This window comes from Oenococcus sp., assembly GCF_047725585.1.
GTDB classification, from domain to species: Bacteria; Bacillota; Bacilli; order Lactobacillales; family Lactobacillaceae; genus Oenococcus; species Oenococcus kitaharae_A.
In genome coordinates this window covers 57,672-107,823 of sequence record NZ_JBDNNF010000006.1, presented here as the reverse complement: position 1 = coordinate 107,823, position 50,152 = coordinate 57,672, and the positions used below count along the sequence as shown (strand labels likewise).

The 50,152-nt window shown below is 42.8% G+C and carries 58 protein-coding genes, 6 tRNA genes and 1 pseudogene (1 of these 65 running past the window's edge); 12 read left to right on the top strand and 53 right to left on the bottom strand.

Going from position 1 to position 50,152, the window contains the following annotated elements:
* Positions 1–75 precede the first annotated feature (75 nt).
* The 7 genes from ABF487_RS08040 to ABF487_RS08010 all read right to left on the bottom strand — a co-directional run bounded on the left by ABF487_RS08040 (position 76) and on the right by ABF487_RS08010 (position 1,223).
* A tRNA-Pro gene (locus ABF487_RS08040) sits at positions 76–149 on the bottom strand.
* 64 nt (positions 150–213) lie between these two features.
* Positions 214–287: transfer RNA gene (locus ABF487_RS08035), tRNA-Arg, on the bottom strand.
* A gap of 73 nt (positions 288–360) precedes the next feature.
* Positions 361–444: transfer RNA gene (locus ABF487_RS08030), tRNA-Leu, on the bottom strand.
* Positions 445–465: 21 nt separating this feature from the next.
* Positions 466–537 (bottom strand) — tRNA-Gly (locus tag ABF487_RS08025).
* 21 nt (positions 538–558) lie between these two features.
* Positions 559–631, bottom strand: a tRNA-Thr gene (locus tag ABF487_RS08020).
* Between the two features lie 34 nt (positions 632–665).
* A tRNA-Val gene (locus ABF487_RS08015) sits at positions 666–738 on the bottom strand.
* A gap of 89 nt (positions 739–827) precedes the next feature.
* Entirely contained in the window at positions 828–1,223 is a 396-nt protein-coding gene (locus ABF487_RS08010; RefSeq protein ID WP_263779141.1) for a CvfD/Ygs/GSP13 family RNA-binding post-transcriptional regulator, read from the bottom strand.
* Positions 1,224–1,284: 61 nt separating this feature from the next.
* Between ABF487_RS08010 and ABF487_RS08005 the strand changes: the two genes are divergently transcribed.
* On the top strand, positions 1,285–1,938 hold the full coding sequence (locus tag ABF487_RS08005; RefSeq protein ID WP_263779142.1) for a VTT domain-containing protein: 654 nt from the start codon (positions 1,285–1,287) through the stop codon (positions 1,936–1,938).
* On the opposite strand, the gene rpoZ is transcribed toward ABF487_RS08005, so the two are convergent.
* Together rpoZ and gmk are read right to left on the bottom strand one after the other, a co-directional pair.
* Entirely contained in the window at positions 1,935–2,258 is a 324-nt protein-coding gene (gene rpoZ, locus ABF487_RS08000; protein WP_007746146.1) for a DNA-directed RNA polymerase subunit omega, read from the bottom strand. The two genes, ABF487_RS08005 and rpoZ, sit on opposite strands and share 4 nt — an antisense overlap.
* A 1-nt stretch (position 2,259) precedes the next feature.
* Positions 2,260–2,871, bottom strand: coding sequence for a guanylate kinase (gene gmk, locus ABF487_RS07995; RefSeq protein ID WP_415633958.1), 612 nt, complete (start codon positions 2,869–2,871; stop codon positions 2,260–2,262).
* Positions 2,872–3,049: 178 nt separating this feature from the next.
* Between gmk and ABF487_RS07990 the strand changes: the two genes are divergently transcribed.
* Entirely contained in the window at positions 3,050–3,370 is a 321-nt protein-coding gene (locus tag ABF487_RS07990) for a hypothetical protein (protein WP_007746144.1), read from the top strand.
* Between the two features lie 24 nt (positions 3,371–3,394).
* Here ABF487_RS07990 and recN read toward each other — a convergent pair whose 3' ends face one another.
* Genes recN through ABF487_RS07945 form a run of 9 tightly spaced genes read right to left on the bottom strand, consistent with a single transcriptional unit; the run spans position 3,395 to position 10,292 of the window.
* Positions 3,395–5,050: a DNA repair protein RecN gene (recN, locus tag ABF487_RS07985; RefSeq protein ID WP_415634974.1), complete on the bottom strand. Its 1,656-nt coding sequence runs from the start codon at positions 5,048–5,050 to the stop codon at positions 3,395–3,397.
* A gap of 22 nt (positions 5,051–5,072) precedes the next feature.
* Entirely contained in the window at positions 5,073–5,903 is an 831-nt protein-coding gene (locus ABF487_RS07980; RefSeq protein WP_415634973.1) for a TlyA family RNA methyltransferase, read from the bottom strand.
* On the bottom strand, positions 5,900–6,727 hold the full coding sequence (locus ABF487_RS07975) for a polyprenyl synthetase family protein (protein ID WP_007746141.1): 828 nt from the start codon (positions 6,725–6,727) through the stop codon (positions 5,900–5,902). The genes ABF487_RS07980 and ABF487_RS07975 overlap by 4 nt, the downstream gene beginning before the upstream one ends.
* Positions 6,717–6,947, bottom strand: a complete 231-nt coding sequence (xseB, locus tag ABF487_RS07970) for an exodeoxyribonuclease VII small subunit (protein WP_007746140.1) — start codon at positions 6,945–6,947, stop codon at positions 6,717–6,719. The genes ABF487_RS07975 and xseB overlap by 11 nt, the downstream gene beginning before the upstream one ends.
* Complete coding sequence (xseA, locus tag ABF487_RS07965) at positions 6,931–8,148, bottom strand: exodeoxyribonuclease VII large subunit (RefSeq protein ID WP_415634972.1); 1,218 nt, start codon at positions 8,146–8,148, stop codon at positions 6,931–6,933. Before xseA ends, xseB begins: the two co-directional genes overlap by 17 nt.
* 6 nt (positions 8,149–8,154) lie before the next feature.
* Entirely contained in the window at positions 8,155–8,547 is a 393-nt protein-coding gene (nusB, locus tag ABF487_RS07960) for a transcription antitermination factor NusB (RefSeq protein WP_415634971.1), read from the bottom strand.
* A gap of 4 nt (positions 8,548–8,551) precedes the next feature.
* A complete protein-coding gene (locus ABF487_RS07955; protein WP_263779149.1) occupies positions 8,552–9,088 on the bottom strand; it encodes an Asp23/Gls24 family envelope stress response protein in 537 nt (178 codons plus the stop codon).
* Position 9,089: 1 nt separating this feature from the next.
* On the bottom strand, positions 9,090–9,653 hold the full coding sequence (efp, locus tag ABF487_RS07950) for an elongation factor P (RefSeq protein WP_263779150.1): 564 nt from the start codon (positions 9,651–9,653) through the stop codon (positions 9,090–9,092).
* A 42-nt stretch (positions 9,654–9,695) separates the two neighbouring features.
* Positions 9,696–10,292 (bottom strand): TIGR00730 family Rossman fold protein, encoded by a 597-nt coding sequence (locus ABF487_RS07945; protein WP_007746134.1) that lies wholly within the window; start codon positions 10,290–10,292, stop codon positions 9,696–9,698.
* Positions 10,293–10,406: 114 nt separating this feature from the next.
* Here ABF487_RS07945 and rnjA point away from each other — a divergent pair, with 114 nt between their 5' ends.
* Positions 10,407–12,122: a ribonuclease J1 gene (rnjA, locus tag ABF487_RS07940; protein WP_415626121.1), complete on the top strand. Its 1,716-nt coding sequence runs from the start codon at positions 10,407–10,409 to the stop codon at positions 12,120–12,122.
* A 33-nt stretch (positions 12,123–12,155) separates the two neighbouring features.
* Here rnjA and ABF487_RS07935 read toward each other — a convergent pair whose 3' ends face one another.
* Together ABF487_RS07935 and ABF487_RS07930 are read right to left on the bottom strand one after the other, a co-directional pair.
* Positions 12,156–13,118, bottom strand: a complete 963-nt coding sequence (locus tag ABF487_RS07935) for an ADP-ribosylglycohydrolase family protein (protein WP_263779152.1) — start codon at positions 13,116–13,118, stop codon at positions 12,156–12,158.
* On the bottom strand, positions 13,118–15,175 hold the full coding sequence (locus ABF487_RS07930; RefSeq protein ID WP_415634970.1) for a penicillin-binding transpeptidase domain-containing protein: 2,058 nt from the start codon (positions 15,173–15,175) through the stop codon (positions 13,118–13,120). Before ABF487_RS07930 ends, ABF487_RS07935 begins: the two co-directional genes overlap by 1 nt.
* Before the next feature lie 59 nt (positions 15,176–15,234).
* On the opposite strand from ABF487_RS07930, the gene ABF487_RS07925 reads away from it, so the two are divergent.
* Positions 15,235–17,856: a YfhO family protein gene (locus ABF487_RS07925; protein ID WP_415634969.1), complete on the top strand. Its 2,622-nt coding sequence runs from the start codon at positions 15,235–15,237 to the stop codon at positions 17,854–17,856.
* A gap of 79 nt (positions 17,857–17,935) precedes the next feature.
* Positions 17,936–18,424: a transcription elongation factor GreA gene (gene greA / locus ABF487_RS07920; RefSeq protein WP_263779156.1), complete on the top strand. Its 489-nt coding sequence runs from the start codon at positions 17,936–17,938 to the stop codon at positions 18,422–18,424.
* Positions 18,425–18,465: 41 nt separating this feature from the next.
* Here greA and ABF487_RS07915 read toward each other — a convergent pair whose 3' ends face one another.
* The 15 genes from ABF487_RS07915 to ABF487_RS07845 all read right to left on the bottom strand — a co-directional run bounded on the left by ABF487_RS07915 (position 18,466) and on the right by ABF487_RS07845 (position 31,493).
* Complete coding sequence (locus ABF487_RS07915) at positions 18,466–18,846, bottom strand: VOC family protein (protein WP_415634968.1); 381 nt, start codon at positions 18,844–18,846, stop codon at positions 18,466–18,468.
* Positions 18,847–18,858: 12 nt separating this feature from the next.
* Complete coding sequence (locus tag ABF487_RS07910; RefSeq protein ID WP_415625407.1) at positions 18,859–19,575, bottom strand: glycoside hydrolase family 73 protein; 717 nt, start codon at positions 19,573–19,575, stop codon at positions 18,859–18,861.
* A gap of 214 nt (positions 19,576–19,789) precedes the next feature.
* Positions 19,790–22,486, bottom strand: a complete 2,697-nt coding sequence (gene adhE, locus ABF487_RS07905; protein ID WP_263779159.1) for a bifunctional acetaldehyde-CoA/alcohol dehydrogenase — start codon at positions 22,484–22,486, stop codon at positions 19,790–19,792.
* Positions 22,487–22,616: 130 nt separating this feature from the next.
* Complete coding sequence (locus ABF487_RS07900) at positions 22,617–23,810, bottom strand: acetate/propionate family kinase (RefSeq protein WP_263779160.1); 1,194 nt, start codon at positions 23,808–23,810, stop codon at positions 22,617–22,619.
* Between the two features lie 6 nt (positions 23,811–23,816).
* The gene (locus tag ABF487_RS07895) at positions 23,817–24,614 is read right to left on the bottom strand and encodes a DNA methyltransferase (RefSeq protein ID WP_415634967.1); all 798 of its coding nucleotides are present in this window, start codon (positions 24,612–24,614) and stop codon (positions 23,817–23,819) included.
* 169 nt (positions 24,615–24,783) lie between these two features.
* Entirely contained in the window at positions 24,784–25,218 is a 435-nt protein-coding gene (locus ABF487_RS07890; RefSeq protein ID WP_263779163.1) for a competence type IV pilus minor pilin ComGF, read from the bottom strand.
* Complete coding sequence (locus ABF487_RS07885) at positions 25,208–25,390, bottom strand: hypothetical protein (protein ID WP_415634966.1); 183 nt, start codon at positions 25,388–25,390, stop codon at positions 25,208–25,210. Before ABF487_RS07885 ends, ABF487_RS07890 begins: the two co-directional genes overlap by 11 nt.
* Entirely contained in the window at positions 25,383–25,799 is a 417-nt protein-coding gene (locus ABF487_RS07880) for a type II secretion protein (protein WP_415634965.1), read from the bottom strand. The genes ABF487_RS07885 and ABF487_RS07880 overlap by 8 nt, the downstream gene beginning before the upstream one ends.
* Positions 25,786–26,115, bottom strand: coding sequence for a competence type IV pilus major pilin ComGC (gene comGC / locus ABF487_RS07875; protein WP_263779166.1), 330 nt, complete (start codon positions 26,113–26,115; stop codon positions 25,786–25,788). Before comGC ends, ABF487_RS07880 begins: the two co-directional genes overlap by 14 nt.
* A complete protein-coding gene (locus tag ABF487_RS07870) occupies positions 26,112–27,158 on the bottom strand; it encodes a type II secretion system F family protein (RefSeq protein ID WP_263779168.1) in 1,047 nt (348 codons plus the stop codon). Before ABF487_RS07870 ends, comGC begins: the two co-directional genes overlap by 4 nt.
* Positions 27,091–28,065, bottom strand: coding sequence for a competence type IV pilus ATPase ComGA (gene comGA / locus ABF487_RS07865; protein ID WP_415634964.1), 975 nt, complete (start codon positions 28,063–28,065; stop codon positions 27,091–27,093). Before comGA ends, ABF487_RS07870 begins: the two co-directional genes overlap by 68 nt.
* 75 nt (positions 28,066–28,140) lie before the next feature.
* On the bottom strand, positions 28,141–29,235 hold the full coding sequence (locus ABF487_RS07860; protein WP_415625398.1) for a SepM family pheromone-processing serine protease: 1,095 nt from the start codon (positions 29,233–29,235) through the stop codon (positions 28,141–28,143).
* Positions 29,232–29,705, bottom strand: coding sequence for a pantetheine-phosphate adenylyltransferase (gene coaD, locus ABF487_RS07855; protein WP_415626119.1), 474 nt, complete (start codon positions 29,703–29,705; stop codon positions 29,232–29,234). The genes ABF487_RS07860 and coaD overlap by 4 nt, the downstream gene beginning before the upstream one ends.
* On the bottom strand, positions 29,698–30,270 hold the full coding sequence (gene rsmD / locus ABF487_RS07850; protein WP_415634963.1) for a 16S rRNA (guanine(966)-N(2))-methyltransferase RsmD: 573 nt from the start codon (positions 30,268–30,270) through the stop codon (positions 29,698–29,700). Before rsmD ends, coaD begins: the two co-directional genes overlap by 8 nt.
* Positions 30,267–31,493 (bottom strand): FtsW/RodA/SpoVE family cell cycle protein, encoded by a 1,227-nt coding sequence (locus tag ABF487_RS07845; RefSeq protein WP_415634962.1) that lies wholly within the window; start codon positions 31,491–31,493, stop codon positions 30,267–30,269. Before ABF487_RS07845 ends, rsmD begins: the two co-directional genes overlap by 4 nt.
* A gap of 53 nt (positions 31,494–31,546) precedes the next feature.
* On the opposite strand from ABF487_RS07845, the gene ABF487_RS07840 reads away from it, so the two are divergent.
* Positions 31,547–32,023: a ribonuclease H family protein gene (locus ABF487_RS07840; RefSeq protein WP_415634961.1), complete on the top strand. Its 477-nt coding sequence runs from the start codon at positions 31,547–31,549 to the stop codon at positions 32,021–32,023.
* A gap of 38 nt (positions 32,024–32,061) precedes the next feature.
* Here ABF487_RS07840 and ABF487_RS07835 read toward each other — a convergent pair whose 3' ends face one another.
* The 5 genes from ABF487_RS07835 to ytpR all read right to left on the bottom strand — a co-directional run bounded on the left by ABF487_RS07835 (position 32,062) and on the right by ytpR (position 37,034).
* The gene (locus ABF487_RS07835; RefSeq protein WP_415634960.1) at positions 32,062–32,619 is read right to left on the bottom strand and encodes a hypothetical protein; all 558 of its coding nucleotides are present in this window, start codon (positions 32,617–32,619) and stop codon (positions 32,062–32,064) included.
* Positions 32,620–32,676: 57 nt separating this feature from the next.
* Positions 32,677–34,191 (bottom strand): peptide chain release factor 3, encoded by a 1,515-nt coding sequence (locus ABF487_RS07830; protein ID WP_415634959.1) that lies wholly within the window; start codon positions 34,189–34,191, stop codon positions 32,677–32,679.
* A 111-nt stretch (positions 34,192–34,302) separates the two neighbouring features.
* The gene (locus ABF487_RS07825) at positions 34,303–35,025 is read right to left on the bottom strand and encodes a Bax inhibitor-1 family protein (protein ID WP_263779178.1); all 723 of its coding nucleotides are present in this window, start codon (positions 35,023–35,025) and stop codon (positions 34,303–34,305) included.
* 68 nt (positions 35,026–35,093) lie between these two features.
* Complete coding sequence (murC, locus tag ABF487_RS07820; protein ID WP_415633839.1) at positions 35,094–36,419, bottom strand: UDP-N-acetylmuramate--L-alanine ligase; 1,326 nt, start codon at positions 36,417–36,419, stop codon at positions 35,094–35,096.
* 6 nt (positions 36,420–36,425) lie between these two features.
* The gene (ytpR, locus tag ABF487_RS07815; protein ID WP_415634958.1) at positions 36,426–37,034 is read right to left on the bottom strand and encodes a YtpR family tRNA-binding protein; all 609 of its coding nucleotides are present in this window, start codon (positions 37,032–37,034) and stop codon (positions 36,426–36,428) included.
* Between the two features lie 39 nt (positions 37,035–37,073).
* Between ytpR and ABF487_RS07810 the strand changes: the two genes are divergently transcribed.
* Complete coding sequence (locus ABF487_RS07810; RefSeq protein ID WP_415625388.1) at positions 37,074–37,397, top strand: LPXTG cell wall anchor domain-containing protein; 324 nt, start codon at positions 37,074–37,076, stop codon at positions 37,395–37,397.
* Here ABF487_RS07810 and trmB read toward each other — a convergent pair whose 3' ends face one another.
* From trmB to ABF487_RS07795, 3 genes are read right to left on the bottom strand one after another with little or no spacing between them, the layout of a single operon-like run.
* The gene (gene trmB / locus ABF487_RS07805) at positions 37,398–38,063 is read right to left on the bottom strand and encodes a tRNA (guanosine(46)-N7)-methyltransferase TrmB (protein WP_415634957.1); all 666 of its coding nucleotides are present in this window, start codon (positions 38,061–38,063) and stop codon (positions 37,398–37,400) included.
* Positions 38,047–39,105: an ABC transporter permease gene (locus ABF487_RS07800; protein ID WP_415634956.1), complete on the bottom strand. Its 1,059-nt coding sequence runs from the start codon at positions 39,103–39,105 to the stop codon at positions 38,047–38,049. Before ABF487_RS07800 ends, trmB begins: the two co-directional genes overlap by 17 nt.
* Positions 39,102–39,833 (bottom strand): ABC transporter ATP-binding protein, encoded by a 732-nt coding sequence (locus tag ABF487_RS07795; protein WP_415625385.1) that lies wholly within the window; start codon positions 39,831–39,833, stop codon positions 39,102–39,104. Before ABF487_RS07795 ends, ABF487_RS07800 begins: the two co-directional genes overlap by 4 nt.
* Before the next feature lie 41 nt (positions 39,834–39,874).
* Between ABF487_RS07795 and ABF487_RS07790 the strand changes: the two genes are divergently transcribed.
* From ABF487_RS07790 to ABF487_RS07780, 3 genes are read left to right on the top strand one after another with little or no spacing between them, the layout of a single operon-like run.
* On the top strand, positions 39,875–40,297 hold the full coding sequence (locus ABF487_RS07790) for an HIT family protein (protein ID WP_263779187.1): 423 nt from the start codon (positions 39,875–39,877) through the stop codon (positions 40,295–40,297).
* Positions 40,294–40,572 (top strand): hypothetical protein, encoded by a 279-nt coding sequence (locus ABF487_RS07785; protein ID WP_415633543.1) that lies wholly within the window; start codon positions 40,294–40,296, stop codon positions 40,570–40,572. Before ABF487_RS07790 ends, ABF487_RS07785 begins: the two co-directional genes overlap by 4 nt.
* A gap of 58 nt (positions 40,573–40,630) precedes the next feature.
* Complete coding sequence (locus tag ABF487_RS07780; protein WP_415633544.1) at positions 40,631–41,647, top strand: peptidyl-prolyl cis-trans isomerase; 1,017 nt, start codon at positions 40,631–40,633, stop codon at positions 41,645–41,647.
* 71 nt (positions 41,648–41,718) lie between these two features.
* Here the strand turns inward: ABF487_RS07780 and ABF487_RS07775 are convergent, their stop codons facing one another.
* The 6 genes and pseudogenes from ABF487_RS07775 to ABF487_RS07750 form a co-directional block, all read right to left on the bottom strand.
* Positions 41,719–41,799: a HeH/LEM domain-containing protein gene (locus ABF487_RS07775; protein WP_341348852.1), complete on the bottom strand. Its 81-nt coding sequence runs from the start codon at positions 41,797–41,799 to the stop codon at positions 41,719–41,721.
* A 108-nt stretch (positions 41,800–41,907) separates the two neighbouring features.
* Positions 41,908–42,309 (bottom strand): annotated as a pseudogene (gene rplT / locus ABF487_RS07770) (50S ribosomal protein L20); the annotation flags it as partial.
* Positions 42,310–42,331: 22 nt separating this feature from the next.
* Entirely contained in the window at positions 42,332–42,529 is a 198-nt protein-coding gene (gene rpmI / locus ABF487_RS07765; protein WP_263779190.1) for a 50S ribosomal protein L35, read from the bottom strand.
* Positions 42,510–43,037: a translation initiation factor IF-3 gene (gene infC / locus ABF487_RS07760; protein ID WP_415625382.1), complete on the bottom strand. Its 528-nt coding sequence runs from the start codon at positions 43,035–43,037 to the stop codon at positions 42,510–42,512. Before infC ends, rpmI begins: the two co-directional genes overlap by 20 nt.
* Positions 43,038–43,256: 219 nt before the next feature.
* Positions 43,257–44,216: a hypothetical protein gene (locus ABF487_RS07755; RefSeq protein WP_415634955.1), complete on the bottom strand. Its 960-nt coding sequence runs from the start codon at positions 44,214–44,216 to the stop codon at positions 43,257–43,259.
* A complete protein-coding gene (locus ABF487_RS07750; protein WP_415633546.1) occupies positions 44,209–46,107 on the bottom strand; it encodes a ribonuclease J in 1,899 nt (632 codons plus the stop codon). Before ABF487_RS07750 ends, ABF487_RS07755 begins: the two co-directional genes overlap by 8 nt.
* A 228-nt stretch (positions 46,108–46,335) precedes the next feature.
* Here ABF487_RS07750 and rpsO point away from each other — a divergent pair, with 228 nt between their 5' ends.
* On the top strand, positions 46,336–46,605 hold the full coding sequence (rpsO, locus tag ABF487_RS07745; protein WP_007746067.1) for a 30S ribosomal protein S15: 270 nt from the start codon (positions 46,336–46,338) through the stop codon (positions 46,603–46,605).
* An 18-nt stretch (positions 46,606–46,623) separates the two neighbouring features.
* Positions 46,624–46,890 carry a 30S ribosomal protein S20 gene (gene rpsT / locus ABF487_RS07740; RefSeq protein WP_007746065.1) on the top strand — a complete coding sequence of 89 codons (267 nt, stop codon included), beginning with the start codon at positions 46,624–46,626 and terminating at the stop codon, positions 46,888–46,890.
* A gap of 52 nt (positions 46,891–46,942) precedes the next feature.
* Here the strand turns inward: rpsT and ABF487_RS07735 are convergent, their stop codons facing one another.
* The 4 genes from ABF487_RS07735 to yajC form a co-directional block, all read right to left on the bottom strand.
* A complete protein-coding gene (locus ABF487_RS07735) occupies positions 46,943–48,313 on the bottom strand; it encodes a DEAD/DEAH box helicase (protein ID WP_415634954.1) in 1,371 nt (456 codons plus the stop codon).
* Between the two features lie 140 nt (positions 48,314–48,453).
* The gene (locus ABF487_RS07730) at positions 48,454–49,401 is read right to left on the bottom strand and encodes a DHH family phosphoesterase (protein ID WP_007746061.1); all 948 of its coding nucleotides are present in this window, start codon (positions 49,399–49,401) and stop codon (positions 48,454–48,456) included.
* 18 nt (positions 49,402–49,419) lie between these two features.
* A complete protein-coding gene (locus ABF487_RS07725; protein ID WP_415634953.1) occupies positions 49,420–50,112 on the bottom strand; it encodes a metal-dependent hydrolase in 693 nt (230 codons plus the stop codon).
* Positions 50,113–50,151: 39 nt separating this feature from the next.
* On the bottom strand, position 50,152 holds a 1-nt sliver of the coding sequence (yajC, locus tag ABF487_RS07720) for a preprotein translocase subunit YajC (protein WP_415625376.1). It continues 386 nt past the right edge of the window; only 1 of the gene's 387 nt is visible here; its start codon lies beyond the right edge, outside the window — the gene reads right to left on this strand; only part of the stop codon is in view: it crosses the right edge, with 1 base visible at position 50,152.

The window sequence follows — 50,152 nt, the reverse complement described above, 5'->3', positions numbered from 1 at the left end:
CCCTCGACCTCCCGGGTATGAACCGGACGCTCTAGCCAGCTGAGCTACACCGCGATCGATTGAGCAAGCGCCCAATCGGGACAACTGGATTCGAACCAGCGACCCCCTGGTCCCAAACCAGGTGCTCTACCAAACTGAGCTATGTCCCGAGTAATTCCACCCAGTACACAAACAATCGCTTGCCTGTGCTCAGACGGTCAATTTCTTGACCTATGCACCATGTAGGAGTCGAACCTACAACCTCCTGATTCGTAGTCAGACGCTCTATCCAATTGCGCTAATGGTGCATGTTCTAAACTGCCAACCTACCCAACAGAATTGCCACGTGGGTAAATCAACTGTTTGCTTATCAAGCAAACATGCCGGCGCCCGGGATCGAACCGGGACGGTATCACTACCGCAGGATTTTAAGTCCTGTGCGTCTGCCTATTCCGCCACGCCGGCAACTGCCACGGCAGGTGGCAAAGCGAACGGCGGGACTCGAACCCGTGACCCCCACCATGGCAAGGTGATGTTCTACCGCTGAACTACGTTCGCATATTATTGAGGATAACCCTCTGCCGACTAGAGGGTTCGAACCTCCGACCCCCGCTTTACAAGAGCGGTGCTCTGCCAACTGAGCTAAGTCGGCGATCAACTTTCGGGAAATGATTTCTCATCCCCAATGGACGCTACAGGGATCGAACCTGTGACCCCCTGCTTGTAAGGCAGGTGCTCTCCCAGCTGAGCTAAGCGTCCAATTATTTCATCGCCGTAATGCACGCGACTAAAATATAATACATAATATTTCGACGAACGTCAACATTATTCCAGAAAAATTCTCAAAATTATTCCTTAACCCGCCTAATTCTGCTTAATGCTTCACTCTTGCTGGCATCAATGGTGGCTGCGATCGGCTTAAAAGCGGTCTTCACACGTGTCGATGTCCAGAAATGTTTATAAATATTACGGTTCTCGCCAGGTTTCGGATTAGCATGCGTAACTGGAATGGCTAATTGGCGAAAACTCAGGCTGATTTTATGGCTGTAATCATCAATATCGAGAATAATCGCTTCGACAGGCTGGCCGACGTGAAAATCATCTTTCAAATCGGTAATCCGACCGCTTTTGCATTCGGAAATATGCACGAGTCCCTGGTGCTTGCTGTCCAATTGGACAAACACGCCATAATCCTGAATACCGGAAATGGTTCCTTGAATTTTTTGACCAATTTTGTAATCCATACATAACATTATAGTAAGTTTTCAAAAAAACTGGTGGAAACGATTGTTATACTTAACCGGTATGCAATCTTTAATTGATTTTATCCTCCACATTGATGTTCACTTGGCCAACATCGTCAACAGTTTCGGCATTTGGAGCTATGCGCTGATGTTCTTTATCGTGCTCATAGAGACCGGCGCGGTCATCCTGCCTTTTTTACCCGGTGATTCACTCTTATTTGCCGCCGGTGCCCTCTCAGCCGCTGGTAACAACATTTTAAATGTTTGGGCCCTATGGGCTGGTTTTTTCGCCGTTTCGCTGATCGGCGATTCCCTAAATTACATGATCGGGCACACAATCGGCCAGCGTTTTCTAGCAACAAAGATCGGCAGCCGTTTTATCAAGCCTCAGCAAGTCAAAGATACCGAAAAATTCTATGAGAAACACGGTGCACTCGCGATTATCCTAGCGCGTTACATGCCGATTATTCGAACGCTGGCGCCGTTCGTGGCCGCTACCTCGGATTATTCTTATTTGAAATTCTTGAAATATTCGGTCTTGGGTACCTTTTCCTGGGCAACGATTGCTGTCTGGGCGGGATTCTTCTTTGGCAACATTCCTTTTGTTCATCAGCATTTTACGCTGATTATTCTGGCCATCGTCATCGTCACGCTCCTGCCAGCCGTAATCGCCTTTTTGCACACGAAAATAAGCAGCAAAAAAGCGGAGATTTAATCTCCGCTTTCGTCTTTATTAACCGGATCAATTCGAACGTTGCCCTGATTAATTTCTTCTAAGGCACGTCCAATCGGCTTGACCGACTTATAGGAATCTAATGTAGGTCCGACCATTGTATCCAGTTTTGCAGAAATATCCTGCATCATTTTTTTATCACGATCTGTTGGCTTTTCTTCACGCTTTAATTTCAATAATTCTTCTTTTAAGCGGGGCAGTTCTTCCAACTCTTTTGCACGCTTTGATGCAAGCGCAATTAATTTATAACGAGAATCGACTTTTTCGAGTAATTCGTCGACCGACGGATACATTAAGCTCATGTTAACCCTCCAATATTTTGATATAGCTGTTGGCCAGACGGTTTGCTTTCAGACGCTCTGCGTCAATGATCGTCTGGACCTTTTTTACCGCCTTATCCACTTTATCATTTACGACCGCATAATCATAGTTGGTCATCATTAAAATCTCTTCACGGGCCGTTTTTAGGCGCTGATTAATCACCTCATCAGACTCGGTACCACGTAATTCGAGACGATTTCTTAGCTGCATCAGATCCGGCGGCAGCAGAAAAATCAAAATCGCATCAGGAACTTTGGCACGCACCTGCATGGCACCGTTGACCTCGATTTCCATAAAAACATCCTTGCCCTGGCTGCGCTGCTCGTCAATCCAAGTCTTGGGTGTACCGTAATAACTGTTGACGTATTGTGCATATTCCAGCATCTGACCGTCATTAATCATCTTTTCAAACTGTTCTTTGTTCAAAAAGAAGTAATCCCGGCCGTCGACCTCGCCCCGACGCGGCTTGCGAGTCGTCGCAGATATCGAATAAAGCAGCTCGTGCGGGTTTTTTCTAAATAAAGCCTTTCGGACTGTCCCTTTGCCAACACCGGATGGCCCCGAAAGTAAAAATAACATTCCTCGTTCGTTCATGAAAACTAGTTTAACACTGTCAAACCTTTGGAAGATTTACCAATTCTTAAATATCTGTTTTAAAGGATTTTTATCAGATATTGCATGCTACAAACACCAGAGAGGCAGCTTTTGTTCGCAAACATGGTTGCTATTTAGAACAGGCGTTCGTATATTAATAGTGTTGAGGGAACAGAAAATGCAGAACGCAATCGTAAACAATCAGATCATTAACGGTAAATCATTCAAGAAATTGTTAAAAAATCTCAAGAAAATCATGCCGATCGAAAAAAAAGAACAGCTGGACGCCGATACGATCATCGAACGTTTAAACTTGGCTCTGAGTTTTGACCGCCCGGTGAAGATGCAGATTAATTGTGAAGCTTATTCAGACCGTGTAATGAATTTTTCCGGAAAACTCATCCAGACCAATAATGGCAATCTGCTGATTCAATCTAAAAACGATCTGACCAAAATTCACGCTGCACAAATCCGGCACCTTAAATTGATTCGCGAATAGATCTTTAGAAATAAACCTTCGGGTTTATTTTTTTTGTCCTAAAAGCTGTTGTGCGTTGGCCTTGGACTGGTCGGTAATTTTTTCGCCGGAAAGCATATTAGCAATTGAGAGTATACGCCCCTGGTAATCCAAAGCCTGGATGTTTGTTAATGTCCGGCCCTGATGAACTGATTTTTCAATCTGCAGCTGCTGATCGGCGGCGGCGGCCACTTGCGGCAGATGCGAGATCGAAATAACCTGGCGATGTTCGCTGATCGCCTTCATCTTTTTAGCGATCGCCACAGCAGCTCGTCCGGAGACACCCGTGTCAACTTCATCAAAAATAATCGTCGCCACAGACATTGCATTAGAAAAGACATTGGTCAGAGCAAGCAGAATACGGGAAATTTCACCACCAGAAGCGATCTGATTAACTGGCAGATTTGCTTCACCAGGATTGGTCTGGATCCAAAAATCGACTTCATCCAAGCCGTTAGCTGTCAGCTTCTTGGTTTCTTGGACATGAATTTGAAAAACGGCCTCGCCTAAAAGCAGGTCAGACAAGTTTTCCTGGATTTGTTTTTCTAGGCGGGCAGCTGTTTGCAAGCGCATGTCGTGCAATTGATTAGCTAGCTGAATGGTTTCTTTGCGCAAGGCCTGAAAACGTGTCTGCTTTTCTTGTCTGTCCTGATCATAATTCGATAAGGTCGTGATTTCTTTTTTAATCTCGGCCAAATAGTCAACCAAATCGTCGCTGCTGCGGTGATATTTACGCTCGGCCGTTCTTAATTCACTGATTCTGTCAGCCACTTGCTGGGCCTCTTGATCATCAAAAGCAAGATCTGAAAAACGGACTTTCAAATCACGGGCCAGTTCCTGCAAGTCCAGGTAATTAGATTCCAAGGCGGCCGATGATGACGCATAGCTGTTATCAATACTGCTTAAAGACCGCAAATTCGTCAAAGCATCGTCTAGCATGGTTAGAGCTGAATTATCTTGGGAATCATCCAAATCATGAACCGCCGTCGATAGCAGTTCGTAAATCTTTTCGAAATTCTTGATTTGTTTATCTCTTTGCTGCAGCTGTTCTAATTCGTTGGGCTGTATCTTCAAGTCGCCAAGTTCTTGCGCTTCAAAAGTCAAAAAGTCCAAACGGCTCTGACGGTCGCGTTCATTCTGGTCTTGTTGGTTTAGTTCTCTTCTTAACTGAGCATAATCCGAATACTTTTCTCTATAATGCTTGAGTTGTTCGGAAAAATCAGCCGATCCGAAACGGTCAACCAATTCCGCCTGCAAATCGCTGTCCAGCAATTGCCGATTGTCAAACTGCGCCGAAATTTTAATCAGGTTTTGGCCGATCTCAGTCAGCTGTTTTAATGTCAGTAGGACGCCATTAGCGGAAATGAGATTATGCCCTTTACGATTAATTTCTCGCCGAATGATCAGCTGATCATCTTTTTCGATACCAAAAGCCGTTAAATCCTGCTCAGGAAAATCAAAGACGCCTTGAATCGTCGCCTTCTCTTCGCCCTTTCGAATCATCGAGCTCGCTGAACGCTCGCCAACCAGCAGACTGAGTGCATCAATAATGATCGACTTGCCAGCGCCGGTCTCCCCAGTCATGACCGTAAATCCATTATCAAAGTCAATTTGAGCATCATCAATGATGGCGAAATTTTTAATTGATAAATTATTTAGCATCTGTAAGAATTGTACGAAATTTTCAGCCCTTTAATGAAGACTTCTGATAACTATTGAAAATAGTTTTCCGGCTGTTGGCCAAAAAAGAAGCAAAATCAACTTTTGTATCACTCTTATTCAAATAAAGCAGAAATTCTCGGTTGCCATCCCCACCTTTGATTGGCGAACTGGTAAAGGCCGCTGAAAAAAAACCGAGCTGCTGTGCATGCTTAACCAGATTTTCAAATGCTTCCCAGACTGGCCGTGCGTGTTTGACAATCCCTTTTTTGCCGATATTCTCTTTGCCCACTTCAAATTGCGGTTTGAATAAGGCAATTAGTTCCCCTTCAGCAGTGAGAATCGGAAACAAGGCCGGCAGAATCAGATTCAAGGAAATAAAGGAAACATCAATCACCGCACGCGTCGGAAACTGTTTCTCAAAATCCGATTTTTTGGCGTAACGGAAATTATAACCCGGCATATTTTTAACACGCGGGTCCTCTTTTAAACGGTCAATCAACTGATCATGACCAACATCCACTGCATAGACAAGCGTCGCACCCTGCCTGAGCGATACGTCCGTAAATCCGCCAGTTGATGCACCAACATCAATAACCGTCTGACCCTCTAATTGAAAATGGAAGACGCGAACGGCCTTTTCAAGTTTTAAAGCTGCCCTGGAAGCAAAATCTGACAATTCAGCCGTTAGATGAAAAGGAGTCTCGTTTTCAACAAGATAGCTGCTTTTATTAAATATACGACCCTGCTGATCGGCAACAATACCGGCTTTGATGGCTTTTTGTGCCTGTGTGCGGCTAGAAAATAAACCAGTCGTCATTAAATAATGGTCTAGGCGGATAGGAAATTCGGTCATAGCTGATCCAATAAATCAGTCAGAACAGAATGCTGGAAATTTGGTATCTTTTCAATCGCTTCCCGTGCAGCTTTGACATGTTCGGCGAGTTCTGCCCGGCTGCCATCAACACCAGCCAATTTAGGGAAACTATTTTTATGTTCTGCTTTATCCTGTTCGATATCTTTCAAATCATCTTTAATTTGAAAAGCAATTCCCAGATTAGCACCATACACATTCAGATAGCGGAGTGCATTTTCCGGCAACCCAGCAAGAATACCGCCAGCTGTTGCTGCATAAGTCATCAAAGATCCCGTCTTCATTAAATGCACAAATTCTAAATCTTCGACAGACTGCACTTTCTCTTTGGAAAAAAGATCATACTGCTGGCCACGTACCATATTATCCGGGCCAGCGGCCAAAGCCAGACTATAGATTAAACGCAAACGCAAACTGTCTGGTATTGGCAAATCAGCCAGCTTTTTGAAAGCTTCTGTCAAAAGGCCATCACCAACCAAAACGGCATTGCCGACACCATAAGCTTTCCAAACACTGTCCTGGCCGCGCCGCTTGCTATCATTATCCATTTCGGGCAAGTCGTCATGTACCAAAGAATAAGCGTGCACAAATTCGACTGCCGTAGCTGCCTTGATCGCAGTATCATCAATCACTTTGCCGGCAGCAGCATAAACGGCCAAAGTAATCAATGGCCGCAAACGTTTTCCCGCTGAGTTCAGCGCATAGGAAATCATATCGAAAATGTCATCATCGCGATCTGAAAAATAAGCCTTCAGTTCCTGATTAATTTTTGGCAGATAGCGATCTGAAAAAACCTCAAACTTCATTTTGGTCTCCTTTGCGTTCAGAATCGAGATTCAATTGACTGAGATTTTCATCAATTGTTTTCTGCGAGTCGTCGAGATATTTTTTTAAATCCGTCGAAATCTTGACTCCCTGCTGAAAATTTTTTAAAGCTTGGTCAATCGGCAAATCGCCATTCTCTAAGCTGGAGACCAGCTGCTTAAGATCCTTCATATTCTTCTCAAAATCAAATGCTTCTGTCATGGTTGATCTCCTTTACTTCTGCTAACGCCAATCCCTTGGCGAAAATGATTTTCAGCTGGTCTTTGCTTTGAAGCTCCTGACTATCTTTGACTGCCAGGCCATCTTTGAAAGTGACAGAAAAGCCACGATCCAAGACCTTTAGAGGGCTGAGGGCGTCTAATTTGCCAACTAAGTTCAAAAATCCCTGATTGGCCCGCTGAAAATGATTATTAAAAGCTGAAAGCATCTGCAGATTCAGATTTTGCAGTTTTTGTTCGTGGTTGATAAAAACCTGGTCAAAGGATTTTAAAGCGGCCGAATTCGCTAAATAATCGAATTGTGTAACGGCATTTTTAAAGGAACGACGGATATTGTTCGACATCGACACAGTCATTTGATTGAGAATGGCTTGATAATCCGAAATCGCAGGTGTTACTTTGACACCTGCGGCAGTCGGTGTTTCCACACGATAGTCTGCCGCTAAATCCACCAAAGTGACATCAGTCTGGTGACCAATGGAAGAAATAACCGGCTTTGAAAGATTAGCAACCAACCGAACTAATTGCTCATCATTAAAGGGCCACAAATCCAGCATCGAGCCGCCGCCTCTAGCAATAATAATGGCATCGGCATCAGATTGGTCGGCTTGTTTGACAGCAGCTATTAACTCAGCGACCGCCTTATCTCCCTGCACGACTGATTCATATAGCTGAATGGCCAGATTCGGATTTCGATGACCGATCGTGGATTGTATGTCATGGATAACTGCACCAGTCTTTGAGGTCACAACGGCAACTTTTTTTGGAAAAAAAGAGAGCGGTTTGACCGGTTTATTAAACAGCCCTTCCTTAGTCAGGCGATTTTTAATCTCAGCCAATTTCAGATAAAGCTCGCCAAGACCAGCTGGCTGCATAGATAACACAAGCAGCGAGGCATATGCACGTTTTTCATAGAGACGGACACTGCCGGTCAAATTAACCTTATCCCCGGATTTGAAATCAAAAGAAAGACGACGCAAAACAGTTGGCGAGACGTAAGCCCGGATTGACGACTCATCCTCATCCCTAAGATCAAAATAGGCCGAAAAGCCGGAAACCTTGTAACCAAAAATTTCGCCAGTGACCGAAACCTGTTTCAGATAAGGATCACGGCTGAATTTGGCACCCAGATATCGATTGAGCGCGCCAACAGTTAAAAATTCTTGTGCTTGATCATCATCCATAAGCGGTTAAGAGACAAAATGAGCCAAGACCCCATTAACAAATTTGCCATCGCTGTCATCACCAAAATTTTTGGCCAATTCAGTCGCCTGATCCAGAGAAACTTTATTTGGAATATCGATTCTCTGAGTTAATTCAAAAAGGCCGATCTGCAGTGCAACGTTGGCCGTCTTTGAAATCCGGTCGTATGACCAATCGTCCTTTAAAAAAGGCTCATATTGGGCCTCGAGTTCTTTATGTACCGCAACAACACCATCAACCAATTCATCAAAATAATCATCTCGGGTGTTCTGCTGAAACAAGGTCGATTTTAATAATGCTCGATCCTGCTCCGAATTCACTTCCAAAGCAAAAATTGCTTGAAAGCTAAGTTCTCTAATTTGTTGACGTGATAAATTCAAAATATTAGTTTTCTTTTTTCTCGTTTTTTTTGTCAGTAACCGCTGCAGTCTTTTTAACTGCGCGTTTGCGTGTTGCTGGCTTTTTAACAGCCTTAACAGGCTCAGGCTTTGCCTCTTCAAAAAGATTGTTAGGATCGATTTCCGGCTTCGCATCCTTATCATGTAACAGACTGGAAACAACGACATCAACATCCGAAATCTTCAAATCAGTGGCTGCAGAAACAGCTGATTTGACTGCATTCTGGATTGCCAAAGCTGTTTTCGGAATATTAACGCCATATGTGAACACAGCATAGACAGTAAACAAAAGATCGCCGCCCTCATTTTGTTTGACGACAACACCTTTTGTCTGCTGATATTTTTTTGTGAAGAAAAACCCGGAAAAACGCTCTTTAGTCTGTGCTTGCAAACTAATGACGCCATCAACCTCTTTGGCTGCAATTGACGCAATTGTCTCTAGAGTCGATGAGGAAATCTTTGTCTCACCATCGAGCTTACTACCGCCAAGAACGAAATATTTTGCTTCTTGGGCTTTTGCCATTTTAAGCACGCTCCTTGTATGAACCGCCATCAGCTGTATTAACAACCAATTTATCGCCGGCATTAATGAAGTCCGGTACGGTAATAACCAGACCTGTCTCCATTGTAGCTGGTTTGCCGCCGCCATTCACAGTTGCACCCTTAATTGAAGGCTGAGTATCAGTCACGGTGAGTTCAACTGTTACAGGCAATTCAACATCCAAGATTTCATCATGATAAGAGGTAACGCGAACTTCCATATTTTCCAATAGGAACTTCAAAGAGTCTTTGATTTTCTCACCAGGAATTTCCAGCTGATCGTAGGTCTCTGTATCCATGAAAACATAGCTATCGCCGTTTGCATATAAATACTGCATCGGACGAGTTGTGATATCGGCCAATTCCATTCGCTCGCCGGCACGGAAAGTAACCTCGTTAACAGCACCAGTCCGTAAATTTTTCAGCTTCGAACGAACAAAAGCACCACCTTTACCTGGCTTGACATGCTGAAATGACAATATGCGCCAAATTGCTTTGTTATATTCAATGGTTAAACCGTTCTTAAAATCTGATGTATCAATAGCCATATTATTCTCACTTTCTACTTAACTGTAATATTTTATCATTGCTCAGACAAAATTTTCGGGATTTTGGAATTCTGAAGGAAATTCAAACCTTTCGAAGTAGTCAAAAATATCAGTCAGAGACTCTCCGTGAAAAACATATCTCATATCAACCGGCGGAACAAAACCCCGCTGTACTGACTCTTCGATCCAATCCCAAAAAGTATCGTAAAAGCCGTCAATATCAAATAGAGCCAAAGGTTTTTCATGCAAGTCGATTTTTGCCCAGCTAATTGTCTGCGCAATCTCTTCCATAGTACCAAAACCGCCGGGTAAAGCGATAAAAGCGTCCGATTCTTGCAGCATTAGTTGTTTACGCGTGTTCATATCGGAAACTTCTACCAATTCTGTAATCTGACCGGCCGGTATTGAGAACTCTGCTAGATTCTTGGGCGTCACGCCTAAGACCTGGCCGCCATTTGCCATGACTGTTTTTGCAACGAGACCCATCAGCCCTTCCTGCCCGCCGCCATATACAAGCCGATAACCATTTTCAGCCAAATAACGTCCTAATTCTTCAGATCTTTCCTTAAAAATAGGGTCGTTCCCGCTGGCCGATCCCATAAAAACGCCAACCGAACTAATTTGATTGATTTTCGACATAATTTAATGTTAACCCGTGCCTGATTTTTTTGCTATACTGGATCTTAGCTACTGGTTCATTTTAATGAACTATTCGTGGACAAAATATTTTTGATAAAAAGGAATTTGCAATATATGTCAGAAAATGATCAAAGCGTAGAGAGCTTTGCGCATAAAGTTAAACTTGAAAATAATGAAGTCGGAGTGATGGCTCTTGGCGGACTTGGCGAAATTGGAAAAAACACCTACGCCATCCAATATCAAGACGAAATCGTCGTGATTGATGCCGGTATCATGTTCCCTGAAGACGATCTTTTAGGAGTCGATTACGTGATTCCGGATTATAGCTATCTGGTTGAGAATATAGAAAAGGTCAAAGCACTTGTGATTACTCATGGACATGAAGATCATATCGGTGCTATTTCCTACTTCTTGCGGGCTGTAAACGTTCCTGTCTATGCACCACCATTTGCCATGGCGCTGATTAAGGGCAAGCTAGAAGAACATAACCTGTTGAAGAAGACAGAGCTGCATGAGTTCCATCCCGATGATCATTTCGATTTTGGGAAAATGCAAGTAGAATTTTTCCAGACGACCCATTCAATCCCTGATACTGTTGGTGTAGCAGTGCATACGCCAGTCGGTACAATTGTCGAGACCGGAGATTTTAAATTCGATTTGACACCTGTCACTAAGCAATTCCCCGACATTCAGAAAATGGCCAAGATCGGCCGCGATGGTGTTCTGCTGCTGATGTCAGATTCGACGAACGCTGAAAAGCCTCAATTTACCAAATCTGAGGCTTGGGTCCAAAAATCAGTCGAGCGCATTTTTGGCCGTGTCACTAAGGGCCGCATTATTTTTGCTACCTTCGCGTCTAATGTCAGCCGTGTGAAAATGGCGATGGAAGCCGCTGTCGAACATGGTCGTAAGATTGCTGTTTTCGGTCGTTCCATGGAAACAGCTGTGACTAATGGTCGCGAGCTTGGCTATTTGAACATTCCGGACGAATATTTGCTAGAACCGAGCGATTTGAAAAATACGCCGGCTGACGAGACACTGATCTTATCAACTGGGTCGCAAGGTGAACCCATGGCTGCCCTTGCACGAATAGCAAATGGCACACATAAACAGATCAAACTTCAGCCTAATGATACGGTTGTCTTCTCTTCCAATCCAATCCCAGGCAACACGGCTTCCGTCAATAAAGTTATCAATGAACTAGAAGAAGGCGGTGCCCATGTCATCTATGGTGCTCTGAATAACATCCACACTTCCGGTCATGGTGGTCAAGAAGAACAAAAGCTGATGCTCGAATTAATGAAGCCTAAATTCTTCATGCCGATCCATGGCGAATACCGGATGTTAAAAATTCATAGCGGTTTGGCTCAATCCACTGGTGTCCCTGAAGATCACATTTTCGTGATGGACAACGGTGATGTCTTGGCATTGGATGGCGAACATGCTCATCCAGCCGGCCACTTCTCTGCTGAAGACACCTATGTTGATGGTGGCGGCATCGGTGACGTTGGCAGTGCTGTTTTGCATGAGCGGCAAAAGCTATCCCAGGATGGGCTGGTCATTGTGACAGCCACAATCAATATGCAGACCAAAGAAATTCTTTCTGGCCCGGATCTTTTGAGCCGCGGCTTTGTCTACATGCGTGAATCCGGTGATTTGATCAATGACGGCCGACGCGTTGCCTTTGGCACTATTCGAAAAGCCATGTTGGCAAATAACGCAGATGAAGGATCAATCAGACAAGCGGTCATTGATGAGCTCAGTCACTATCTTTACAAGAAAACGGCTCGTAAGCCGATTATCATCCCTGTTTTGATTCAAGTAAAATAAGGATAAGAAAAAAAGACCTGATCAGGTCTTTTTTTATGTTCTCATATGAAAACGATTTGATCGATTAGCAACCCTAAGAATTGCATTAGTAATGGGTTTGCGATCAATTTGTTCAATCATTCGTTCGTCCAAATTACCACGATCAATCATGGCGTAAACACCGCAAACAAAAGCCAAAATGGTCTGACGCTGTTTTGAAAAAGTCTTAACAGCCAATCGAATCGCATCCTTTAGATTATCCGTTGAAAACAGAACCCAATAAACATTTTCCAAGGTATGAATCGCGTTGCCATTATGAATCAAATCATCGGCTTTCAAATTCGCCATATCCGGCATATTCATGCGTGCAAAATTAATCAGGTCCGGCTGAAAAATACTTCGTTGAGAATAATACTCATAAGTAATCGCAATCGAATTTTCAAGAGCCTGATTTAATGATTCTTTTCCTAAAATCTGTGAGATCAAAAAAGAAACCATCCCCGCCGACATCATGGCCGCTGGATAATTATTGGTCAAAGAAACCATATTATGAATCGAAGCCATAGACTTCTCATCATTAATAAAGCTGGAACCAATTCGTGCAGTTTCGTAAAACGCAATCGGCATGACGCGGATCAGGATATTCTCATCGTCCACAGCTGGATCAGTTGTACCAATGCTATCCAAATCACGTGTTAACTCAAAATCGATAATCGATTGGATCTCAGTCTCAAAACGATCAGTCTGCAGTGTATTTGTCATCGAGAATTGGCCATTGCGCCACCATTCGGAAAAATTATGCATCACGTTAGCACGTGTGTAACCCAACGAAATCGCTCGGGCAATCGCCAAAGTAAGGCCGGTCGTTGGTGTCCAGACAAAATCAAAATCAGCCTGAGACAGATCAAAATCAGCCTTCATGGCATTGTGAGTGTTTCGTTTGCTGAGATTACCCAAGGCATCACCAATGGCAATCCCGTAAAGCAATCTTCCAATTGTTGATAATCTTTTTGCCATTATTGTTTAGGCTTAGGCATCACATCCTGCCAGAAAGCATTATAAATACCTGCAGCAGCCCTTTGTACATTTCCAAATCTATCCAATTTGTCGCCAGGGAAAGCTAGAGCAAGCGCAAATGGTGCAGAAGGCGAATACATAATTAAGGTATCGTTTTGAGTTTGCTGGCCATTCGTAAACGTTTCGGCAGTTCCTGTCTTGGCGGCGACTTTCGGCGTTAACGCATGTAACAAACTTCCACCGGTATTATAAGGACTTGAACCGTTTGCAACATCCCACATGCCGCCCTTGATCACATCCCATTGTGCCGGCGTCAAATGAACACTGCCTTGAATATTAGGGCGGATGCTGCTGGCGACTGATGGTTTTGTCCCGTTTCTTCCTGATTTCAGTACAGAGGAGACTACTTGAGGCTGAACTAAATACCCTCCGTTAGCAACCACACTGGCAAAACGGGCCATTTGAATGACTGAATAGGTATCATATTGACCAAAAGCTTCATCGATAAACGATGTCGCCTGAGGCCCTGTAATTCGTCCGCGATATCCTGGCGTTTCTCCTGGCAGATCAATGCCCGTGCGGCTGCCCAGACCAAATTGGCCAAAGCCATTACGCATCCGCTGCCAGATTGTTGGGCTTACAGGCAAACGCATCCCTTGCGAATAAGGTGTGCCGTTCATTTTTAAGGCTAACTGAACCATGTAAGTGTTTGAGGAGTTTTCCAATGCTTGACGAGCATCGAGCGGAATCTTACGGCCACTTGGGTTGAAGTAAGAAAAAATCGGATTACTGGCGGCTAATCTAATCGCCTGATCATCCTGGGTCGAGCTCTGCGGTGTAATAATACCAGCCTGCAGTGCTGTGGCAACCATGGCCGGCTTGACAGCTGACCCCATAACGATCGGATCCTGAATGACAGCCATATCATTTTGAGTCAAAGCGCCTGTTTGATTGTTGCGATCCCAACCAGCCATCGCATAAATACCGCCTGTATAGGGATTCATTACCACGCCATACCCGCCGGTGGATAGATCACCCAAAATATTGCTTTTAATAATATTGGCGACATCATTTTGAAATTTTGCATTAATTGTCAGCTGCAGATTATGCCCTGCCTGCCCTTGCTGAATGACTCGGCTGCCGACAATCTGGTTCTGATTGTTCGTGGTCAAACGCGTCTGCCGGCTGATGCCGCGTAAAGTCTGCTCATATTGCATCTCAATACCGGAAATACCGACATTATCCGCGCGTGAATAGCCTTGAGAGAGAAAAGTATTAACACGTGTTTCTGGAAGTCCGTTAGAGCCTGATAGATTGCCTAAAACAGTTCTCAAAGCCTGCTGATGAGGATAGTCTCTGACCCATCCTTGATTAATCCGAATGCCGGGAAATTCAGCTAGGCGTTCCCCAATCTCAGAAATTTCTTTATCACTGACATTATCGGATTTAATCGTCCCGGTAGTTAAATTGGTCGTTTGCATCATTCTCGTATAGATCGCAACGCTATTTTGCTCGCTAGCTGGCAAAGAAAAATTCTGTTTCACTAAATATTTAACTTCCCTTTGATAAACTTGCGCATTACTGAGCTTGTTCAAACGACGCGTGGAAAGTTTTAAGTTTTTGATTGTCCGCTTATTATTCCTGGCATTAGCCAAGTAATAATCAATCTGCTGGCGCTGTGTCACATTATGCGCACCAAGAGCTAAATATTGAGAAAGACGGCCAGCAGTTTTATAAATTTCGCTCGCCGAAATCTGCGGCAGCCTTTCAAAACTGACGGATGGAATCGAGCGGTTGCCTACCAAAAGCTGGCCCGTAGAGTCATAAATCAGTCCTCTGGGCGCTTCGGTGGTTTCAACCGTTGTATCGGTACGGTTAATCATTGCCAGATAGCTATTGCCAGAAACAAGCGTCAGCATAGCCAGCCTGACAACCAGCGTGGCTAGCAAAAAGGCACTCAATCCTAAAAGAATGTTTAATCTGGTCGGAATAATCGAGCGGTTGTCCTGACGATTGTTTTTTTTATTAAAATTTTGGAATTCAGGTTTGTTTATCACTTTTTAAGGTCCAAATAAGTCGCAATTTTATTGTATCATCGTAAGATAAGTTATAGTTAATGCCTGAAAAAATCCGAAAATTTGTTTCAAATCACTATCTGCTAAGTTTTGCGCTGCCCTTTTTGATCATGCTTTTTTATTTCGCATATCGAAAGATGGCGCCCTTTGGCAATAGCTCTATTTTAACAGTCGACTTGGGTCAGCAGTACATCGATATGTTTTCCGGCATGCGAGAAACCATCCTGCATCAGCCGCAACAGATTTTCTATAGTTTTGGTAAAAATTTTGGCGGCGAGATGTTTTCCGAGTGGGCTTATTACTTATTCAGCCCATCGAACCTGCTGCTTTTATTTTTTAGCCAGGCGAACTTGCCGATCGGTATTCTATTCTTAACCGTTCTGCGCTTTGGGCTCGCAGGGCTGAGCATGCAGTTTTTACTGGTCAGACAAAACTTTGCCGAAAAACGGGTAGCTTTACTTTTTTCATGTGCTTACGCGCTATCCGGGTGGATGGTTGCCAACCAGGTTAATCTGCTCTGGCAGGATCAAATCATCCTCCTCCCGCTGATTGTCTATTGGGCCATTGAATTGCTCAATAAGGGCCGGTACCTGCCCTTTACATTAATTTTCGCTTTTGCGATTATTGATAATTTTTACATTGCTTATATGATCGGTATTTTTCTTTTGCTGTTCCCTCTCTGGCAATTAAGCCGCGGCCAAGCGGACATACGTTTCAAATTCCGGCGCTGGCTGCTTTTTATGTCCTCGCTGCTTATGTCAGTCTTGGCTGCTGCGATCGTATTGATACCAACAGCCTTCCAGCTTCTTCAGGGCAAAGGACAGGATATTCTGACGCAAATCAATTGGGGCTTGATTGCCAAACCTTACCTGCTGCCTTTCAAACTAATACCCGGGTCCTTTAATTTTGATGAAATGAAAACAGGCCAGGCAAATATTTTCATTCCCTTTATGGCTGTCATCGCTTTTGCAGCCTATTTTTCTCTTCAAAGAGAAAAAAGAAGCGCCAAAATAGCTGGATTTTTAATCACAGCTTTGTATTTAACGAGTTTTGTCTGGCAGCCGTTGAATATTTTGTTTCACATGATGCAGTTTCCTGTTTGGTATCCCTATAGATACAGTTTTATCGCGATTTTCTTTGTGCTGCTGCTGGGATCAATCGCCTTTGAAAGACAGCAGCGCGCTCACCTAAGCAGTTTTATAATCAGCCTGGCCGCGATTGTTTTTATTGCCGGCCTCGCTTTTAGAATTTACAAACAAGCCGATTACCTAACGCTGAATCAAATTTATCTCTTCATCTTCCTTGCCTTATCAGGTTTATTTGTCTATTTGATCAAGCGATTTGTCGAGAAGGATTTTTGGGCTTACCTGGCTTTGCTAGTTTCACTGACCAGCTTGGCCTTAAACGCTTACATGTCAACAAACAACTTCAGCTATTTGACTGATACAGAATATCGCCGCACAGTTACAGCAATTAGGCAAGGCACTAGTTTGCTGCCAAAGCAGTCTTTCTATAGAGTCGGGCAGACTTTTTCACGCACAAGAGGCGATGCTTTTGCCGGCGGGTATAACGGCGGCATGCATTTTGCTTCGACAGTCGACAAACAAACACCCGCCTTATTTGGTGCTTTTGGGCAAGTGGCTGGCGATTACTATGCCTCATATTCCTACGGCACCATTATTACCGATGCGATCTTTAATATGCGCTACTTTATTGCGCCCGTATACGGCGGCTCCGATGAAAACGGGTCACCAAGACGCATGGCAAACTCTTATCGGCCGGATCTGACCAGCTATCGTCTGCTGCGCAGCCAGGATCAAGTCATGACTGTACAAAATCAAAATGCTTTACCAATTGCCTTTACCAGTCCTGCATCAGTTCTCAAAAGTCAGATTTTCAATCAGAGCCCTATGCAAACGACAGCTTCCTTGTGGCAGGGGCTGACTGGCAGCAACAATTTCATGCGGGCTAACGTTCCCTTCAATTTTCGGACAGAAAATCTGACAAAGGTCAGTGACCTCGTTGGACAGACTGTCGAGAAGACGGACAAAAGTAAAGATGGCGCTGTGTATTTAACTTTCACGCCTCAAGACGATGACGCTTACTATCTGACGCTGCCAACCACCTTTGCTAATGACAACGTTTGGATCACAGTTAATGGTGAAACAATTCCGCAATATAGTGACCGCCGTGATGTCGTTGCCCTAAATGTTGCCAATCATGATAAAAATTTTTCCGTCACTATCGGCATCCATCTTCGTCAGTCAAGACTGTTTATCAGTAATCTGATTCTCTATGCATTGAATAATCAGCAAGTGGCAAATGCGGCCAAACAAATTCAAGGGCGAGCGATGCAAGGCCTTAAATTCAATCAGACTCATTTGAGCGGCTGGATTAAGGCTGATAAACAGCATCCGATTTTAATGACAAGTATCCCCAGTGCCGCTGGTTGGAAAATTCGAGTCGACGGCCAATTAGTTCGCACGCACCGGATAGATGAGTATTTTCTCGGGGCTTCCATCCAGCCAGGCCGTCACCGGATTGAAATTTATTTTCAAGAGCCGTACTTCAAAATCGCAGCCTTAATCAGTCTGGTGACGTTGATTGCAATACTATTTGTCCCACTGTTTTTCACACATAGAAAGCGCTTTGTCATTGACTAAAAAGAATTTGAATTTACTATTGACAGTGAGTTAACGTGTGGTACGCTGGTTTTGCTGTAAATTTTGAAAGGATATAGATATGGCAGAAGAAAAAACATACCCCATGACTGCTGAAGGTCTTGCAAAACTTCAAGCAGAACTTGACGATTTAATTAAAAATAAGCGTCCAGCAATTACCAGCAGGATCCAGGAAGCTCGTGCTTTTGGCGATCTGTCCGAGAATTCGGAATATCAATCAGCTAAAGATGAACAGGCTTTTGTTGAAGGACGAGTTATACAGTTGCAGCAGATGATTCAGTTTGCCGAAGTCATTGATACCAATTCGGTCTCAAAGAGTATCCTAACTCTTGGCAAGACGGTCTCATTCAAAGAAGTACCTGATGGTGAAGAAGAAAGTTATACAATTGTCGGGTCCGCAGAATCCGACCCGATGTCCGGCAAAATCTCAAACGATTCTCCTATGGGCAAAGCGCTATTGAATCACAAGACTGGCGATACAGTCGAAATACCTTTACCTGGCAATAATTCAATGACCGTTAAAATCACTCGTGTTGGCAAAGCTAAATAATTTTGAAAAAAGGTATGAGAAAATTGGTTCTCATACCTTTTTTATTCATGCAGCTCAATCGGCAGTCCATCCGGATCAGTGAAGAAGACCATTTTTTCACCAGTGAAACTGTCATGACGAATTTCCTGTACTGCTATTCCTTGAGATTTAAGCTCGGCAACGATATCTTCTATATGATTCACCGTGAAAGCTAAATGGCGAAGACCGGTCGCTTCAGGATATGAAGGTCGTTTCGGTGCATTTGGTTTGATGAAAATTTCCAAACGAAGGCCATTTTTCACGAGATTTAAAATAATATCGTGTTTTTCCGGCCGGTCATGCCGACTGGCAATTTCAAAACCAAGCTTGTCAACATAAAAATCTTTGCTTTGAGCCAGATCGGTCGCAATAATCGCAATATGATTAACACCGATAAAATTCATATTTCCTATCCTTTATGAATCATACTGATTCAACTTGTAATTTTCGATGATCGCCACAATTTTTTGAGCATAATCCGGATCTGTAGCATAGCCGTCTTTAACCAAAGCTGCTGCAGCATCGCGATAATTACCCGATGCTAAGACATCTTTAAACTGTGAGGCGTTCAAATTGGTACCATTACGAATGAATTGCGCATGTGCCAGCATACCTGCCTGCCAGTTAGCATAAACGGCAAAGCGATCCTTTTCTGTCACCCATTTACCGTTTAGATATTCGCGTGTCGACATTTCGACGCTTTTCTGGCTGCCCTGCGCTTTAATCCCGTAATAGTTGTTATATTTCGAGGCCAGTGTGCTAGTGCCCCATTGTGATTCCAGAATCGTCTGCGCCAGGTTAATTGATGCCAAAACCCGATATTGTCCCTGCAATTGACGCGCATAAGGCGCCCTTTTTTCAATAAACAACTTACGATAAACTTCCGTGTTGGGCCCTTCTAACAAACGTGCGTATATTTGCGACATCGTTTGAGAGCGCTGCAGATAATAGTCACCTGCCTGCAGGCCATTACCACCGCGAGTCAAAGCATAACGGGAAAAATCAAGTTCCGTACGAACCAATCCGGCTTTTTTAAGCCCTCTGGCAATGTCTTGAACCGTGGAGCCTTGACGAATTCTGACCAGATGATAACTCTGGTCACTAGGATTGATCGCCGAATAAGCTTCTCGCAATTGACTTGCTTGAATTCTGTTATAGACATACGAGCCAAAAATAATGATTAATACAAGTGTTATTAGGAAAAAAATCATGTATTGGAGGGGTGAACGCCTTTTTTGGCGTGGGCGTCTTGAGGATCTGTTTCTTCTTTTCTGCATACTTATCATATTTTAAACGTTTTTAATTAAATTAAAAAAACAGACCCATTGCAGATCTGTTTCTTAAATTTTAAAATTGGTCAATCAGTAATTTTCTAATCTCAGTCAAGCTTGGCTGGCGCGGATTGCCGGCTGTGCACTGGTCATCATAAACAAGATCCACCAAGTTATCCAATGACTGCTCAAAGCGCTTTTTTTCAACACCATTACCGCTTAAAGTGATATCCACATCCAAAGCATCAGTCAATTCCTTGATCTTCGCAATCAGTTTTTCAACCAATTCAGCATCATCTTTACCTGTTAGGCCGATGTGACGTGCAATATCGGCATAATCTTTCTGAGCTGTGTAAACTTCATAACGTGGGAAAGGTGTCCGCTTAACGTTGCCTGTTACAGCATTAAAACGAATCACATGCGGCATTGCGATACTGATAGCCAAGCCATGAGGCAGACCGAACTCACCGCCAGTTTTATGTGCCAAGGAGTGGTTCAGCCCTAAGAAGGCGTTTCCAAATGACATACCGGCAAGCGTCGAAGCATAATGCATCTTGCCGCGTGCCTGTGTGCCGCGATTCGTCGGGTGTTTTGGATCATAGTTGTAAGAATCGACCAGGTTTTCAAAAATCAATTTGATCGCCTGTAGCGCCCAAGGTCGTGTGAATTCAGAACTCATGACTGATACATACGATTCGAGCGAGTGAGATAAAGTATCCAGGCCAGACAAAGCAACTGTTCGCTTTGGCACGGTCATAACCAATTCCGGATCAACGATGGCGACTTGCGGTGTTAATTCATAATCGGCTAATGGGTATTTCACATGCGTTTCATCATCAGTAATAACCGAGAAAGGCGTCACTTCAGAACCAGTTCCGGAAGTCGTTGGAATCGCAACCAACTGTGTCAGATTCTGATGTTCGAATTTAACGATTCGCTTGCGAATATCCATGAATTTCTGCTGCAGGCCCTTAAACAAGTCTTTAATTGCATCATTATCATCAAGAAAATCGTCCTGACCTGATTGCTGTGCATATTCATACAGAAAACGTGAAATTTTAGCAACATCCAAAGGTGATCCGCCGCCTAGCGCAATGACAGTATCAGGCTGGAATTCCTGCATCTGCTTGGCGATCTGAACGGCCTGGCTCAAATAGGGATCAGCCTGTACAGAACTGTAAATGCTGGTCTTGACTTGATCGTTTCTCAAGGCAAACTGTTCCAAGACGCGATCGACAAAACCGTACTTGACCATCGAATGTCCTGTCACGATAAAGGCACGATCAACTTTTGGCAATTCCTGCAGATAAGTGATGGCGTTTCTCTCGTAGTAAATGTCCTTTGGCAGACGTACCCATTGCGGCCGATTACGGCGTCGTGCAACAGTTTTAATGTTCAGCAAATCATAAGTAGACAAGTTATGCGACAACGAATTCTTCCCCCAAGATCCTGTTCCTAACGTCAGACTAGGACGCAATGCATCTGTATAAATATCGCCAACACCACCAATTGAATCAGGCTGATTAACAAGAATCCGAGAGACATTGATAGCGTCCGCATATTCTTTAACGAAAGGATCGTCTTGTGTGCCGATTTGGATCGCCGCATTATGGCCGGCACCTTGGTAAGCCAATAAACGCTGAACAACTTTAATACCTTCTTGACGGTCCTGAACTTTGTAGATTGAAAGCAGAGGACTCAGTTTTTCTGAAGAAAGTTTCTCGCCAATGTTATTTTGGTCGAGTTCAAACAAAAGAACATCTTTGCCTTCTGGCAGGTTGATACCGGATTTTTCAGCAATCCAGCGGCCGCTCATACCAGCAACCGGGCCGTTGACACCATGCTTATCATTGAAAACAAAATCAGCGACTTTTTTATAGTCATTTTTCGGCACCAGATAAGCGCCTTTTTGCTGCATTAGTTCCATAAATTCATCATAAACAGATGCTTCAATCACAGCTGAGTTCTCAGTGGCACAAATCATACCGTTATCAAAGCGCTTAGACAAAAGCAGGTCCTCAACCGCACGGCGGACACGAGCGGTGTGGTCGATAAATATGGCACCATTACCAGCACCGACACCCATTGACGGATTACCTGAAGTGAGGGCCGCGTGCACCATGGCAGGACCCCCTGTCGCTAAAATAGAGGCAATACCAGGATTCTGCATCAAGGCTGTCGTATTTTCTAGTGAAGGCGTTTCGATCCACTGAATAAAGTTCTTAGGTGCACCTGCTTTGCGAGCTGCCTGATAAACAATTTCTGCAGCAGCCACCGAGGACTTTTGTGCCTGAGGATGGAAAGCAAAAATAATCGTGTTGCGTGTTTTAGCTGTCAGCAAGGACTTAAAAATAGTCGTCGAAGTTGGATTGGTTGTCGGCACAATTCCGGCAAGAATGCCAAGAGGTGCAGCCAAATTGACTTTTCCGGTAACGGGATCCTCGTCAATGACGCCAACTGTTTTATCGTTTTTAATCGCATTGTAAACTGATTCGGATGCGAAACGATTCTTTGTATCCTTATCCTCGACAATGCCACGTCCAGTCTCGTTATAGGCAAAATGTGCCAGTTCCAAAGAATGCTCTGAGCCGGCCAAGGCCATAGCCGCGACAATCTGGTCAACTTGTTTTTGTGTATAAGATGAAAATTCCAGTAAAGCCTGTTTGGACTTATCAACAAGCTCTTGAATGTACTGCGCAGCCAAATCCTTTTTAGCCTGAATTTCTTCTGGAGTCAGCTGTTTCTTAGTGATTTTTTTAGTTTCAACTGCCATCAGTTCTCCTTTTGTAATAAGCCCGATCTCATAAACAACTTTGTGAACTTATTAACATTATTAGTGTAAAACTTCACAACTATAATGTCAAGTAAAAAGATAATAAAAAAACGCCCGAAGACGTTTTTCTTTATTTCATCAAATTTTGAACATCACGCGCAATTTCCAGCTCCTCGTTGGTTGGAATCAGAAAAGCCGTAATCGAGGAATCGGGTTGTGTAATCGCTGTCTGAACCCCATGCTGATCATTAGCTTTTTCATCCAATTTGACACCAAGAAAAGCCAATTTTTCCAAAATCATCTTGCGAATCGGCACAGAATTCTCACCAATACCGGCTGTAAAGACCAAAGCATCAACACCCTGAAGCTCGAAATAGTATTGTGCAATATAATTAACAACACGATTAACGAACATATTAACAGCTAATCGAGCATGTTCATTAGTATCATAAACGTCGAGCAAATCGCGCATATCGCTAGATAAAGTAGAAATACCAAGCAAGCCGGACTTATGATTCAGAATATCCAGCATCTGCTGATCAGACAGCCCTTCTTTGCCTTTCACATAATTAACCAGCGATACATCGACATCCCCTGACCGCGTCGCCATAATTAATCCAGCTAACGGAGAGAATCCCATCGAGGTGTCCAAGGATTTTCCGTCTTTGATCGCTGTAACTGATGCGCCGGCGCCAAGATGCATCGTAATCAGCTTCAAACTTTCAAGCGGTTTGTGCAGCATTTGAGCGGCCTGCTCGGCCACATATTTATGTGAAGTACCATGTGCCCCGTATTTGCGAACACCATACTTCGTGTAATACTCATATGGAACTGCGTATAAATAGTTTTCCTTAGGCATCGTCTGATGGAAAGCCGTATCAAAAACGGCCACTTCGACAGCGTTAGGAATAATTTTAGAAAAAGCTTTAATTCCCAATGCATTGGCTGGGTTATGCAACGGCGCGTAGGCTGCCAAACGTTCAATTTTCTTCAGGACTTCATCATCAATAAGGACAGACTTGTTGAACCATTCGCCACCGGCCACAATACGGTGGCCAATTCCTTTAATCTCATCAAAATCCTTCACAATACCCAAATCTTTAAATTGAGCAAGCGTAAAGTTAATCGCCTCTTCATGGTTTGAAAAAGCATGACGAGACTTATGTTTGTCCCCTTGGAATTTAATTGATACATTATCATCTTGGCTAAGGTCAACACCGATACGCTCGATCATGCCTTCGGCGATGACTTTTTCTTCCGGCATGTCCATTAATTTGAACTTTAATGACGATGAACCAGCGTTAACAGATAAAATTTTTGTCATAAAACCTCACAAATTCTCCTTTTTCCATGTCTTTAGCTGCGAAACAAATTTGGAAAAATCTTCTTTATTTGAAAGCTCCGGAATTTGAGCAAGCAAAATCCGGGCAACTACCTTTTCATTATCCACTTTTCGGCGAAGAATGAGAAAACTTGAAGCCATTTCAGCATGTTTAAAAAGCCCGTTTGGCAATTTAATAATCGACAGCAATTCCAACTCCGGATGACTTTTAAGCATCAATGGTAGCACGCCTGACTGCAGATCTACATTGTCAGCCAAAATAATCGCTGCTTGTCCAGGCTGGAATTGAGACAGATAAATTAAGCTATCCAACTCTTTTGCAAAATCAATTCCCAATAATCGGCTGACAATTAATTTACTAGCATTTGACTCAGCAGGTGTAAAGTCAAAACGATAAATCTGTGCCAAATTCAATAGTGCACTCAATACCCCTTCGTCGGCCGATTCAGCAAAAATAGGCCGCTGAAAATGACTGGCAAACTGGAAAATCAAATCTGGAAAAGCGGCCTGCGGATCAATAATGAATTGACCTGAAAGTCCGAGTTCGGATGCCACAAGCGCCATTACATCACCAATCACGGGTGGCGTCATTTTATTTGCAATGGCAAGATTATCAGAAAAGTGTTTGGCAAAAAACAGATTGCAGGCATTGACCAGATCAGTTTGATCGTAACCAGAGAAGTCCAGTGGTTGCATTTTTTTAACGATCTGACTAAATTTAGTTTCAGAAACAGGGATGTGATTATCTAATGTGCGAACAATTTCGAGCAATTTTTCTGGCTGCATACTTCAATCTTAAGGATCTTGCTCAGATTGGACAAGTTCTTCAAGTCGTTTTTCATAATAATGATCAATATTTTGCAGTGAGGCAATTTCGTTAGCATGAATCAAAAAAATACCAAGCATGATCGAGCTAATCAAAGCAATTAAAATTAAAGTAGAAAGCAAAACAAAGCTAGTCTTTGCTCGCGAGATGCCTTTTAAGCAGAAGATCAGTCTCATAGCGCTCCTTTCGAGAAAAAATAATTACAAAATGCAGTCTGCCCTGATTCTCCAGCAGTTTAAAATCACTAACACCGGAGACAATTGGCATGGTACCGCCTTGATCAGTTGTTAATTGGAGAACATTTTTGTTCAGACGAAAATATACTCTTTGGTCTTCACGACGAGCTGAGACAAAATAAATTTGGTTTCCTTGCCGATCCCACTCATACTGCCGATCGGGATTTTCCAGCTGCATCAAAGTACGCTGATAATTGATCAAATTCGCCGTTTTTTTTTCGTTTTGAACAAATTGTGATGCAAAATGAATCATAAATAGGATCAATGCAAAAACAGTTAGTGCAATCATAGTTTCGGCCAGTGTAAAGGCTGTTTGTTTATGGCTCATGTCGATAATAAATCTCCGTTAATTGTTCACGATGCTGCTTAATTTTCGTTTGTAATTCGGAAATCTGGGTCTGTTGGCGCAGCTGCAAATCAGAAATAAAGAGAATGGCCATTGCAGCTATCGTTAAAGCAAGCATCGCCTCTGCCAAAACAAAAGATTTTCTTTTAATCACGATCAGCTACCCGATAATTACCAAAACCTAATGAATAAACGAGAGAAAACCGCGGTTTTCCACGGTCATCTAAGAAGACGATACTCGTGGGTGCGACATAACCATTGGCTTTCAATGCAAGGCGGCGTGACTCGGCGTGCAATCCCTTGGGAATGACCAGCTCTCGTTTCTGCCCTTTTTGGCTAATAAAGGTGATCGTCCGATGCTTGAAAATGAAATCGACATCATGATTTTCACGTTGGGCTAAAAGCTGCGCCTGATTAAAAAAAGAGTCATAGCTTTTTAAAAATCGGGTCTGCATTTTTGCTTCAGATTCCTTCGGTACTGATAAGGCACAAAGAGCTAATGCAGCGAAGATAAACAAGACAATCACCGATTCCAGTAAAGTAAAAGATTTACTTTGTGACATTATCACCGTTAATCGTAATACCCAAAGATTGTGCCTTGGCCGCTTGCTTATCAGTCAAATAACGCCCAGAAACTAAATCAGAATAACTAACACTCGTGTCATCCGTATCGTTTTCATAAAGATTGACCTGCGTTTGAATCATCGAAACCATTGCATCAGATTGTGTATCGGCCGCTTTTTGCCTTTGCGAGTTCAAATTCGGCAATACCAGAAGCATTAATAGGCCGATAATAAACAAGACGACAGCCATTTCTATTAAAGTGAAACCGCTTTCTTTACCTCTTTTTTGTTTCATTTTCATAATTAATTTCTTCATTGATTCATTCCTCCTAAAGTTTGGTACATCGGCATCAGCATCGACAAATAAAGGAAAACAATGCCAATTCCCACCACTGCAAAACTCAGCGGCTGAATTAGTGCGATTATTTTGTCGACACTTGCCAAAAATTTTCGGTAAGTAATTTGTGAATAAGTTTTTAAATTTTTGTTTAACAACTCTGAATCAGAGCCCTGCTGGAAATAAACGGCAATCGTGCGATCCAAGAATGGCAGCTTTTGAAAATAGCCTGAAAGATTGGAACCACTCGTGAAAGTTTCAACCATTTTCTTTGCAAAATCAGCCTCTAGCGAGTCGTCCTGCGATAATGCGACCTCTTCGGCTACCTGAGCCAGCTGCAAACCTGACGACAAGAGCATTGAAAGTTGGATACTGAACTCATAATTAATCAAAAAGGCAAGTGTTTTTCCAAAGATAGGAATTTTGACCAAACTTTCCAAGCGTTTAAGACGGGGTTTGTTTTTAAAACGTCGGCAGTAGTAGAACGCTAAAAACAAGCAGGCCATCAATATGCCCCCTAACTCAAAATAGAGTAAGCCGTTCTGGGAGGTGCTATCGCTCTGATCAGTTTGCCAACTGGATAGAATTGGCAGCAGAAAGATCTTGACTACAAGCGCCATGACAGCTAACAAACAGACCAGGATAATCGGATAACGTAAAACTTGTTTAATTTTATTTTCCTGATCAAGCTGCTTTGACGAAAAATCAGCCAGTTGCAAAAGCACATCTTCTAAATGACCGTATTTGTTTGCCATACTAATCTGAAAATTTAATGATGCACTTAAATAGGGAGCGATTGCATTAGCAAAATTTTGTCCTTGTTCCAAGCTGCTGGCTAATTTCTGAATCCATATCTCGTCAGGAGAAGTTTGCTGCATAAATTGAACTGCGTGATTGATCGAATAACCAGACTGAATGAGTTGGCCGAATAGACTAAAAAATGCGACTTGTCGTTTACGAGGCAATCTTGAGATAGGCTTCATAGATTTCTTTTGAAATCCAGGAATGACGATATGCATCATCTAAATTCTCCTTCCATTTTGATGTGAAAGCTGTCATCGGCTGATCCCAGCCATCTGTAAAGAGCTGCCAATCTGCTAAAGCTGCCTGGTCACCAGATTGCGTCGGAAGCAGACGCTGATAAACTGCCAAACGCATGACGTCTTTTAACAAGACTGGATCGACATTCATTTCTAATAAACGACTGATAACGCCCAAAGACGAATTGGCATGCAGAGTGGAAAAAACCAAATGACCGCTTAAAGATGCCTGTACGGCTGCTTGGGCGGTTTGAGCATCTCGAATTTCACCAATCAGCAAAATATCTGGATGATGCCTTAAAGCCACTTTAATCAAATCCAAATAAGACATATTTGCCTCATTATTGACTTGCAGCTGCACGATTTTTTCATCTCTGATCTCAACAGGATCTTCAATGGTCAAAATCATTTTTCGATCACTCTGCTTATTTAGAAGCTGGTGAATGGTACTAGTCTTGCCAGAACCGGTAGGACCAGCCACCACAACAAGCCCCTGCTGCGGTATTGCCTTCTCCAGCTGATCGAATTGTTGGTCGATGAGCCAAGATAGTTCGTGAAAGGATTGATCATAAAGAATACGAATCACCATTGTCTCCTTGTTGGCAAAATTTCCCACCGTGGAAACGCGAAGCGACAAATTTTCTTGACCGAAAGCCATTATCATCGAGCCCACCTGAGGCCTGCGATTTTCAGCAATATTCATCTGGGCTTTGAATTTTAAAAAGCTGAAAAGTTGATCTGCTAGTTGGGAGCTGATAATACGATAGCCAATCGGCTGGCTGCCATTGTGAAACTTAATCTGGTAGCGTCCCTGTTCCGGCAGCAAATAAATGTCAGAGGCTCTTTGCTCGTAAGCAGCTTGTATCATGTGTTCAAAATATGTTTGCATTTCCGCTCCCGAAGTAGTTATACGAACTTCTTGAGCAAAATAAAAAAGCCCCGAGAGGCTTTGAGACTTTTTATATTACTTCGTTTTGATAATGGTACCGTCTTTTAAATAGTTCAGAGCATCCTGAAAATTTCGAACCGGTACCAAAACCATTTTCGGTGCGTGTTTTTTCTGAGCTTTCTGTGCTACCTGCCAATTTGTCGGTCCGCCCGTTAATTTTGCCAGTGCTTTGCTGGGCTTGACATAGGGTGCAAAAAAGACTGTCGAGCCCGCCCGTTGTGCAGCAACAATTTTTTTGTCAATACCGCCAATTTCACCAACTCTGCCCTGATCATCAATCGTGCCAGTACCGGAAATATTACGGCCTTTTTTAATATTTTCTGAAGTCAGTTGAGAATATAGCTGCAAGCTGAACATCAAACCGCCTGAAGGGCCGGAAATCTGGCCGACATTGACTGCAACAGCCGGCTGTGTCATCACATCAACATTATCAACGAGACTAATACCGATACCGCTACGGCCCTTAGGATAATCTTTGTCCTTAGTATTTGCCAGGTGTACGGTTTTCCCAGTGTAGGTCAAAATTTTACCTTGCCGCAAAACTGTCAGTTCAATCATCCTGCCCTTAGGCATATTAGCTAAATATTTTTGATAACCGCTGGCATTATTAAAGTGGCGGCCATCTATTTTAGTAATCGTATCGCCAATTCTAATTTTTTTTGCAAATCGGGAATTTTTTGCAATTGATGCTACGTAAATACCACGATAAGTGGTGTGTAGCTGATCCGCCATACCTGCAGCTTTAAAAGCGACCTGCTCAGCTGATAAAATAGCCGTCTTCATCTGATATTCGCTAATCATTGCATAAACGCGATTCGAGACACCACCTTGAATTTCTTCTCTAGGCGTAATTGAGTATGTATCATTCACACGGCTGATCAGCCAGTCTAAACGATTGGCCGGTGATAAATAGACTGACACAAGGCGAAAGGAACCCTTAGTCTGATCCCGTTGGCCGTCAACAGTCATGAAATTACGAATGTTATCAGCTTCTCCAGGTGTCTCAACATAGTCACTGGTCGGCAATAAAAGAAAGGCCGCAGCAGCAATGACCAGCAGCATGGTAGCGGCAAAACTGCATAAAATTGTAACTAATGTTTTTCTCTTCATTTAGTCTTTAACTTTATCAGTTCTGCGACATTTTCGGGAACAAAGTGACTGATGTCCGCACCAAACTTAGCAACTTCTTTTAAATTAGAGGAAGAGATATCTTGATAAACGGCTTTTGAAGGCAGCAGAACCGTCTCTATATTGCCCAAGCGGTGATTCAGCTCTGCAATGTCGCGTTCATATTCATAATCTCGGACACTGCGAATGCCGCGGACAATGACCTGTGCAGACATTTCTTTGACAAATTCAAAAGTCAGTCCGGGCATGGGCACTACCTTGACATTGCTTAAATCCATCACGTTATCTTGGATTAATTTAATCTTTTCGTCAGTGGCAAACATAGCTGCCTTATTTGTATTAATGCCAACTGCAATGATCAGTTCATCAAACAACTTAGCCGCCCGTTGGATAACATCCAAATGTCCAAATGTGAGCGGATCAAAAGATCCTGGAAATACTGCCTTAACCATTGACTTTGTCCTTCTTAAAGATCGTCAGATATGTCATACCGTAATTCTTCTGTGCCAAAACTGTAAAACCAGTCGGAAGATTGTCATTGAGCGAGCGAAAGCCATGCTCATCTGTCTCAGCTACGAGCAAAGCATCTTCGTTCAGCAGCCCGTCATCCTGCAATTGCACAACATCGTTTGCAATATGCTGTTTGGCATAGGGAGGGTCAAATACCAGCAAATCGAATTTCAGTCCCTCTTCGGCCATTTTAGTCAAAGCTTGGCTGGCTGGCAGTTTCATTATTTCAAATGCCTGAGGATTTTTTGTTGCTGCCGCATTGGCCCTAATCACATCGATCGCGGGACGAGCATGGTCAACCAAATAGGCCTTGGCATAACCTCGAGACACAGCTTCAATACCCAAAGCACCAGAACCGGCATACAAATCCAATACCAAACCAGCTTTAATATATGGTGTGATAATCGAAAAAAGCGCCTCTTTGACTTTATCGGTTGTCGGCCTTGTCAATTTAGAGGCAACCATTTTTAGACGCATACCGCGGTTTTTTCCAGCTACGACTCTCATATAACAGCTCCTGCTCTGCTTGCTTGTTTCTGCCTAGCCTGCTGACGGCTATATTCCCTAGAGACGGTGCAGGCAATTCCGACTGAGATTGAGCTTATCAGAAAAGATGACCCACCATAAGATATAAACGGAAATGTCACACCGGTCATCGGCAGTGCCCCAATAATACCACCAAGATTGACCAATGCCTGTATAAAGAAATAACTGCCAATACCATACAAAACCAAGCGACCAAAATTATTTTTAATGTGAAAAGCGATGTAAAACATTCTGCCGATCATCAGCATCAAAACAGCAACCACAAGAAACAATGCCAGTGCACCCAATTCTTCGGTAAAAATAGACATGATAAAATCAGTATTCGCTTCTGGCAGATAGCCCATTTTTTCAATTGAATTTCCCAATCCAACCCCAAAAAGCCCGCCATGAGCAATCGCATAAAAGGAATTAATCAACTGCATAGAGTAACTGCTCGAATAGGGCCAGGGATTTAAAAATATCAAAAAACGGCGAGCCTGAAAATTGCCATTTAAAAAAGAGGCCGGAAGCAGATTTAGCAAAGTCGGGAGGAAGAGATAAAGTGTTGTGATCGTTAGCAGCATGAGTGCCAGCCATTTTAAATGAACGCCGGAAGCAAAAACAATCAGCAGAATCAAGAAAAACGCAATCAAAGAGTTACCCAAATCAGGCATGATGAGTACTAAAAGCAAATTAGCTAACACAAATGCTATCTGGGAGGGTAAAAATCCAAAATATCGTTTGCCGGCGGGTGGTAGTACTACCTTTGACTGAACATTCCTATTTAACTGTCGTTCAGATTTATCCAAGCGGCGGGCAGCCAACGAAGACAAATACAAAATGACCGTAATCTTAAAAATCTCCGCCGGCTGAATATTAAAGAAAGGAAGCGCAATCCAGCCATGAGCACCCGTGCCAGCTGACCGCGAAGAAATAAACCGTGCAAATGCTAGTAAAACAAAAGTCGCACCCAAGGCTATCGAAGCCAATTTTGGTGATGCCAGCCATTTTATTTTTATGAAAAAATCAAAGATGGCAACTGTCAGTATACCCAGCAGCGCGAACAAAGACTGCCTGAACAAAAAACCGAAGGCCCCGCTTGGAAACGCAGAAGAAGCCGAGAAAACAACTAGAATACCAATCACGCTCAAAAATAAAAAAGGTCCGATGAGCAGCCAATCTATTTGTTTTAATATTTTATTCACCCATTTATTCTAACAATCGAATTTATCTTTTAAAACTGTGGCAAGATAAAATCATGAATGATTTACAGATTACGGTTTACACCGATGGCGGAAACCGCAACACAGGCAATAAATTAGGCCAGCATGTTAAAAATAATGATTTATCCGCTTGGGCTTATCTGATCAAATACCAGGATCACGAATTAACTGCCTCCGGCTTTCAGCTCGGTGCAACCAATAACGCCATGGAATTAACAGCAATTTTAGAGGCCTTCAAAAGAATTCTTGGCAACCATATATTTGATGAGAAGCCAATTCTTCTCATTAGCGACTCGCATTACGTTTTGGATCCAATGTCAAAAGGCTGGCTGAACAGCTGGATCAGAAAAGGCCAGGATCGGCCCAATCTTGCTCTCTGGCAGACACTTTATCCACTGTATATCAAATTAAAACCTCGTCTCACACTCAAGTGGGTCAAAGGACATCAAAATACCTCCGGTAACATCCGAGTGGATGAGATGCTGAATAATGAGATGGACCAGCATCATTAAGAGCAATAAAAAAAGGCCTCAGGCCAATTCTCTGGAACTTACTTTCTGAATTTATCTAGCAATCTAGCAAACCAGGACTTCGTTTCATGAACAGCTGGTTCAGCGCTTTTAACAGCCTTTTCAGCTGTTTCCTTGGCTTGATCAACAACCGGTTTAACCGTTTCGTTAACAGCCTGCACAGCTTTTTCAGAAATTCTTTCAGCTGATTTTTCAACAGCGGGCTTAACAGCTGCTGTTTTTTTGACAACTTTTTTAACCTTGGGCGCAACTGCCTTTTTTGCAGCAGCTGTTGTTTTTACGGCTGTTTTTTTACTTCTTGCAACAGATTTAACAGCTGTTTGTTTAACAGCCGTGGCAGCTTTGCTGGCCGGCTTTTTAACGGCTGCGGCCTTAGTGGCTGTTTTCTTAAGAGTTGTAGATGTCTTTGCAGGTCCTTTTTTAGCCGCTGCCGATGCCTTTTTGACCGTTGTTTTGGCAGTTGACGAGGCTTTAACGGCTGTCTTTTTAGCAGCAGTCTTCTTTACAGCAGCTTTCTTAACTGGTTCTGTAGTTTTAACAGCCGCTTTCTTAGCAGTCGTCGTTTTCTTCTCTGGCATTTTCTCTCCTTGCTAACGAGACAAATTTTAGCAAAAAATGATAAATGTGACAAATAGTTACAGCTTTGCCTGCAGCTTGACGTTGGGATATTTATCAGCGAACCAATTCAATGAAAATTGATTTTCAAACAAAATAACCGGGTCACCCTTCCGATCGCGCATTAATAACGATCGGCTGCTGTTCATTTTTTCGTCTAAATCTTCAGGATCAATCCAGCGCGCAATTTTTTTGCCAATCGGTTCAAAAATGACCTGTGAATTGTATTCATTGGCCATCCTAAACTGAAAAACTTCAAACTGCAATTGACCAACGGCACCTAAAATATATTCTTGTCCCCGCCAAGATTGAAAAAGCTGAACCGTGCCTTCCTGCACTAATTGATTAATCCCTTTGTGGTAAGTCTTTTGTTTCATGACATCTTTAGCCAGAACACGATTAAAGAGGTCTGGTGTAAAAGTCGGCAGCGGTTGAAATTCGACTCTTTTTTTACCAGAAAAAATGGAATCACCAATCTGAAAATTACCGGTATCATACAAGCCAATAATGTCCCCCGGAACGGCGTTTTGAATGTTTTCCCGCTCATCAGCCAGGAATTCGGTCACATTACTCAATTTCAGTTTTTTTCCGTTCCTGGCTAATGTTACTTCCATGCCCTTGACAAAATTTCCCGACACAATTCGGACAAAAGCAATTCGGTCTCGGTGATTCGGATTCATATTGGCCTGGATTTTAAAAACAAAAGCCGTAAATTGCGGATCATCAGGTTGAACTTCCTGTCCATCGATCGTTGGTTTTTCTGACGGCGCTGGCGCATATTTCAGGTATTCATTTAAAAATTGTTCCACACCAAAATTGGCTAAAGCAGAACCAAAAAAGACAGGAGTCTGCCGGCCGTGCATGACTTTATCCTCATCCAACTTGTTTCCAGCCTCTTTTAATAACTGAATCTCAGTCTGAGCTTCATCATATACCGATTGATCAAGCTCTTTTGTATGATTGTATTTAATTAATTTGTCCGCTTGCAAATCATAAATGCCCTGCAGCAATTGACCAGATCCAACCGGCCAATTCATCGGGCAGGCTTCAATTCCTAGGGTCTTTTCAAGCTCATCAACCAAATCAAAGGCTTGGCGGCCGTCACGGTCTAATTTGTTAAAGAAAGTGAAAACCGGGATTTTTCTTTTTGCTACAATTTCAAATAATCGTCTCGTCTGAGGTTCAATACCCTTGGCAGAGTCGATGACCATGACAGCTGAGTCCACAGCCATCAATGTTCGATAGGTGTCTTCTGAAAAATCCTCATGTCCAGGTGTATCCAAAATATTAATTCGCTTGCCGGCATAATCAAACTGCAGTACTGAAGAAGTGACAGAAATGCCACGCTGCTGCTCGATAGCCATCCAATCTGAAGAAGCCATCTTGTTTGACCCGCGGCCCTTGACTGTTCCGGCTTGTCTGATCACGCCGCCATGAAGCAGCAGCTGCTCAGTCAATGTCGTCTTCCCGGCATCCGGGTGGGAAATAATCGCGAATGTCACGCGATTTTTGTATTCATTCGTTGTTTTAACCATTTATTTGTTCCGTTTTCTATGAGTTCTCTTAATTAACTTTAACTATTCTTCTTTGATAACAGCAAAAAAATTCCGCTTTTGCGAGCGGAATTTCAAGATAAACTAATTTCACTAGTTTCTCTGATTGCCAAAAAGTCTGAGCAGGAACAAGAACAAATTAATGAAATCAAGGTAAAGATTTAATGCACCGGCAATGGCCAACCCGTTTGTGGTCTCGTTTCCTTGGCCTTGAAGCTGGAAATACATCTGCTTCAAACGATTATTGTCATAAGCAGCATAGGCACTAAAAACAAGAATACCCAAGACTGAAATAATCAAACTAAAGCCGGGAACAAAGATGCTGATGATTAAGCCAACAAATAAAGCAATCAGTGCACCGAACATAATCGGTGCCCAAGAAGCTAGATTCTTTTTCGTGATAAAGCCATACAAAGACATGGCACCAAAATCAACAGCTGCAACTAGAAAAGCAGATACGATTGATGACAGGCTGGTGACAGCAAAAATAACACCGAAGAAGAGGCCCTCAATAACTGCATAAACTAATAAACCGGCTAGTGCTAAAGCAGGATTCTTCAAGGCATTGCGCCCAATCATGATCACAACCGCAAATTGTGCGATTGCCAGAATAATCCAAGTCAGCATGCCGCTATTTTGATAAAAATTAGCTATCTGTGAAGCCAGCGGATAGGCCAAAAGGTAGGCCAAACCGAAGGTAATCAGCAAGGCACCGCCCATATATGCATAAGTCCTTTGAAAGAAAGCAGCCAACCCGGCTTGTCTGGTCGAATCTGTCACATCTTTCAAAACTCGATTGTTAGAAAAATTTTGCATTCTAACCTCCTTTTGAAATTAATTATAACAGGATCTTAAAATTTTTGTCTGACTATTACTGACCTTTTTTATTTTTCTTGAATCTTTTGATAACCCTGAGTTAAAGCGTCCTCATACTTTTCAATATCACCAGCCCCCATAAACAACAGGACGGCGCCATGCTCAGCACTCAACTCATGAAAAGCATTCTCTTCAGTCAGAATGGTTGCGGCATTAGGCAATTTTTCTAAAATATCTTCACTTTTTGCTTGTCCTGCTTTTTCCCGAAGAGAACCAAAAATCGGTGTGATGTAGACTTTATCAGCGGCTCTAAGCACATCAATATATTCGGATTTAAACGCTTTGACGCGTGTATAAGTATGCGGCTGAAAGATTGCAACGAGCCGTTTGTCTGGAAATTTCTGACGTGCTGCGTCAATTGTTGCTTTGATCTCATTAGGATGATGCGCGTAATCATCCACAATCGTCAAATCAGCAACTTGGCTAATAGCAAAGCGGCGTTTGGCACCCGTATAAGAAGCGACTTTAGATTGGATTTCTTCGACGGTCAATCCTAAACTGTCAGCTGCCGCAATTGCAGCCAAGGTATCCAAGATACCATGCTGCCCCTCAATCCTTGTAAAGAAACGACCAAGTTCATTGCCTTGATTAAAGACGGTAAAATAGCTTCCTTCGGGTTTTTCTAAGATATCGCCAGCATAGATATCATCATTTTTTTCTAGGCCGTAATAAAGCATTTTGGCTCTTTTGGGCTGAAGGCGGTGAATTTCAGGATCTTCGCCATAAGCAAAAATAGTCTGACTGACACGATCAGAAAACTCCGAAAAAGCTTTTTCAACATCATCTAAGTTCTCGTAATAATCCGGGTGATCCCAATCGATATTCGTGATGATCGCAACATTCGGCGTATAGGGCTGAAAGTGACGTTCATACTCATCGGCTTCGACGACAAAATATTTAGAGTCAGCAATACCTTTGCCAACACCATCCCCAATCAAATAACTGACACCTTCCGGCCGGCCGGAAAGAATGTGTGCTAAAAGGCTGGTCGTGCTTGTCTTGCCGTGAGCACCAGCAACAGCAATCGAAAAGTGACGGGAAATGACTTCTTCAACAGCCTCTGGATAGGTTAGCAAACGCGCCCCAAGTGCTTTAGCAGCTAAAACCTGTGGATGGTTATCGGGAAAAGCATTGCCTTTAACGACGGTATAATCAGCCTGAATGAGAGCCGGGTCAAAAGCAGTAATCCGAATCCCAGCTTTGAGGAGTGGAAACTGCGTGAAAGTTTCTTTGTCGATATCCGAACCTAGTACTGTATTGCCCTGGTCATGCAGAATCAATGCCAGGCTGGCCATACCAGTTCCTTTAATTCCGATAAAATAATATGTTGTCATAATCGCTTAATCAAACTCCAATTCATTTGCTCTATTAAAATCCAAAGGATCGCCAACATTGCCAAAGTCATCCGGCAGAATAATCATACCTGGGTGATCGGGTGCGTTTTTCAGACCTAATTCTCTTGGCGCAGCCATCATAGCTTGAGAATCAACAGAACGCAACTGGCCTGGCCAGATAATTTTACCGGATGGCAGAATGGCACCCGGTAGGCAGACAACCGTCTTAACATCTGTGCGCAGATTCGGGCTGCCAGAGACGATTTGAATGCTTTTATCCTTGGAAATAGCCACTTGAGCAATCGCCAAATGATCGGAGTTTGAATGTTTTTCAATCGACTGAACCAATCCAATCACAAACTTCGGCTGCAAATCAGGAGATAGTTCTGCCTCAAATCCAGCATCAGTTAACTTTTGATTAAGTTTTTTAATTGTGTCGGAATCTAGCGTGACAGGCCCCGGCTTAGAAAATGACAGATCAGTAAAATGGTAAGCCAGTGTCTTCCCTTCTTTTGAAATTCGTATGATATTGTCTTTTGTTTCGACAACTGAATCGGGTTTTTCTGCTGCCAGAAAAACGATCAGAGTCCCCGAATTATAATCCGCAACGAGCATATTTATATCTTAAAACAAAAAAACCATATAATTATTGGCATGAGTAAAAATCACAACAACTTAATTGCGGCCGGAATTGGATTTGCCCTCGCTGGTGGACTTTCCTGGCTCCTAGCTAAGAAAATTAAAAATAACAATGCTGATCAGGTTCTAGATCAGGTTAAACAATCGCTATCGGCACAAGGAACAGTCTCTCATGCTTGGATAAACGGCCAGCGGACCGGCAGTGATGATTATGATGTCAAAGCTGTCTATATGGGCGGCGCCTGGATTACAAGCGATGCTGGCGAAACAAAAAAAATTGATTTTATCGCTAATGCTGATACAAGCGAGATTCTTTACGTCAAAAATGCAAATGATTAATTAAGACGGAAAGGATGCTTTGACCCAGTACTCCGGCTGATGCATTTCAGCAAATTTTTGTTCGTACTCACTCTCGATATTATGGGGATGTTTGGCTAATTCATGGTGCAGATCATAGCTGATGTCCTCGGCTGACCAATTCAGGCCGGCATCCTTGAAACTGCTTAGAGAATATTGAAACAAGCCGAAATTGTCTGTTTTAAATTCCAAAGTACCCTTGGACTGCAAAATTCGCGCATATGAGGACAGAAAATTTGCTGCAGTCAAGCGCCTTTTTTCGTGTTTGGCCTTTGGCCAGGGATCGCTATGATTCAGGAAAATACCTGCGATTTCGCCATCGGCGAAATAATGACTGACATCGGCACCATCACCGTAAATTAATTTGAGATTTGTGATATCTGGATCTTTTTCCAGGGCATTTTTGCTAGCTATTGCCACAGCGGTCGGTTGGAGTTCCAAACCAATAAAATTGATTTCCGGATATGCCAGAGCGTTTTCCAAAATAAACTGCCCTTTTCCCGATCCAATTTCCAGATAAATTGGATGATCATTTTTAAAGCGTGCCTGCCACCGCCCTCTTAACTGCCCAGCCTGATCATTTTTGATGACCAATTCTGGATGGCTGCTGATAAAGGGCTTGGCCCATTTTTTACTTCTTAGTCGCATATTTAAATCCTACCAGACGCGGCAGATAACCCTTGATAATCAACCATGCAAATAAGATAAAAGCAAAGATGGCATACGCAGATGCAGTTGTTCGATGTGTCAGCAGCAAGGACAGGGATAAACAAAGAACCACCGGTGAATAGATTTTGACTGCAAGAAGCTGAAAATCGGCCAATTTAGCCTCAAGATCTGTTTGATAACTTAGGACCATCAAATGGTGATCAAAATGATGAAAAACACTTTTCAGCTGGTAAGCTAGCGCAAATAAGATAAACAGGCCGGCACAGGCAGCTGAAAAAAGCGAAGGCAGAAATAGGGTCAGCATAATTCCCAAAAAACTGACAAAAAACACAGGCCCAATTAATTGGCGGCTGCGGAAAAAATACCTGGTAAATAAAATCCAGTAAAAACTCCGATTAAATTTCTGTAAACGTTTAATCAGCCAATCCCACAGGCGGCTGGGCCGGTTATCGTGTTTAATTTCTTTGACATCGGTGAAAAAGTTCAAGAAAAGGTTCAGCTGATTAACACGTCGTTTTTCTAAATCAATGGCGTAAATCCAGGCAATTCTACTGTCAGGGCAAATTTTTCGATAACTAAGAAGCAGTAGAAAAATTTTGATAACTAGCCAAAATGCAACATATAAACAGGTTATCCAAACATTTAAAATGGCTAAAAGTGCTGGCAGCATTGCTAAACTAATCATCAGCTGAATCACAACTGAAACACAAATCGACCGAATCAGAGCTGCTTTAAGATATTGCTTGATCTCACGAAGGTCAGAAATGAGAAAAATCCGATCTGCCTCCTGAAAAAAAGTAGCCAATCGTCCCAGAAATAAACTAACCAGACTGATTGTTAGCAACACCGGCATTGTAAAAAAACTATGGCCGATGGCCGAAAGATGATGCAGGTACTCGTAACCGCCAAAAACCAAGGCAATAAATAAAAACGCAATAAACTGATCGTTAAAAGCCCGGCTTAAATAACGCATGTTTCGCTGAAAAGACCTTTGCCGGCGGGATGCGAACACCCGAGTCATTTTTCAGCCTCTTTAGCCAACTGATAGTAAACGCCATCAATTGTCTGCTGTTTGGGAAAGGCCTGAAAAATATCCTTCAAATGACCGCGTACACGAATTTTGCCTTGATCCAATAACAAGAATTGGTCCACAAATTCTTCAGCGCCAGCAATAACGTGCGTACTCATGAGAATTGTGCTACCGGCAGCTTTTTTTTCTTTCAATAAATCAATCAGGTCAGCAACAGCCAGTGGATCCAATCCAATGAAAGGTTCGTCAATGATCAGAAGCGGCGTATCAGCCAATAATGCCATCACGATCATAACTTTTTGACGCATTCCCTTTGAAAAATCAATTGGGAACCAGTCCCCTTTATTCTCCAAGCGAAAAATTTTAAACAGACGCTGAGCATCACTTTCAGCCTTTTCCTCATCAAGATGGTATGCCGCAATCGTTGTCTGGACGTGCTCATTGAGTGTCAGATCTTCATAAACGACGGGCAATTCCGGAATGTAGGACAAAGCAGATTGATAACGAACAGGTTCTTTTTGACTATCAATATTATCAAAAATAATTTGACCCGTCTTTGGCTGCATAATACCGATCAGATGATTAATCGTCGTCGTTTTGCCAGACCCATTCAAACCAATCAAGGCTGTCAGAGTGCCGGATGCCACCGTAAAAGAAATATCTTCAATTGTATTTGCTTGACCATAACCACCGGTCAAATGGGAAACTTCTAATGTCATAGTTATTCGATTAAATTCTAACAGACCGATATAATATAGGCATGACAGATGTATTTGATAAAATCATTGCTGGCGAAATTCCCAGCTATAAAGTATATGAAGATGAGGATGTTTTAGCTTTTTTGGATCTAGCGCAATCCACACCGGGACATACTTTAGTCGTGCCTAAGAAGCATGTTGATAACATTTTTGATTACGATGACGAATTGGCAGCAAAAGTTCTCAGCAAGCTGCCGAAGATTGCCCGTGCCATCAAAGCCGCCAATCCAAAAATTATCGGTATGAATATTCTCTCTAATAACGGTGCCATCGCTGGTCAATCGGTCCCTCATTCCCATTGGCACTTAATTCCGCGTTTTGAAGGGGATGGTCTGAACCGGCCAAAAGAGGTTGATCATTCCAGTGATTACAACGACAAAAAATATCAGGAAATTGCAGATGCAATCCGCGCCCAATTCAAATGACCGAACATAAGAAAAACAATCATTCCTTAAATGACTTGCTGGACGACTTTTTTGTTCGTTTAAAAACAGAACTCGATGTCATAAAAAAAGCTGTTTCTGCCGTCAAAACGTTGATCAAGATCATGCCCGAGCAGAAACAGAATATTCAGGATATGTCCAACGAACTAGAGCAGGCACAAGATAAGATGGCACAGCTCCAGTCTCAGTTGGCTAAAGACCAACAAAGCCTGCAGGAAGAACTATCAACTGTCAAATATCCTTTTCACAAAAAATGATTTGAGTTACATGCTAAGTTCCGTTAGAATTAAAGGGTTATAAATTAACGGGGGAATTATGCGTAAATTTGTTTGGACAGCGGTCGTGCTTTTATTTTTGGCCGGCGTTGCCTATCTTACTTTAAATACTTCAAAAGTCCTGGTCACCTCTCGAGGCGGTGCAGTGACAGAAGCCCAATATATGTCATCTGTGACTGCGACGTCGACTGGCCAGCAGATATTCGTTGGCATGGTCATCAATAATTCGCTGGAGCATCTCTACGGAAATTCCGTCTCCAGCACAGAAGTCAACCGGGCCTATCAAGAACAGAGAGCCCAATATGGAAGTTCCTGGTCCGCTTTCCTGTCACAACAAGGAACTACAGCCAGCCAATTCAGAGGACAAATTCGTACTCAACTGCTGCTGGTTGAAGCTGCCAAAAATTACCATAAAATCAGCGCTTCACAGCTCCAGAAAGCTTATAAGAATTACACGCCAAGAATGAACGTCTCTATCATCACAGTAGCCAATAGCAAAGATGCCGATACGGTCCTGAAAAACTTAAAAGCAGGTCGCAGCTTTGCTTCACAGGCCAAAAGCCATTCGACTAACACCGCTACCGCATCCAAGGGTGGCAGAATGCCAAGCTTTGATTCAACTTCGACGGCACTTGCTCCTGCAATTGTCAGCGCTTCTGCAAAACTGAAAGTAGGCACCTACACGACTAGTGCCGTCCAGACTGGCTCCGAATACGCGATTATCCGTTTGAACTCAAAAGCAAAGAAACAGTCTTTAAACAGCTATCGCACTATTCTGACTAATTCGCTGATTAATAGTTGGGTCAACAACAGCAATAACACTCAAAAGGTGCAGCGAGTCATCAGCCGCGTCTTAAACAAAAACAATGTGCAATTTAAGGGAAAGCAATATCCAGCCCTGCAAAACGCCATTCAGCAATATCTAGTTAATACTTCTAGCAGTAGCAGTTCATCCAGTAGCTTACCAGCACCAAGCGGTTCGTCTTCGAAAAACAGCTCATCAACCTCTTCCAGCTCATCTTCTGAAAGTTCTAGTACTTCATCTAGTAAAAAATAATAAGTTGATGAAACTAAATTAAAAGCCCGATCTCATAATGAGATCGGGCTTTTAATTTATGTAAGCTTGGCTTACTTAACTAAAGCTAATAAGTCGGCTTTCTTTGCTGATGCTGGATATTTAATATTACTTGCATCGAGAAAAGCTTTAATGTCAGCTACTGTTGACTTTGCCGTAGGCTTAACAAGTGTGGCTACTTCTGCTTCTTCAACTTTTTTGCCAGGCTCAAGAACGACAGGTTTTGCGCCACCGTTTTCAATTCTTTCAACTTTGATATCGACAGCTAAAGTAGCAGCTTTACGTACTGGTGCTGTTACCTGCTTTTTAGCTGCGTCAGCTAGTTTCGAGAAAGTAGCAAAATCAGTAACAGCCAATTCAGCAAGCATCTTACGGTTCAAATCAATACCAGCCAGCTTCAAGCCATGCATTAACTGAGAATATGAGATACCGTTCATCCGGCTGGCTGCATTAATACGTGCAATCCAAATCTTACGATAATCACGTTTAACGTTCTTGCGATCACGATAAGAATATAGATAAGACTTCCAAACCTGTTGTTTGGCAACTTTAAAATTAATATGACGCTGACCACGATAGCCTTTGGCCAACTTGATCATTTTTTTACGACGAATACGCGTAACATTTGTTCCTTTAACTCGCATAGTTTCTCTCCTTGACCAAAAATTATAGGGTACTTAAAACTTTTGCATAACGCTTAACGTTAATTCTGTTCATCATAGCAGTGCCGCGCAACTGGCGACGCTGTTTCTTAGTCTTACCGTGAAAACGGTGAGAAGTAAAAGCTTGTCCACTTTTAAAACCACCTGACGCAGTTTTCTTAAAACGCTTTGCTGAAGCGCGACTAGTCTTCATCTTTGGCATCTTGATTCTCCTTTATCTTGCTTTTCTTTTCGGATTGTACTTTCTTAATAACCTCGGGCTTCGGTGAAAGCAGAAGCGACATCTGTCTGCCTAATAGCTGGGGCATCTGGTCAATATTAGCCAAGTCTTTGAGCTGGTCCGCCATCTTAAGCAGTACCTTGCGGCCAACATCTTGGTGTGTCATCATTCGTCCACGAAAACGTAAATTCAATTTGACTTTATTACCAGCACTCAAAAACTTCGTTGCTGCCTTCTGCCGAGTCTCGAAATCGCCTTCCCCGATAACCGGGCTGAGACGAACTTCTTTGGTTTGAACAATAACTTGCTTCTTTTTGTTCTCACGAAGCTTCTTCTGCTGTTCAAACTTCACCTTGCCCCAGTCCATAATTCTAGCTACAGGCGGCTGTGCCTTAGCTTGAACAATAACCAGATCAAGACTCCTTTGACTAGCGATTTTTTGAGCATCGCGAGTACTCATAACCTTTTGTGATCCGCCATCAATCAACATCACTTCATGGAAGTGAATGTTTTCATTGACAAGATCTATTTGGCGCTTAGGCCGTTGCTGTGGTCGTGCTATAAGAAAAATCCTCCATTTTTAGTTAGAAAAAGCGAGTCATGCAAACATGCAGAACCCGCCTCAAAAGAATGATTTGCCAACATGGTGTTCCACATGAGGCGAGAGGCGGGTACCTCTACTTAATTCAACCCTACTATAATACCACATTTACCTTTTTGGTGCATGATCATCCGCTGCATGTTCACTGCGGACAATTTCATCAATGGTTTTTTCAACTTGATCAAAAATTTTGCGCTGACTATCCGACATGCGGGATAGACGATCGGCACCCTGATATTGATTGATCATTTCATCAATCCAATAATCTCCTTCAAAAATACCCGCGGAAATTTTGGGATACAACAAACTCGTCTGCATTCTAAGATTGGAAGTCAGCATGTCGTTAGCAATTGGATCATCCGCACCTAGTTCCTCATCCAAACGTTTCTTGAGTTTCGTGTATTCGGGCAATGCCAATAGCGGCTTGATTTTGCTGGGATTTACCTGATAAATTTTATGATCAATCCAATAAAAGTCCACCTTTTCGTCAATCTGCAGCTTTTGTGCTGTCTCTATCAGACTAGATCGGATTAAAGGATTGATGTAAGGATCCAACAACAAAAACTTGCTGCCGCTCCACCACTCATGCAAAGGTAATTTGAACGAACTTTCAAAACGTTGACGCTGTTTGGCAAAATCGCCATCCGACAAGTGGTAAAAAGACTGTACCAGTTCTTTTTGCGTCACCGCCATTTGAGTACGAATAATTCTTTCTTCGTTTTCGATCTGCTCTATGGCTGCCGCAGCCCAAATCGGGTCAGCAAAGCCGGCCATTTCCCGAGCATAAATAAAGTTTTGATTCTTTAAAAGAACGTTAATAGCCAGCTTGAATAAACGCTCTGTGTTCAAATAATCATCCAAAAAATCCTGCAGATAAACATTAGCCAAGCTAAACTGCTGGTCTTCATATAAAGTACCAACCAAAATACGGTTCAAGTCGATTTCCTGCTTTTGGTTGTAGGCCATCTCAAAAAAAGAGGCAGCTTGATGGAAATTTTGGTGGTCAAATTCTAGCTGCCCCTGCTGAACCAATTGATCAAAACTCAGTTTTTGAGGGTTTTCAGACATTATTTTCTTCTAATTGTTTCCTTTCGGCTAATTGTGCGTTAATTTTCTCCATCGTCTCCTTCTTAGGACGAATGGAACGTGGTGTCGACTTGACACGTTGACGCGGCTTGCGGTTCTTGCTGCCAGCGGGTTTCTTGGTATCTTCGGCTGCTTCTTTTTTGGCACTAGCGTTATCGCCCTTCTTTTTATTGTTAGGACGACGGTTCTGATTAACTTCCATCACAACAGGCATCACAACTGGACGGCGCTTGGTCTTTTCATAGAAGAACTTAGATAGGGCTTCTTTAACGCCTGATTTTAGATCGTTCCAGTCAAAGTCTTCACTGTTGGCCAAATACAACTCGATCTGGTCCACCATTGCTTTAGCGGAATCATGAATCAAATCACGATTAGTCTTAACAAAGATAAAGCCGCGAGTCGTAATTCTTGGCGCTGCAACCACCTTTTTCTTCTTACGGTCAATTGTTGCGGCTGCAATGACTACACCGTCTTCAGACAACATCTTGCGATCACGAAGGACAATATTTCCGACATCAGTGTTGCCAGAGCCATCAATCATCGTGTCGTCGACTTCAAAGGAATCCTCAAGCTTGAACTGCTTGGTCTCTGGATTTAGTTTATACTGATCCCCTTTCATTGAAAGGAAGATATTTTCTTTTTTGATACCGACTTCCTGGGCCAGAAAATCAGCAACTGAGAAGACACGATATTCACCGGAAACTGGGAAGAAATAAGTCGGCTTCATAAAGTTCAGCATAAACTGAAGATCGTTTTGACTAGCATGCCCAGACGAATGAACATGATCCTTAATTGAAATCACGTTGGCACCACGACGGAAAATCATATCGCGCGTCTTGGCCATAATTGATTCGCTGGCAACAGACGGTGTCGTCGCAATAAAGATCAAATCCTTATCATTAAAGGAAACATAGCGGTCATCGCCATTAGCCATCCGCCACAGATCACGAATAGGCTCGCCCATCTTGCCCGTCTCCAAGATAACTAATTTGTTCGGCTCAACCGACTTCAAATTCTTGATGTTTGTAAACAATTTATTGTAGCTGGTTGGCAGCTGAAGACGCTTGGAATCCAAAGCTGTCTTGACAACTTGTTCTAAGTCATTGCCAGAAATAGCGATTTTGCGGCCTGTCTGAAAAGAAGCATTGATCACTTCTTGAATCCGCTGAACATTAGAAGCAACTGTTGCAACAATAATCCGGCGATCGGCATTTTCACGAAATGTCTGGAAAACAAATTCGTCGATGGCAGACTCATTTGCAGACTCGCCTGGTAATTCAACACCATTGCTATCAGCTAAGAGTGCCAGCACGCCACGCTGGCCGATTTGTGTCAAACGGGCATAATCGGTTTTATAAGGAACTTGTGCCGTATTATCAAACTTAAAGTCGCCAGTGTAGACAACCTGGCCGTACTCAGTCTCCAAGACAATCCCGACAGACTCCGGAATTGAATGTGTCGTGCTGAAAAAGGACACTTTTGTCTTACCAAATTCAACAACTGAATCTGGCGTAATGACATTATAATCATTAAAATCGGACAAAGAAGGCCGTTTTGCTACCTGCTCTTTGGCCAAAGCTAAAGTAAATTCCGTACCAAAGACCGGTACACGCAATGCTTCCAATAGATATGGCAGCGCACCAATCGAATCAGCATGGCCATGTGTCAAAAAGACACCAACAACTTGATCAGCATGATCAATCAGATAATTAAAATCAGGGACGACAACATCAACCCCTAAAAGATCTGTTTCAGGATACTTTAATCCAGCATCCAAAATATAAATTTCGTCATTCACGGTCACGGCATACATATTCTTTCCGTTTTCACGGACACCGCCGAAGGGAATGATACTTAAACTAGTATTTACCATTAATAACCTCAATATTTAATTGCGAATCTGTTTTCCGGACGCGTTAGCCGTTAGTCCAAGAGAGTTTCGTTAAATTCATTTTACAGGACTTAACCAAGGATGTAAAATCTTTCATCTTTTGATACAATGTAGGAGCTGTCTTATACAGGACAGCGATCCCTTTGCTTAGTTGTTCGCGGACTTACCCTTACGAACAACCAGGTAATCGGAAATATTGAGGAGGTAGACATGGCTTTAACTCAAGAAGCAAAGAACCAGATCATTAAAGAATATGCCCGCAGCGAGGGTGATACCGGTTCTATAGAAGTTCAAGTGGCTGTTTTGACTGCTGACATTAACGAACTGAATAACCACATGAGCGCTAACAAGCACGATTTTTCTTCACAGCGTGGTCTCATGAAGAAAATCGGACATCGTCGTAATTTGCTGCGTTACTTGCGCACAAATGATGTCGCTCGTTATCGTGAACTTATTTCGAAGCTCGGACTTCGTCGTTAATATTTTTAGGAGGAAAAAATGCCAATTATTGAATCTTCAATTCAGCGCGAACGCTTGACCAAAGTAGAACGTGCCGTCCGTATCCCACAAATCAGTGCTTACCGGACTGCCGTCAAAAACTTTGAAAAAGCCGTTGCTGCTGGTGCTGACAATCTGGAAAGTTTGTACAGCAAGACCAGTGCAGCAATCGACAAAGCTGAAAGCAAAAGCTTGATCAAAAAGAACAAAGCAGCTCGTGATAAGGCTCGCTTGTACAAATTGCTCAAGTCTGCTAGCAGCAAGTAAAGCTGTTCAAGCATAAATAAAAACCCGATCTTATACAGGCCGGGTTTTTATTTTATCTTGATTCAGAACGGCGCTCTTTGCGTGAAATACGCGCTGCTGTGCGCTGACTGACTTTTTTATCTTTTAATTGTTTAAATTTAATTGCGCCTTTAATTTGGTGACGATAACCAGGCTTAACGTGCGCCTTTTTCTTCTTAACCAAGCCAATCATCTCAGGATCCAACTTTTTGGGGGTTAGACGACGTACGTGACGACGATTACGATCTTTGGCATCGACGAGTTCGTGATTTTTCAGCTGCTTGGCTTGAAAATGAATTCCCAATTTTTCAAGTTCAACCACTTTGCTCTCTTCGTCTGGCCCATACAAGGTAATTGCAGTTCCAGACATACCATTACGACCGGTACGCCCAACACGATGAATGAAAAATTCCAAATCGGTTGGAATATCATCATTAATAACTTCTGAGACGCCTTGAATATCTAAGCCGCGAGCTGCTAAATCAGTCGCAACAACATATTGAAATTCCTGATTTTTGACTCGCCGCATAACACGACGACGTTCACGCGGTTCAATATTGCCACGGATTTCAGCTACTTTTAATCCTTGTGCTTCTAAAAACTTGGCCAATTCGCGAACACGCTCCTTGGTATTAGCAAACACAATTGTCAGATATGTCTCGCCGCGTGTCAGCAAGTCATAAATAACCTCATTTTTGTCCTTTGATTTAGTAGCCAGCAGTAAGTTCTCGACTGTATCGCTAACAACCGTTGAAACCGGAATCTCTTCGATTATCGGTTCTTTCATGTACTTTCTTAAGAAAGGCGTGAGCTTATCAGGGATTGTCGCTGAAAAGACCAGCATTTGCAAATCCGCTGGCATCGCACTGGCGATTGTATTGACGTCCCCCAAAAAGCCCATATCCAAAGCCATATCAGCTTCATCAACAACGAAAAAACGATTATGATTCACTAAAAGCAAATTCTGGCTCAAAAAATCTTTTAAACGGCCCGGTGTGCCAATGACAACCTGCGGCTGCTTTTTTTCCAATTGATTCGTCTGTTTGACACGGTCGGTCCCACCAACGTAGTCTACAATTCGTAAAGCATCGAACCGCGGATCAAGTTTTACCAAAGCTTTTTGAAAAGCACGAAATGCCTCATATAATTGTTCAGCCAGTTCACGCGAAGGCGATGTAATCACAGCTTGTACTTCATCCAGCGCTGGATCCAAAGCATTAAAAATCGGTAGCAAAAAAGCATGTGTCTTACCCGACCCTGTCTGTGATTGTCCAACGACATCACGGCCAGCTAAAATAGAAGGAATTAAACGCTGCTGTACCTTAGTTGGTTTTATAAAAGAAATACCGTCAATTGCCGCGACGATTTCTTTTTTTAAATTGAATTGTCCAAATTGATTTGTCATTAACTTTATTTACTGCGAAAAAATCCGCATTTCTGATCGCTATTTAAAATTACTAAATGATGTAAAAGCGTTTAGTCTTTTCAGACCAGCACTCATAAGTCTAACAGTTTCAGAATAAATTATCAGTGATCATAAAAAAATCAAGCCAAAATTTTGAAATCAGCGGCAGCCTTTTTAAGCTCGGAAACAATCTGATCAATTTCTTTTAAATCTTTCGCTTTTGCGCCACTTGCCATGTCGTGACCGCCGCCATTATGCAATTTAGCAATCTCATTGACATTCGGCCCTTTTGAGCGTAGACGAACACGGTAAGTGCCATCATCGTTTTCGATAAAATTGGCCCAAACAAGCACCTCTTTAATCGAGCCAAACATACCAACAATAAAATTACTGCCTTCGCTGCCTAAATGCCCGGCTTCGATCTCGGCTCGCGACAAAGTGATCCAGCCGACTTGGTCTTCAACCTTCATATCGTTGTAGACTTTACCGGAGAAGCGTGCCTGTACCAAACTGATTGAAGACATCTGCCGATTAATCGCTGAATAATCATTATGAAAGTGATACAACTTGCTGACGGCAATAAAAGTCTCTGGTGTCGAAGCATACATAAAGCGCCCAGTATCACCCGTAATGCCAATGTAGAGAAAACGTGCCGCCTCTTCTGTCAGTGAGAGTGGTGCATTGCCATCCAGCAAATAAACCACCATTTCTGAACTTGAAGAACGTTCCGGCTCGACCCACATTAAATCGCCAAAAGGCTCGTCATTAGGATGATGATCAATCTTGATCAGGTAATCAGCTTTTTTGTAACGATCATCATCAATGCGATCGCGATTAGCCGTGTCAATTACAATCACGAGGGCGTTTTCGTAAACTGAATCGGCAATTTTGTCCATTTGTCCGACCCAGCTCAGACCTGTGATCTCTTTACCGACAGCATAAATATTTTTTTCAGGAAAAGCCGCTTGGAGTCCGGCTTTTAAACCTAATTGAGAACCAACAGCATCAGGATCGGGTCGCTGATGGCGGTGAATAATAATGGTTTGATATTTTTCTACTTGTTTTAATACTTGCTCTTGAAAGTCCATGTCTCTAGTCTATCTGAATTAGAAGACAAATTCCTCATCAAATGCAGGCAATAGACCGCTTCCTGCTGGCAAATTGTCGATAAACTTCTGCGGATCGGCCTGGATAGCCGGAAAAGTATTGTAATGTGTCGGAATGACGTGTTTGGCCTGCAAAAATTCAGCTGCCACGACGGCATCATCAGCGTCCATTGTAAAATGACCACCAATGCAGATCATAGCCAGATCAACAGGCCGTTTTCTAGCGACTAATTTCAAATCGGAAAACAAGGCCGTATCGCCTGTGTTATAAATCAATTTATCTTCAATCGTCAGTGCCATGCCGCAGGCCGTCCCTAAAGGAACTAGCAAGCCTTTGACCAAGCGCGCATCGGTATGCCAAGCCGGATACATTTTCATTGTAAAATCCCGGCCGGTATACGTACCGCCAAAATTAACGCTCTCGGCATGGCAGTCCTTGGCTTCAGGTAGAGTGTTATTCATATAATCAGCGAAATCAGTCTGAGTGATGATCAAAGCGCCAGTCCGACGTGCAATATCAAAAGCATCACCAACATGGTCGCCATGCGTGTGAGTCAACAAAATATAATCTGGATTAAGACTATTTGGATCCACATGTGTGTGTTTATTGCCAGTCAGAAAAGGATCAATCAGAATCGTCGTCTGCCCGCTTTTGATTTGAAAAGCATTCTGTCCAAAATAAGTAATTTTCATGATTGTCTCCTCAAAAAAAGCTGACTAAACGTCAGCTAGT

Coding starts and splice junctions, on each gene's coding strand:
- ABF487_RS07955 (WP_263779149.1), bottom strand. CDS start 9,088: ATGGCAAAAGCCCAAGAAGCAAAATATTTCGTTCTTGGCGGTAGTAAG.
- comGC (WP_263779166.1), bottom strand. CDS start 26,115: ATGAAGAAATTAATTATGAAAATGAAACAAAAAAGAGGTAAAGAAAGC.
- rpmI (WP_263779190.1), bottom strand. CDS start 42,529: ATGCCAAAGATGAAGACTAGTCGCGCTTCAGCAAAGCGTTTTAAGAAA.
- comGA (WP_415634964.1), bottom strand. CDS start 28,065: ATGCAAACATATTTTGAACACATGATACAAGCTGCTTACGAGCAAAGA.
- recN (WP_415634974.1), bottom strand. CDS start 5,050: ATGCTAAATAATTTATCAATTAAAAATTTCGCCATCATTGATGATGCT.
- ABF487_RS07800 (WP_415634956.1), bottom strand. CDS start 39,105: ATGACTCGGGTGTTCGCATCCCGCCGGCAAAGGTCTTTTCAGCGAAAC.
- ABF487_RS07935 (WP_263779152.1), bottom strand. CDS start 13,118: ATGGCAAAAAGATTATCAACAATTGGAAGATTGCTTTACGGGATTGCC.
- infC (WP_415625382.1), bottom strand. CDS start 43,037: ATGTTGATTGATGGCGGATCACAAAAGGTTATGAGTACTCGCGATGCT.
- ABF487_RS07810 (WP_415625388.1), top strand. CDS start 37,074: ATGAGTAAAAATCACAACAACTTAATTGCGGCCGGAATTGGATTTGCC.
- ABF487_RS07825 (WP_263779178.1), bottom strand. CDS start 35,025: ATGCAAAATTTTTCTAACAATCGAGTTTTGAAAGATGTGACAGATTCG.
- trmB (WP_415634957.1), bottom strand. CDS start 38,063: ATGCGACTAAGAAGTAAAAAATGGGCCAAGCCCTTTATCAGCAGCCAT.
- ABF487_RS07945 (WP_007746134.1), bottom strand. CDS start 10,292: ATGTCGAAAATCAATCAAATTAGTTCGGTTGGCGTTTTTATGGGATCG.
- ABF487_RS07870 (WP_263779168.1), bottom strand. CDS start 27,158: ATGATGCATATCGTCATTCCTGGATTTCAAAAGAAATCTATGAAGCCT.
- rpoZ (WP_007746146.1), bottom strand. CDS start 2,258: ATGAGCTTAATGTATCCGTCGGTCGACGAATTACTCGAAAAAGTCGAT.
- ABF487_RS08010 (WP_263779141.1), bottom strand. CDS start 1,223: ATGGATTACAAAATTGGTCAAAAAATTCAAGGAACCATTTCCGGTATT.
- ABF487_RS07980 (WP_415634973.1), bottom strand. CDS start 5,903: ATGACCGAATTTCCTATCCGCCTAGACCATTATTTAATGACGACTGGT.
- ABF487_RS07735 (WP_415634954.1), bottom strand. CDS start 48,313: ATGACAAATCAATTTGGACAATTCAATTTAAAAAAAGAAATCGTCGCG.
- ABF487_RS07925 (WP_415634969.1), top strand. CDS start 15,235: ATGCCTGAAAAAATCCGAAAATTTGTTTCAAATCACTATCTGCTAAGT.
- xseB (WP_007746140.1), bottom strand. CDS start 6,947: ATGACAGAAGCATTTGATTTTGAGAAGAATATGAAGGATCTTAAGCAG.
- ABF487_RS07785 (WP_415633543.1), top strand. CDS start 40,294: ATGACCGAACATAAGAAAAACAATCATTCCTTAAATGACTTGCTGGAC.
- murC (WP_415633839.1), bottom strand. CDS start 36,419: ATGACAACATATTATTTTATCGGAATTAAAGGAACTGGTATGGCCAGC.
- ABF487_RS07730 (WP_007746061.1), bottom strand. CDS start 49,401: ATGGACTTTCAAGAGCAAGTATTAAAACAAGTAGAAAAATATCAAACC.
- ABF487_RS07990 (WP_007746144.1), top strand. CDS start 3,050: ATGCAGAACGCAATCGTAAACAATCAGATCATTAACGGTAAATCATTC.
- ABF487_RS07900 (WP_263779160.1), bottom strand. CDS start 23,810: ATGACAAAAATTTTATCTGTTAACGCTGGTTCATCGTCATTAAAGTTC.
- ABF487_RS08005 (WP_263779142.1), top strand. CDS start 1,285: ATGCAATCTTTAATTGATTTTATCCTCCACATTGATGTTCACTTGGCC.
- ABF487_RS07840 (WP_415634961.1), top strand. CDS start 31,547: ATGAATGATTTACAGATTACGGTTTACACCGATGGCGGAAACCGCAAC.
- ABF487_RS07780 (WP_415633544.1), top strand. CDS start 40,631: ATGCGTAAATTTGTTTGGACAGCGGTCGTGCTTTTATTTTTGGCCGGC.
- ABF487_RS07835 (WP_415634960.1), bottom strand. CDS start 32,619: ATGCCAGAGAAGAAAACGACGACTGCTAAGAAAGCGGCTGTTAAAACT.
- ABF487_RS07725 (WP_415634953.1), bottom strand. CDS start 50,112: ATGAAAATTACTTATTTTGGACAGAATGCTTTTCAAATCAAAAGCGGG.
- ytpR (WP_415634958.1), bottom strand. CDS start 37,034: ATGCTCGTTGCGGATTATAATTCGGGGACTCTGATCGTTTTTCTGGCA.
- gmk (WP_415633958.1), bottom strand. CDS start 2,871: ATGAACGAACGAGGAATGTTATTTTTACTTTCGGGGCCATCCGGTGTT.
- ABF487_RS07895 (WP_415634967.1), bottom strand. CDS start 24,614: ATGCAGCCAGAAAAATTGCTCGAAATTGTTCGCACATTAGATAATCAC.
- efp (WP_263779150.1), bottom strand. CDS start 9,653: ATGGCTATTGATACATCAGATTTTAAGAACGGTTTAACCATTGAATAT.
- greA (WP_263779156.1), top strand. CDS start 17,936: ATGGCAGAAGAAAAAACATACCCCATGACTGCTGAAGGTCTTGCAAAA.
- adhE (WP_263779159.1), bottom strand. CDS start 22,486: ATGGCAGTTGAAACTAAAAAAATCACTAAGAAACAGCTGACTCCAGAA.
- ABF487_RS07975 (WP_007746141.1), bottom strand. CDS start 6,727: ATGAAGTTTGAGGTTTTTTCAGATCGCTATCTGCCAAAAATTAATCAG.
- rsmD (WP_415634963.1), bottom strand. CDS start 30,270: ATGAGAGTCGTAGCTGGAAAAAACCGCGGTATGCGTCTAAAAATGGTT.
- ABF487_RS07880 (WP_415634965.1), bottom strand. CDS start 25,799: ATGTCACAAAGTAAATCTTTTACTTTACTGGAATCGGTGATTGTCTTG.
- ABF487_RS07830 (WP_415634959.1), bottom strand. CDS start 34,191: ATGGTTAAAACAACGAATGAATACAAAAATCGCGTGACATTCGCGATT.
- ABF487_RS07795 (WP_415625385.1), bottom strand. CDS start 39,833: ATGACATTAGAAGTTTCCCATTTGACCGGTGGTTATGGTCAAGCAAAT.
- ABF487_RS07790 (WP_263779187.1), top strand. CDS start 39,875: ATGACAGATGTATTTGATAAAATCATTGCTGGCGAAATTCCCAGCTAT.
- ABF487_RS07915 (WP_415634968.1), bottom strand. CDS start 18,846: ATGAATTTTATCGGTGTTAATCATATTGCGATTATTGCGACCGATCTG.
- rnjA (WP_415626121.1), top strand. CDS start 10,407: ATGTCAGAAAATGATCAAAGCGTAGAGAGCTTTGCGCATAAAGTTAAA.
- rpsO (WP_007746067.1), top strand. CDS start 46,336: ATGGCTTTAACTCAAGAAGCAAAGAACCAGATCATTAAAGAATATGCC.
- ABF487_RS07750 (WP_415633546.1), bottom strand. CDS start 46,107: ATGGTAAATACTAGTTTAAGTATCATTCCCTTCGGCGGTGTCCGTGAA.
- ABF487_RS07890 (WP_263779163.1), bottom strand. CDS start 25,218: ATGAGCCATAAACAAACAGCCTTTACACTGGCCGAAACTATGATTGCA.
- xseA (WP_415634972.1), bottom strand. CDS start 8,148: ATGGATGATGATCAAGCACAAGAATTTTTAACTGTTGGCGCGCTCAAT.
- rpsT (WP_007746065.1), top strand. CDS start 46,624: ATGCCAATTATTGAATCTTCAATTCAGCGCGAACGCTTGACCAAAGTA.
- coaD (WP_415626119.1), bottom strand. CDS start 29,705: ATGGTTAAGGCAGTATTTCCAGGATCTTTTGATCCGCTCACATTTGGA.
- ABF487_RS07860 (WP_415625398.1), bottom strand. CDS start 29,235: ATGAAGAGAAAAACATTAGTTACAATTTTATGCAGTTTTGCCGCTACC.
- ABF487_RS07755 (WP_415634955.1), bottom strand. CDS start 44,216: ATGTCTGAAAACCCTCAAAAACTGAGTTTTGATCAATTGGTTCAGCAG.